The 55,845-nt window shown below is 71.7% G+C and carries 52 protein-coding genes (1 of these 52 only partly in view); 24 read left to right on the top strand and 28 right to left on the bottom strand.

Annotated features, from left to right (window positions below):
- From ACLQ3B_RS04190 to ACLQ3B_RS04175, 4 genes are all read left to right on the top strand, one after another.
- A protein-coding gene (locus ACLQ3B_RS04190) for an AAA family ATPase (protein WP_112583044.1) crosses the window boundary here: on the top strand, positions 1-514 show its 3' portion. The gene continues 482 nt to the left of window position 1, outside the view; 514 of the gene's 996 nt are visible here — the last part of the coding sequence; the start codon falls outside the window, past its left edge; the stop codon is at positions 512-514.
- 14 nt (positions 515-528) lie between these two features.
- Positions 529-1,770: a DUF58 domain-containing protein gene (locus ACLQ3B_RS04185; protein WP_425777461.1), complete on the top strand. Its 1,242-nt coding sequence runs from the start codon at positions 529-531 to the stop codon at positions 1,768-1,770.
- Complete coding sequence (locus ACLQ3B_RS04180) at positions 1,764-4,103, top strand: transglutaminaseTgpA domain-containing protein (protein ID WP_425777460.1); 2,340 nt, start codon at positions 1,764-1,766, stop codon at positions 4,101-4,103. Before ACLQ3B_RS04185 ends, ACLQ3B_RS04180 begins: the two co-directional genes overlap by 7 nt.
- A 147-nt stretch (positions 4,104-4,250) precedes the next feature.
- A complete protein-coding gene (locus tag ACLQ3B_RS04175; protein WP_425777458.1) occupies positions 4,251-5,054 on the top strand; it encodes a class I SAM-dependent methyltransferase in 804 nt (267 codons plus the stop codon).
- A gap of 3 nt (positions 5,055-5,057) precedes the next feature.
- Here ACLQ3B_RS04175 and ACLQ3B_RS04170 read toward each other — a convergent pair whose 3' ends face one another.
- Together ACLQ3B_RS04170 and ACLQ3B_RS04165 are read right to left on the bottom strand one after the other, a co-directional pair.
- Positions 5,058-5,849, bottom strand: coding sequence for an SDR family oxidoreductase (locus ACLQ3B_RS04170; protein ID WP_425777456.1), 792 nt, complete (start codon positions 5,847-5,849; stop codon positions 5,058-5,060).
- A complete protein-coding gene (locus ACLQ3B_RS04165) occupies positions 5,846-6,829 on the bottom strand; it encodes an LLM class F420-dependent oxidoreductase (RefSeq protein ID WP_425778051.1) in 984 nt (327 codons plus the stop codon). Before ACLQ3B_RS04165 ends, ACLQ3B_RS04170 begins: the two co-directional genes overlap by 4 nt.
- 154 nt (positions 6,830-6,983) lie before the next feature.
- Here ACLQ3B_RS04165 and ACLQ3B_RS04160 point away from each other — a divergent pair, with 154 nt between their 5' ends.
- Positions 6,984-8,204, top strand: coding sequence for a low temperature requirement protein A (locus ACLQ3B_RS04160; RefSeq protein WP_425777454.1), 1,221 nt, complete (start codon positions 6,984-6,986; stop codon positions 8,202-8,204).
- A gap of 47 nt (positions 8,205-8,251) precedes the next feature.
- Entirely contained in the window at positions 8,252-9,115 is an 864-nt protein-coding gene (locus tag ACLQ3B_RS04155; protein ID WP_425777453.1) for a DUF1028 domain-containing protein, read from the top strand.
- 93 nt (positions 9,116-9,208) lie between these two features.
- Here ACLQ3B_RS04155 and ACLQ3B_RS04150 read toward each other — a convergent pair whose 3' ends face one another.
- Both ACLQ3B_RS04150 and ACLQ3B_RS04145 read right to left on the bottom strand, forming a co-directional pair.
- Complete coding sequence (locus tag ACLQ3B_RS04150; RefSeq protein WP_425777451.1) at positions 9,209-9,877, bottom strand: maleylpyruvate isomerase N-terminal domain-containing protein; 669 nt, start codon at positions 9,875-9,877, stop codon at positions 9,209-9,211.
- An 8-nt stretch (positions 9,878-9,885) separates the two neighbouring features.
- Complete coding sequence (locus tag ACLQ3B_RS04145; protein WP_425777449.1) at positions 9,886-10,773, bottom strand: phosphatase PAP2 family protein; 888 nt, start codon at positions 10,771-10,773, stop codon at positions 9,886-9,888.
- A 221-nt stretch (positions 10,774-10,994) separates the two neighbouring features.
- Between ACLQ3B_RS04145 and ACLQ3B_RS04140 the strand changes: the two genes are divergently transcribed.
- Positions 10,995-11,612: a DUF3159 domain-containing protein gene (locus tag ACLQ3B_RS04140; protein ID WP_425778049.1), complete on the top strand. Its 618-nt coding sequence runs from the start codon at positions 10,995-10,997 to the stop codon at positions 11,610-11,612.
- 332 nt (positions 11,613-11,944) lie between these two features.
- On the opposite strand, the gene ACLQ3B_RS04135 is transcribed toward ACLQ3B_RS04140, so the two are convergent.
- Positions 11,945-14,851, bottom strand: a complete 2,907-nt coding sequence (locus tag ACLQ3B_RS04135; protein ID WP_425777447.1) for a glycoside hydrolase family 48 protein — start codon at positions 14,849-14,851, stop codon at positions 11,945-11,947.
- Between the two features lie 843 nt (positions 14,852-15,694).
- On the opposite strand from ACLQ3B_RS04135, the gene ACLQ3B_RS04130 reads away from it, so the two are divergent.
- Positions 15,695-17,038 carry a GH1 family beta-glucosidase gene (locus ACLQ3B_RS04130; RefSeq protein WP_425777445.1) on the top strand — a complete coding sequence of 448 codons (1,344 nt, stop codon included), beginning with the start codon at positions 15,695-15,697 and terminating at the stop codon, positions 17,036-17,038.
- 80 nt (positions 17,039-17,118) lie between these two features.
- Here the strand turns inward: ACLQ3B_RS04130 and ACLQ3B_RS04125 are convergent, their stop codons facing one another.
- From ACLQ3B_RS04125 to ACLQ3B_RS04115, 3 genes are all read right to left on the bottom strand, one after another.
- Complete coding sequence (locus tag ACLQ3B_RS04125; protein ID WP_088988684.1) at positions 17,119-17,541, bottom strand: roadblock/LC7 domain-containing protein; 423 nt, start codon at positions 17,539-17,541, stop codon at positions 17,119-17,121.
- Positions 17,538-20,075: a sensor histidine kinase gene (locus tag ACLQ3B_RS04120; protein ID WP_425777442.1), complete on the bottom strand. Its 2,538-nt coding sequence runs from the start codon at positions 20,073-20,075 to the stop codon at positions 17,538-17,540. The genes ACLQ3B_RS04125 and ACLQ3B_RS04120 overlap by 4 nt, the downstream gene beginning before the upstream one ends.
- A 99-nt stretch (positions 20,076-20,174) precedes the next feature.
- Complete coding sequence (locus ACLQ3B_RS04115; protein WP_425777440.1) at positions 20,175-21,587, bottom strand: FGGY family carbohydrate kinase; 1,413 nt, start codon at positions 21,585-21,587, stop codon at positions 20,175-20,177.
- Between the two features lie 204 nt (positions 21,588-21,791).
- Between ACLQ3B_RS04115 and ACLQ3B_RS04110 the strand changes: the two genes are divergently transcribed.
- Complete coding sequence (locus ACLQ3B_RS04110) at positions 21,792-23,714, top strand: anthranilate synthase family protein (RefSeq protein WP_425777438.1); 1,923 nt, start codon at positions 21,792-21,794, stop codon at positions 23,712-23,714.
- A gap of 91 nt (positions 23,715-23,805) precedes the next feature.
- Here ACLQ3B_RS04110 and wrbA read toward each other — a convergent pair whose 3' ends face one another.
- The 5 genes from wrbA to ACLQ3B_RS04085 form a co-directional block, all read right to left on the bottom strand.
- On the bottom strand, positions 23,806-24,423 hold the full coding sequence (wrbA, locus tag ACLQ3B_RS04105; protein WP_425777436.1) for an NAD(P)H:quinone oxidoreductase: 618 nt from the start codon (positions 24,421-24,423) through the stop codon (positions 23,806-23,808).
- Positions 24,424-24,723: 300 nt separating this feature from the next.
- On the bottom strand, positions 24,724-25,092 hold the full coding sequence (locus tag ACLQ3B_RS04100) for a DUF3037 domain-containing protein (RefSeq protein ID WP_425777434.1): 369 nt from the start codon (positions 25,090-25,092) through the stop codon (positions 24,724-24,726).
- Entirely contained in the window at positions 25,089-25,847 is a 759-nt protein-coding gene (locus ACLQ3B_RS04095; protein ID WP_425777433.1) for a HipA family kinase, read from the bottom strand. Before ACLQ3B_RS04095 ends, ACLQ3B_RS04100 begins: the two co-directional genes overlap by 4 nt.
- Positions 25,848-25,911: 64 nt before the next feature.
- Complete coding sequence (locus ACLQ3B_RS04090) at positions 25,912-26,304, bottom strand: hypothetical protein (RefSeq protein ID WP_425777431.1); 393 nt, start codon at positions 26,302-26,304, stop codon at positions 25,912-25,914.
- A 64-nt stretch (positions 26,305-26,368) separates the two neighbouring features.
- Positions 26,369-26,812: a MerR family transcriptional regulator gene (locus tag ACLQ3B_RS04085; protein ID WP_425777429.1), complete on the bottom strand. Its 444-nt coding sequence runs from the start codon at positions 26,810-26,812 to the stop codon at positions 26,369-26,371.
- A 56-nt stretch (positions 26,813-26,868) separates the two neighbouring features.
- Here ACLQ3B_RS04085 and ACLQ3B_RS04080 point away from each other — a divergent pair, with 56 nt between their 5' ends.
- Both ACLQ3B_RS04080 and ACLQ3B_RS04075 read left to right on the top strand, forming a co-directional pair.
- Positions 26,869-27,792 carry an SDR family NAD(P)-dependent oxidoreductase gene (locus ACLQ3B_RS04080; RefSeq protein ID WP_425777427.1) on the top strand — a complete coding sequence of 308 codons (924 nt, stop codon included), beginning with the start codon at positions 26,869-26,871 and terminating at the stop codon, positions 27,790-27,792.
- Positions 27,793-27,870: 78 nt separating this feature from the next.
- On the top strand, positions 27,871-28,980 hold the full coding sequence (locus ACLQ3B_RS04075; protein ID WP_425777425.1) for a winged helix DNA-binding domain-containing protein: 1,110 nt from the start codon (positions 27,871-27,873) through the stop codon (positions 28,978-28,980).
- Positions 28,981-28,990: 10 nt separating this feature from the next.
- Here ACLQ3B_RS04075 and malQ read toward each other — a convergent pair whose 3' ends face one another.
- From malQ to ACLQ3B_RS04050, 5 genes are all read right to left on the bottom strand, one after another.
- Positions 28,991-31,012 (bottom strand): 4-alpha-glucanotransferase, encoded by a 2,022-nt coding sequence (gene malQ, locus ACLQ3B_RS04070; RefSeq protein WP_425777423.1) that lies wholly within the window; start codon positions 31,010-31,012, stop codon positions 28,991-28,993.
- A 189-nt stretch (positions 31,013-31,201) separates the two neighbouring features.
- Complete coding sequence (locus ACLQ3B_RS04065; protein ID WP_425777421.1) at positions 31,202-32,410, bottom strand: ABC transporter ATP-binding protein; 1,209 nt, start codon at positions 32,408-32,410, stop codon at positions 31,202-31,204.
- Between the two features lie 10 nt (positions 32,411-32,420).
- Positions 32,421-33,257 carry a carbohydrate ABC transporter permease gene (locus ACLQ3B_RS04060; RefSeq protein ID WP_350853661.1) on the bottom strand — a complete coding sequence of 279 codons (837 nt, stop codon included), beginning with the start codon at positions 33,255-33,257 and terminating at the stop codon, positions 32,421-32,423.
- 1 nt (position 33,258) lies between these two features.
- Complete coding sequence (locus ACLQ3B_RS04055) at positions 33,259-34,233, bottom strand: carbohydrate ABC transporter permease (protein ID WP_425777418.1); 975 nt, start codon at positions 34,231-34,233, stop codon at positions 33,259-33,261.
- Entirely contained in the window at positions 34,230-35,516 is a 1,287-nt protein-coding gene (locus ACLQ3B_RS04050) for an ABC transporter substrate-binding protein (RefSeq protein WP_425777416.1), read from the bottom strand. The genes ACLQ3B_RS04055 and ACLQ3B_RS04050 overlap by 4 nt, the downstream gene beginning before the upstream one ends.
- Positions 35,517-35,824: 308 nt before the next feature.
- Between ACLQ3B_RS04050 and ACLQ3B_RS04045 the strand changes: the two genes are divergently transcribed.
- Both ACLQ3B_RS04045 and ACLQ3B_RS04040 read left to right on the top strand, forming a co-directional pair.
- Complete coding sequence (locus tag ACLQ3B_RS04045; protein WP_425777414.1) at positions 35,825-36,148, top strand: hypothetical protein; 324 nt, start codon at positions 35,825-35,827, stop codon at positions 36,146-36,148.
- Entirely contained in the window at positions 36,145-36,543 is a 399-nt protein-coding gene (locus ACLQ3B_RS04040) for a hypothetical protein (protein ID WP_425777413.1), read from the top strand. The genes ACLQ3B_RS04045 and ACLQ3B_RS04040 overlap by 4 nt, the downstream gene beginning before the upstream one ends.
- A gap of 18 nt (positions 36,544-36,561) precedes the next feature.
- Here ACLQ3B_RS04040 and ACLQ3B_RS04035 read toward each other — a convergent pair whose 3' ends face one another.
- A complete protein-coding gene (locus ACLQ3B_RS04035; protein WP_204941004.1) occupies positions 36,562-36,816 on the bottom strand; it encodes a flavin reductase in 255 nt (84 codons plus the stop codon).
- A gap of 279 nt (positions 36,817-37,095) precedes the next feature.
- Here ACLQ3B_RS04035 and ACLQ3B_RS04030 point away from each other — a divergent pair, with 279 nt between their 5' ends.
- Together ACLQ3B_RS04030 and ACLQ3B_RS04025 are read left to right on the top strand one after the other, a co-directional pair.
- Positions 37,096-37,896, top strand: coding sequence for a helix-turn-helix domain-containing protein (locus ACLQ3B_RS04030; RefSeq protein ID WP_425777411.1), 801 nt, complete (start codon positions 37,096-37,098; stop codon positions 37,894-37,896).
- Positions 37,890-38,072, top strand: coding sequence for a DUF397 domain-containing protein (locus ACLQ3B_RS04025; protein ID WP_425778047.1), 183 nt, complete (start codon positions 37,890-37,892; stop codon positions 38,070-38,072). Before ACLQ3B_RS04030 ends, ACLQ3B_RS04025 begins: the two co-directional genes overlap by 7 nt.
- Positions 38,073-38,241: 169 nt before the next feature.
- On the opposite strand, the gene ACLQ3B_RS04020 is transcribed toward ACLQ3B_RS04025, so the two are convergent.
- Positions 38,242-39,315: a hypothetical protein gene (locus tag ACLQ3B_RS04020; RefSeq protein WP_425777409.1), complete on the bottom strand. Its 1,074-nt coding sequence runs from the start codon at positions 39,313-39,315 to the stop codon at positions 38,242-38,244.
- Positions 39,312-39,653: a PadR family transcriptional regulator gene (locus tag ACLQ3B_RS04015; RefSeq protein ID WP_425777407.1), complete on the bottom strand. Its 342-nt coding sequence runs from the start codon at positions 39,651-39,653 to the stop codon at positions 39,312-39,314. The genes ACLQ3B_RS04020 and ACLQ3B_RS04015 overlap by 4 nt, the downstream gene beginning before the upstream one ends.
- A 108-nt stretch (positions 39,654-39,761) precedes the next feature.
- On the opposite strand from ACLQ3B_RS04015, the gene ACLQ3B_RS04010 reads away from it, so the two are divergent.
- The 3 genes from ACLQ3B_RS04010 to ACLQ3B_RS04000 all read left to right on the top strand — a co-directional run bounded on the left by ACLQ3B_RS04010 (position 39,762) and on the right by ACLQ3B_RS04000 (position 41,405).
- Positions 39,762-40,463 (top strand): VOC family protein, encoded by a 702-nt coding sequence (locus ACLQ3B_RS04010; protein WP_425777405.1) that lies wholly within the window; start codon positions 39,762-39,764, stop codon positions 40,461-40,463.
- 187 nt (positions 40,464-40,650) lie between these two features.
- Positions 40,651-41,082, top strand: a complete 432-nt coding sequence (locus ACLQ3B_RS04005; protein ID WP_007462448.1) for a hypothetical protein — start codon at positions 40,651-40,653, stop codon at positions 41,080-41,082.
- Between the two features lie 47 nt (positions 41,083-41,129).
- Positions 41,130-41,405, top strand: a complete 276-nt coding sequence (locus ACLQ3B_RS04000) for a hypothetical protein (protein ID WP_124816228.1) — start codon at positions 41,130-41,132, stop codon at positions 41,403-41,405.
- 13 nt (positions 41,406-41,418) lie between these two features.
- Here the strand turns inward: ACLQ3B_RS04000 and ACLQ3B_RS03995 are convergent, their stop codons facing one another.
- Both ACLQ3B_RS03995 and ACLQ3B_RS03990 read right to left on the bottom strand, forming a co-directional pair.
- Positions 41,419-42,201, bottom strand: a complete 783-nt coding sequence (locus ACLQ3B_RS03995; protein ID WP_425777402.1) for a L,D-transpeptidase family protein — start codon at positions 42,199-42,201, stop codon at positions 41,419-41,421.
- Positions 42,202-42,609: 408 nt separating this feature from the next.
- Positions 42,610-43,320 carry an HAD family hydrolase gene (locus ACLQ3B_RS03990; RefSeq protein ID WP_425777400.1) on the bottom strand — a complete coding sequence of 237 codons (711 nt, stop codon included), beginning with the start codon at positions 43,318-43,320 and terminating at the stop codon, positions 42,610-42,612.
- 121 nt (positions 43,321-43,441) lie between these two features.
- Between ACLQ3B_RS03990 and ACLQ3B_RS03985 the strand changes: the two genes are divergently transcribed.
- Positions 43,442-44,083 carry a hypothetical protein gene (locus ACLQ3B_RS03985; RefSeq protein WP_425777398.1) on the top strand — a complete coding sequence of 214 codons (642 nt, stop codon included), beginning with the start codon at positions 43,442-43,444 and terminating at the stop codon, positions 44,081-44,083.
- A 30-nt stretch (positions 44,084-44,113) separates the two neighbouring features.
- Here ACLQ3B_RS03985 and ACLQ3B_RS03980 read toward each other — a convergent pair whose 3' ends face one another.
- Complete coding sequence (locus tag ACLQ3B_RS03980; protein WP_425777396.1) at positions 44,114-44,692, bottom strand: TetR/AcrR family transcriptional regulator; 579 nt, start codon at positions 44,690-44,692, stop codon at positions 44,114-44,116.
- 218 nt (positions 44,693-44,910) lie between these two features.
- Here ACLQ3B_RS03980 and ACLQ3B_RS03975 point away from each other — a divergent pair, with 218 nt between their 5' ends.
- Entirely contained in the window at positions 44,911-46,113 is a 1,203-nt protein-coding gene (locus ACLQ3B_RS03975) for a low temperature requirement protein A (RefSeq protein ID WP_425777395.1), read from the top strand.
- 239 nt (positions 46,114-46,352) lie between these two features.
- Here ACLQ3B_RS03975 and ACLQ3B_RS03970 read toward each other — a convergent pair whose 3' ends face one another.
- The 4 genes from ACLQ3B_RS03970 to ACLQ3B_RS03955 all read right to left on the bottom strand — a co-directional run bounded on the left by ACLQ3B_RS03970 (position 46,353) and on the right by ACLQ3B_RS03955 (position 50,155).
- A complete protein-coding gene (locus tag ACLQ3B_RS03970) occupies positions 46,353-47,189 on the bottom strand; it encodes an MBL fold metallo-hydrolase (RefSeq protein ID WP_425777393.1) in 837 nt (278 codons plus the stop codon).
- Positions 47,190-47,315: 126 nt separating this feature from the next.
- Positions 47,316-47,672: a DUF1330 domain-containing protein gene (locus ACLQ3B_RS03965; protein ID WP_425777391.1), complete on the bottom strand. Its 357-nt coding sequence runs from the start codon at positions 47,670-47,672 to the stop codon at positions 47,316-47,318.
- Positions 47,673-47,804: 132 nt separating this feature from the next.
- Positions 47,805-49,289: a helix-turn-helix domain-containing protein gene (locus tag ACLQ3B_RS03960; protein ID WP_425777389.1), complete on the bottom strand. Its 1,485-nt coding sequence runs from the start codon at positions 49,287-49,289 to the stop codon at positions 47,805-47,807.
- Positions 49,290-49,444: 155 nt separating this feature from the next.
- Complete coding sequence (locus tag ACLQ3B_RS03955; RefSeq protein ID WP_425777388.1) at positions 49,445-50,155, bottom strand: alpha/beta fold hydrolase; 711 nt, start codon at positions 50,153-50,155, stop codon at positions 49,445-49,447.
- A 304-nt stretch (positions 50,156-50,459) separates the two neighbouring features.
- Between ACLQ3B_RS03955 and ACLQ3B_RS03950 the strand changes: the two genes are divergently transcribed.
- The 4 genes from ACLQ3B_RS03950 (at position 50,460) to ACLQ3B_RS03935 (ending at position 55,693) form a co-directional block, all read left to right on the top strand.
- On the top strand, positions 50,460-51,302 hold the full coding sequence (locus ACLQ3B_RS03950) for an alpha/beta fold hydrolase (RefSeq protein ID WP_425777386.1): 843 nt from the start codon (positions 50,460-50,462) through the stop codon (positions 51,300-51,302).
- A gap of 121 nt (positions 51,303-51,423) precedes the next feature.
- Positions 51,424-54,156, top strand: coding sequence for a helix-turn-helix transcriptional regulator (locus ACLQ3B_RS03945; RefSeq protein WP_425778045.1), 2,733 nt, complete (start codon positions 51,424-51,426; stop codon positions 54,154-54,156).
- Between the two features lie 59 nt (positions 54,157-54,215).
- Complete coding sequence (locus tag ACLQ3B_RS03940; RefSeq protein ID WP_425777384.1) at positions 54,216-54,701, top strand: SRPBCC family protein; 486 nt, start codon at positions 54,216-54,218, stop codon at positions 54,699-54,701.
- A gap of 182 nt (positions 54,702-54,883) precedes the next feature.
- Positions 54,884-55,693 (top strand): alpha/beta fold hydrolase, encoded by an 810-nt coding sequence (locus tag ACLQ3B_RS03935; protein ID WP_425777382.1) that lies wholly within the window; start codon positions 54,884-54,886, stop codon positions 55,691-55,693.
- Positions 55,694-55,845: the final 152 nt, after the last annotated feature.

The following is a 55,845-nucleotide window of genomic DNA, read 5'->3' as shown; positions in this document are numbered from 1 at the left end:
GGAGATGGACGGCACCTACCGGCTGCCCGAGGCGCAGTTGGACCGCTTCCTGGTGAAGCTCTCCGTCGGCTACCCGGACGAGGCGGTCGAGGTCGAGGTGCTGCGCGGCGCGACCGTGCGGTCCCCGGAGGCGCTCGCCCCGGTCACCGACACCGCCACCGTCGGCGAGATGGTCCGGATGGCCCGCCGGGTGCACATCGCCGAGCCGCTCTACGCGTACGCGGTCCGGTTGGCCGCGGCCACCCGCACCCACCCGCAGGTGCGTGTCGGGGTCAGCCCCCGGGGTGTGATCGCGTTGACCCGCGCGGCGTGCGCGTACGCGCTGATCGACGGGCGGGGCTGGATCATGCCGGAGGATCTGAAGGCGCTCGTCGAGGCGGTGTTCGCTCATCGGCTGCTGCTCACCCCGGACGCCCAGGTGCGCGGGATGACCCCTGCGGAGGTGCTGCGCCAGGCCGTCGCCTCGGTGCCGGTGCCGCTGCCGTCGGGGCAACCCGCTCCGGTGCAGGGCTGACCGGCAGCAGCGCGATGGGGATCACCGCCCGTGGGGTCGGGCTGCTCGTCGCCGCCGTGGTGCTGCTGGCTGCGGGTTTCCGGTTCGCGTACCCCGAGTTGACGCTACTCGGCGCGGCGGCCGGCGCGGCAGTCGGCTACGCCGCGCTTGTCGCGGCCTGGCGGCCCCGACTGACGGTGACCCGCCGCGCGGACCCGGACCGGGTGGCGCGCGGCGAGCCGGCGAGCATGTCGTTGACCGTGCGCAACACCGGGCGGCTGCGGTCGGCGAACCTGCTGGCCGAGGACCGGTGCGGGGAGCGGACCGTGCCGGTGCCGGTGCTGCGCCTGCGACCCGGCCGGGACACCGAGGTCCGCTACGACGTGCCGACCGACCGTCGCGGGGTGGTGCCGGTCGGACCGCTGCGGGTGACCCGGCGCGACCCGTTGGGGTTGGTGGCGCTGGCCCGCCCGTACGGTGCGGCCGTGCCGGTCTGGGTACACCCCCGGATCCACCCGCTGACCGCGGTGCCCCGCGGCTCGGGGCGCAGCCTCGATGGCCGGCTGGACGGGGTCCCGCACGGGTCGATCACGTTCGACTCGCTGCGGGAGTACGTGGTCGGCGACGAGCTGCGTCGGGTGCACTGGCGCACCAGCGCCCGGGTGGGTGAGCTGATGGTCCGGGAGAACGTGGACACCAGCCTGCCGCGCCTGGTCGTCCTGCTGGACAACCGCGTCGCCGCCCACCCGCAGCGGGTCGGCGGGGTGGCCGAGTCGTTCGAGTCGGCCTGTGAGGCGGCGGCGTCGATCGTCACCGCCGCGCGCCGCGCCGACCTACCGGTGTTGTTGCTGTTGGTCGCCACGGAACCGGCCGAGCCCACACAGCCGGCGGGGCCGGCCGAGCCGAAAGGGCCGGCGGGACCGGCGGAGCCGAAAGGGCCGGCCGAGCCGGCGGAGGTCACGACACGCGGCGGCGCGCTCGGGCCGCTGGACCGGCTCGCCGCCGCCGAGCTGTCCGACGATGGTGACGCGGTGCGGGCGGCCACCACCCGGCTGCGGCAGGACCGGCTCGGCGACACGCTGATCTTCCTGACCGGGCCGGGTGGCCGGGACGAGCTGGGGCACGTCGGGGCGCTGCGCGGGGCGTACCCGTCGGTGCTGGTCGGGGTGTTCGGCGCGGCCGAGCCGACGCCGCCGGGCACCGCCGGGCTGGTGGTCGTCGACGCGGCGGACGGCGCGCAGTTCGCCGCCGAGTGGGACGGGGTACGCCGGTGGTGACGGGCGCCGTGCGGGTGCTGCGGGCGGCGGTCCTGCCGCTGACGCTGATCGGGCTGACGGCGCTCGCCGGGGTGGTGCTCGGTCGGGTGTACGCCGGTGGCCTGCTGACCTGGCTGGTCATCGGCGCGGCGGCGGGTTCGGTGCTGGTCAGTGTGGCCGCCCGGCGGCTGCCGTCCTGGCTGGTGGCGCCGGTGTCGGTGGCCGCGATGGCCGGCTGGACACTGTGGTCGTTGCGGCTGGCCGCCACCCGCGCCGAGTTGCCGGGCGGCCTGCTGGAGGTCGCCGCGGACGCCGCCCGCAACGGCATCCCCCGGCTGCTCACCGCGATGATCCCGGTGGAGCCCACCCCGGACACCGTGCTGGTGCCGGTCGTCGCCGCCTGGCTGGCCGGGCTCACCGGCGCGGAGGTGGCGCTGCGCACCGGCCGGGTGCTGCTGGGTTACCTGCCGGCGGCGGGGCTCTACGCCGCCGCCCTCTACGTGGTCGGCCCGAACGCCGAACCGGCGGTCGGGTCGACGCTGGCGTTCGTCGCGGTCGCGGCCCTCGGCCTGGCCACGGCCACGCGGACGGCGCCGGGCGGCGGCGATCCGACCGCCGAGCTGACCCCCCGGGTACGCGCGGCGGTGCGGCTGCGGCTGGCCACCAGCGCGGCGCTCGGGGTGGCCCTGGTGGTCGGGTTGGTGGCGTTGCTCGGCCCGGTCGTCGCGGAGCAGGTCGACGGCCGACCGGTGGACCCGCGCCGGTACGTGGAGCCACCGCAGGTGCAGACGCTCGACGAGAACCCGTTGATCCGGATCTCCGGCTGGGCGCTGCACCCGGAGCAGAAGCTCCTCGACGTGAGCACGGAACGCCCCGACGCACCGCCCGAGGCCAGCCCGGCGGCGGGCACCGCGCGCAGTGTGCGGATCCGGTTGGCGGTGCTCAGCGACTACGACGGCGTGACCTGGCGGGTCGGCGCGACGTACCGCAACGCCGGTCGGATCCTGCCGGCCGCGACTGCGGCCCGGGACAGCACCCTGCAGACGGTCCGGCAGCAGATCAGCGTGGCCGAGTTGAGCGGTCGGCTGCTGCCCGCCGTGGCGACGCCCCGGGAGGTCAGCGGGGCGCGGGTGGCGTACGACCCGGCGAGCGGGACGCTGATCCGGCCGGAGGGGCTGACGCCGGGGCTGCGGTACACGGTGACCTCCGCCGAGGAACGCCCGGACTCGAACCTGTTGGCCACCGCGAACGTGCCCGCCGGCGACGAGGTGGCCCGGGTGCTGCGGGTCGCGGACGGGGTGCCCGACCCGATGCGCCGGCTGGCCACCCAACTCGCCGAGGAGAACGGCGCGCCGTTCGCGCGGGCGTCGGCGATCGAGCAGTTCCTCGCCGAGCACTACCGGGTGGTGGCGGACGCGCCGAGCGGGCACGCGTACCCGAATCTGGGTTTCTTCCTGTTCGGGCCCCGCAACGGCGGCGGGCAGGAGGGCACCTCGGAGCAGTTCGCGGCGGCCTTCGCGGTCCTCGGCCGGCTCTCCGGGCTGCCCACGCGGGTGGTGGTGGGCTTCCGGACCAGCGGTCAGGGGCCGGTGCTGGCCGGCGACGCGTACGCCTGGCCGGAGGTGCTCTTCGACGGGCTGGGCTGGGTGGCGTTCGACCCGCTGCCCCGCCCCGATGACGAGCCGAGACCGGTGGAGGAGGATTTCCGCCCGACGCCGGAGGACCCACCGCCGTCGGAGGCGCCGGCACCGACCGCGGAGCCGAGCGCGTCGCCGGAGCCGGTGGCCGCCGCCGACGCCCCGCCCGGCCCGGACGGGGTCTCCGCGCCGGTGCTGGTCGCCGGCGGCAGTGGCGGCCTGCTGCTGGTGGTGGGGGCGCTCCTGCTCACCCTGTTGGCGATGCGCCGCTCCCTCACCCGCAGCCGACTCGTGCGGGGCGACCCCGGCCAACGCATCGCCGGCGCCTGGCGGGAGGTCACCGACGCGCTGTGGCTGGCCGGCAGACCGGTGGGGGACGACCTGGCCGCCACCGAGATCGCCGGGCACGCCCGTCGGACCCTCGACGACGCTCGGGCGGGCACGACCGGCGACGACATGACCGCCGACCCGAACGCCGTCGCGCCCACCGGCAGCACGGCGGCGGACGCGTCCGGCCCGGCGGTCGACGAGTTGGCGGCCCTGCTCAATCAGGTGGGCTTCGCCCCCGGCGCCGCGACGCCCGACCAGGCGGCTCGCGCCGCCGAGGTGGCCACCGCCTACGTGACCACACTGCGCTCGGCCCGCCCCTGGTGGCGCCGCCTGCTCTGGTCCGTGCACCCCACTCCCCTGCGCCGCGCCCGCCGCCCCCCGCGCTGATCAAGAGCTTTGCGTCGCCTGCGGGTCCACTCCTGACGCAAACTTCTTGATCACGACGGCAGGGTCGGCGGCGGCAGGGTCGGCGGCGGCCGGCCCCGGGGGCGAAACACGCTGGCGGTTGGTGTGCGCGACGACGAGCATCAGAGCGTGGACCAGCATTCGAGCGACATCGTCGACTACTACACGCAGCGCTACCGCGAGGACCAGCGGCTCACTGCCCGCCCGCAGGCGCGACTGGAGTGGATCCGCACGACGCAGCTCCTGCGAGATCTCCTGCCCGGTCCGGGCGCCCGGGTGCTGGACATCGGTGGGGGCACCGGCGAGTACGCCCGCGCCCTCGTCGCCACCGGCTACCAGGTCCGCCTCGTCGACCTGGTGCCGAACCACGTCGCGCAGGCCCGCGACGGGCACCCGCCGGTCGAGGCGCAGGTGGGCGACGCGCGTGCGCTTCCCGACCCCGACGGTGAGTATGACGCCGCGCTGCTGCTGGGTCCGCTCTACCACCTGGTACGCCGTGCCGACCGGCTACAGGCGCTCCGCGAGGCGGCCCGGGTCACCCGCCCGGGCGGTCTCGTCGTGGCCGCCGTCATCTCCCGCTTCGCCGGCCCGCTGGACTTCGCGGCCACCGGACGACTCGACGAGAGGCTGCTCGACGAGGCCAGGGCGCTGCTGAGCGACGGCGTGAACGATCCGCGGATCGGGTTCACCCACGCCTACTTCCACCGGGTCGAGGAAATCACCGACGAGTGCGCGGCCGCGGGGCTGACCGATGTCGTCGTACACGGGGTGGAGGGACCGGCCTGGACGGCAGCGGAGGCGGCGGCGAACGGGCCGGCGCCCGACGCGGTCTTCGCCGCGGCGTTGGACCTCGCCCGGCTCTACAGCAGCGAGCCCGCGCTGATCAGCTCCAGCGCCCATCTCCTGGCCGCCGGACGCGTTCCGGTGCGCTAGCGGTCAGGCGGTCAGCCGGCGGATGAGTTTGCGCATCCCGGCCTGCCAACCGTCCGGGTCCTCGGCGCGGCGGCGCGCGTAGTCGGCGACCTCCGGGTGCGGCAGGATCAGGAAACGTTCCTCGGCCAGCCCGGCGACGGCCGCGTCGGCTACCTGGTCCGGGGTGAGCACCGCACCGGACGCGGCGACCACCCGGGCGCCCAGGTGACCGTCGGCGAGCCCGTCGGCGAGCATCGGGGTGTCCACCCCCTGCGGGCAGAGCGCGCTGACCCGGATGCCCCGGTCCCGGTAGGTGATGGCCAGCCACTCGGCGAACCCCACCGAGGCGTGTTTCGTCGCGGTGTACGCGGCGTCGCCCACCGCGGTCAGCACACCGGCCGCCGAGCAGGTGTGCAGCAGGTGCCCACCACCCCGGGCGAGCATTCCGGGCAGCACCGCGCGGGCCGAGTAGACGTGGGCGAGCACGTTGACCTGCCAGGCGCGGTCCCAGCCGGCGTCGTCGACCTCCACTCCCCCGCCGGTGGTCACCCCCGCGTTGGCGCAGAACAGGTCGATCCGCCCGTACCGTTGCTCGGTGTCGGCGACCAGCGCGCGGACCTGCTCCTCGTCGGTGACGTCGAGGGCGCGGGCGTGCGCGACCGGGCCGATGCCCTCGGCCACCGCGCGGGCCGCGTCGGCGTCCAGGTCGGCGACCACCACGACGGCGGCCCCCTCGGCGGCGAACCGGCGCGACAGCGCCGCGCCGATGCCGCCGGCCCCGCCGGTGACCACCACGATCCGGTCGGTGAGGTTCACGCGGACGCCTCCACGGAGTTGGCGCCCAACTGGGCGATGAGACTGAGCCACGCGGCCGCGCCGCCGGCGGCGAGCTCCGGGGTGGGCAGCAGCGCCATGATCGGTACGTCGACACCGGCGTCGGCGTAGCGGCGCACCTCGGCGCGGCACCGCTCCGGTGAGCCGTGCAGCACCAGGGCGTCGACCACGTCGTCCGGCACGGCCGCGTTGGCGCCGCGCCGGTCACCGGCGGCCCAGGCCGCCCACATGGGCGCGAGCGCCTCGTCGCGGCCGAGCCAGCGGTGGAACTCGGCGTACGCCCCGACGGTGAGGTAGCTGGTGATGAGCCGGCGGCCCAGCGCCCGGGCGTACGCGGTGTCCTCGGTGGGGCAGACGAAGATCCGGGCGGCGACCTCGAAGCCGGCGCGGCGCTCGCCCAGTTCGGCGAGCGCACGCGGCACGTCGTCGGCGCCGAGCCAGTTGAGGATGACCCCGTCGGCCTCCGCACCGGCCAGCCGGAGCATCCCCGGGCGCAGCGCGGCGAGCAGGATCGGTGGCGGCACCGCCGGCGGTCGTTCGAGCGTGAACCGGCGGACGGCGAACGTGTCGTAGACCTCGTCGACGGTCTCGCCGCGCAGCGCGGCGTGCAGGAAGCGCAGGACGTCGCGGGTGCGACGGAACGGCTCGTCGAACGGCACCGCGTTCCAGTCCCGCACGAGCACGGGTGAGGACGCGCCGATGCCGAGGGTGAACCGGCCCGGCGCCGCCTCGGCCAACGCCGCCGCGCTCATCGCCAGCAGCCCGGGCCCCCGGGTGAAGACCGGGGTGATCGCGGTGCCGAGCCGCAGCCCGGGCTGCCAGGCCGCGGCGAGCGCCAGCGGGGTGAACGCGTCGGTCCCGGCGACCTCGGACGACCAGACGTCGGTGAACCCGGCCCGGTCCAGCGCCGCGTAGGCGGCGTCGTGCTGCGAAAGCGCGATCCCGCCCAGCGGCACCGTCATGCCCCATCGATTCGTCACCGATCGATCGTGCCCGTTGACGGAGGCCCGAGCAAGATCCCCGGGTTGGGCAGAATCGCCGGTTTCCGGCCGTGCGGTCCGGCGGGAAGTGCTACCACTTCGAGGTGGACCGGACCGACGGCGCAGGCCGCTGACCATGGGTTCCAGGGCAGCGGGACACCTGGAGCCGGTCCCGGCGGCGGTCACGCCCGGCCGGGCGACGTTCCTGGAACTCTTCTTCGACCTGGTGTACGTCTTCGCGCTCACCCGGATCTCGGCGCGCGCGTTCGAGGACCTGACCCAGGAACCGGGCCGGGAGCACGGCTGGGGGACGGTCACCGGCGGCGGCAAGACGCTGCTGTTGCTGCTCGCGCTCTGGGCTGTCTGGCAGGGCACCGCGTGGACGACCAGCCGGTACGACCCGTACCGGGTGCCGTTGCAGACCGTGGTGATCACGGCGTTGGTGTGCAGCATGGTGATGGGGGTCGCGATCCCCCGGGCGTTCAGCGAGACCTCGCTGATGTTCGCGGTGGCGTACGTGGTCGCCCAGGTGACCCGGCCGGTGATCCTGTCGATCGCGCTGGGAGCGCACCCGTACCGCCGGTTGAAGGTCCGGATGGCGGTGATCTTCGCCGTCAGCGGGGTGCTCTGGATCACCGGCGCGATGCTGAGCACCAACATGCAGGTGGTGCTCTGGTCGGCGGCGCTGGTCTTCGAGTACCTGGCCGCCCGCTGCGGCTGGCCGGTGCCCGGCCTGGGCCGTTCGACGATTTCCAAGTGGGAGATCGCAGGGGAGCACCTGGCCGAGCGGTACCAGCAGTTCTTCCTCGTCGCGCTGGGCGAGACGATCCTGGTGGCGGGTTTCGCGTACAGCAGGGGGCCGTACGAGAAGGGGCACGCCTGGGCGTTCGGGCTGGCGCTGGCCACCTCGATCATGCTGTGGCGCATCTACGTCCAGCGGGCTGGGCGGATCCTGGGCGAGGCGGTGGTGAAGGCCCGCCACCCCGCCACCATCGGCCGGTCGGCGGCCGACACCCACCTGGTGATGGTGGTCGGTCTCGCCGCCACCGCGATCGGCTACGAGCTGATCATCAATCATCCGCTGGAGCGGATCCCGGGGCCATGGCTGGCCATGGTGCTCGGTGGCCCGGCGCTGTTCCTGGCCGGGCGGGCCCGCCTGGAGTACGAGGTGTTCGGGCGGGTCTCCCCGTCCCGGTGGATCGCCATCACGGTGCTTGTGGTGTCGTCGGTGCCGCTGCTGTTCCTGCCCGGTGTGATCGCGACCGCTGTCGGGGCGCTGGTGCTGGCGGCGGTCGCGGTGATCGACGCCCGTCGTGCCCACGGGGCCCCACCGGAGCCCGCCGCGCCACCGTTCTGAGCTTCGCGTGCGGACGTCGGGGCGGCGTGGACGGTTACCCTCGGCCGGTGACCTTCTCGCTCGTCGCCCGTTCCGCCGACGGCCGCCTGCACGGCGTGGCCGTCGCCAGCAAGTTCCTCGCCGCCGGGGCGTTGGTGCCGGCCGCCGCGGCCGAGGTGGGCGCGCTGGCCACCCAGGCGCACGTCAACCTCGCCTACCGCCCGCAGGGCCTCACCTTGCTGCGCACCGGCGTGGCCGCCGCCGACGTGGTGGCCGGGCTGATCGCCGCCGACCCCGAGCGGGAGCACCGCCAGCTCGGTGTCGTGGGGGCCAACGGAACGGGCGCCAACTGGACCGGGCCGGCCTGCCATCCGTGGGCCGGCGGGCGGACCGGCGACGGCTGGGCCGCACAGGGCAACGTGCTCACCGGCCCGGAGGTCGTCGACGCCCTCGGTGCGGCCTGGCAGGCGGGAACGGCGCTGCCGTTCGCCGAGCGGCTGGTCGCCGCGCTGCGCGCCGGCGACGAGGCCGGCGGCGACCGGCGTGGCCGGCAGAGCGCCGGCCTGCTGGTGGTCGAGCGCGGCGGCGGGTACGGCGGCACCAGCGACGTGGTGGTGGACCTGCGCGTGGACGACCACCCGGACCCGGTCGCCGAACTGGGTCGCCTGCTCACGGTGCACACCATGCTGTTCGGCCGGCCCGACCCGGCCACCCTGCTCGACCTGAGCGGCGCGGTCGCCGCCGAGGTGGCGGCGTTGCTCGGCGCGCTGGGCCACCCGGTGCACGGAGACGGCACGGAAGCGGCGTTGATCTCCTGGGCCGGGTTGGAGAACCTGGAGGAGCGCCTGGTGCCGGGGCGGATCGACCCGGTGGTGCTCACGCACCTGCGCGGTGTCGCCCCACATGTCCCCGCGCCGCGCTCCGCGACCTGACCGGTCAGCGGGAGCCCGGGGCCAGCAGCGAACGGCAGCGGTCCCGCACGGCCGGGGCCAGCAGCGAACGGCAGCGGTCCCGCACGGCCGGGGTCAGCGGCCGAAGGCGAGCCAACGGAAGCCGGCGGTGTCGATCGCGGTCCGTTCCGCGGCGGTCAGCACCGCCCGGCCGGTGGCCTTGCGGATCAGGGTCAGCCGGTCCCACCTCAACCCGGCTGGTGTCGGTCGCCCCCCGGTCAGCAGGTCGCCGATGACCACGGCCGCCGGTGGGGTCAGCCACGGCGGCCGGCCCAACGCGGCGGCCAGGTCCAACCCGTGCACACCCACCTCGACGACCCGGGTCCGCAGGAACTCGTCGAGGCGCATCGCGTCGCCGTGGCGGGTTCGCACCACCCGGTCCGGCGGCGCGGCCGCGACCGCCGCCTCGGTGGCCCGCCAGGCCCGGTCGAACTCGGTCGCCAGCGCCGCCCGACCCACCCGTAGCGCCTCCCGTTGGCCGCCGGCGATCCGGTCGGCGTCGACCTCGGCGGTGAACTTCGCCGTGCCGAAGTAGTCGGCGGCGTCCACCTCGGCGCGTGCCGGGGCCGGCGCGGCGAGCATGCCGGTCAGCCGGCCGACCCCGGTGCGGATGTGCGCGATCAGGTCCCGGACGTCCCACGGAGGGCAGTCGGTGGGTCGGTCGAGGTCATCGTCGGCCAGCTCGGTCAGGGTCTCGGTGAGCCGCGCGCACTCGGCGGAGAACGCCGCCCGGATCGGACGCACCGGACGGCTCAGCCCTTGACCCGTGGCACCAACCGGTGCACGACGGTGAGCACCAACGCCATCACCACGGCCATCGTGCCGGCGATCCCGGCGGCGCTGCCCGCGTACCCGACGAACAGGGGGCGGCGGGCCAGCTCCTCCGGCCCGGTGCCGCGCAGGTCGATCAGCCAGGACAGGGCGAGCCCGGAGACGACCAGGGCGAGTACACCGCCGAGCCCGAGCACCAGCGCCGCGATCCGGTGCGCGTCGCCGGGGGCGATCTCGGCCTGCTCCCGCTGGGTCACCAACAGGAGCAGCCCGGCCAACGCCGCCCACACGCCCACCACGAGGTACGCGGCGACCGCGTCGCTGGGCCGGTGCCAGCCGGCGGAGAGGGTGGCGACTCCGGCGACGGCGGCGTAGCCGGCGCCGATGAACGCGCCGACGGCCCGCACCTTGCGCGGCAGCACGAGCATCAGCGCGACCGCCACCGAGGCGGCCACCGTGGTGTGCCCGCTGGGCAGGCTGTTGCCCACCGCGGCGCGCGCCGGGTCGAGACCGTAGTCGGGCCGGTTCAGCCCGTACTTGAGCAGTTGGGTCGTGACGTTCGCTCCGGCGATCAGCAGGGTCGCGGTGATCGCCAGGGCGATCCGCCCCCGGATCAGCGCGATGAACCCGATCATCGCGGTGGCGGCCAGCAGCGAGACCACCGACATCGCGTTGAGGATCCGGTCCACCGGACCGTCGATGGTGTCCTGTCCGATCCGGTTGCCGGTGAGGGCGACAGTGTCCACCCACTGGCCGATCTCGAGGTGCACGGCCACCCGCCACACGGCGAGGAAGGCAGCCGCCTGGACAAGGGCCAGTACGACCAACCAGACCGCGGTCCAACCCCGTGCCGTCGCGCGCATCCGCACACCGTAGCGGCAGGTGTCGGCGGTCCGAGCGGTGGCCCGCCGCCAATGGCCGGTTAGGTTGTGCCGGAGGCGAGGAGGCGGTGGTGGACGGAACACCGGAGCGTGACGGCGGCCCGGCCGAACCCGGTCCGGAGCAGCGTGCGGGCGCCGACCCGGAGTCGGGTCCGCCCAGGTGGGCCGGTGCCGACACCGGTCCGGGAGGGCCGTCGCGGGCCGAGTCGCTGACGGATCTGCTCGGCGGGCGACGCGGTGCCGTCGACGCGACCCTGCCGCCGCTGGCGTTCGCGGCGGGCTGGCTGCTGGGCGGCGAGTCGCTGTGGGGCGGGGTCGGCGCGGCGCTGGCCGTCGGCGCGGTGGTGGCCGGCGTACGGCTGCGTCGGGGTGACCGGCCGCGCTCGGTGCTGATCGGGCTGCTGGCCGTCTGCGTCGCGGCGTTGATCGCGGTACGCACCGGCCGGGCCGAGAACTTCTTTCTGATCCAGGTGCTGTCCAACGCCGCGAGCGCTCTGGCGTGGACGGTCAGCGTCGTGGTGCGCTGGCCACTGCTCGGCGTGCTGGTCGGTGCGGTGCTGGGCCAGCGCGCCCGGTGGCGGCGCGACCCGGCGCTGCTGCGCGGCTACGGCCGGGCCAGTTGGGTGTGGACGGCGACCTACCTGCTGCGGCTCGCCGTGTTCGTGCCGCTCTACCTGGGTGGGCAGGTGCTCGCGTTGGTGGTGGCCCGGGTGGCGCTGACCTGGCCGCTGGTCGCTGCGGCGCTGGCGCTGAGCTGGGTGGTGCTGCGGCGATCACTGCCGGCCGGGCACCCGGGGCCGCGTCACCCGGTTACGCCGCCGCGCTGACCCGGCCCGCCGGCCTCAAGGCGGAAAGGCGGCCGGGCTCCTGACAAAAAAGTGGAGAGGCCGCCACGGGGGGAGCGGCCTCTCCGGTGACGTACGTTACTCCGTCACGGTCCTCGGTGTGATCCCGCGAGGGCCCGAATTTCTGGGCTTTTTCGCGACTAGCTCCAGTCCGGGCGGTGGGGTGGGCCGACCGATCCGCTGCGTCGGCCAGATGGCCGGCCCACCCCGGCCTGACCGTGGGTGTCAGGCCGTCCGCCAGCCCCGGTCCGTCGTTCCCCGGACCCGGGCCGGACCCCGGGGTGGGCGGTCCACGCCGCCCACCCCGGGTCGTTTCAGCCGTTCGGGAACAGGCTGCCGTAGTCGGCGTACGCCATGGCGATGTCAGCCTGCGCCCAGAACCGGTGGTAGTTGAAGCTCGGCTCCGGACCACCGTCCAGGTATGCCTGCACCTTGGGCCAGTCCGGGTCGTTCTTGTAGAAGGACCGGATGTCGAGGAAGCTCTTGCCGGCGGCGATGGTGTCGCCGTTCGGCATCTTCCCGGTCCAGCCCGGCGGGACGTAGAGGCCCTGCCCGGTGGACGCGTTGTAGACGTCGTCGAAGCGCCGGTAGTCGCCACGCTTCTCGGTGGTGGAGACGCCCTTGGCGTCGCTGGCGGCCGACAGCGCGTCGAGCAGCCCCTTGGCGGTGTCCTTCGCCGCCGCGTTGCCCGACTTGGCCGCGTACGCGATCAGGGTCCGGGCGTAGGCGGCGGCGACGCCGACGTCCTGGCCCTTCACGGTGACCTCGACGTGCAGGTTGGTGTTGGGTTGCGGGCTGGACGGGTTCCAGGTGGTCGGCTGACCGGTCCACGCCATGTCCGACGGGATCGACCAGTTGGTGCCGACCGTGGTGTTGGCGATCGCCCACGGCACCCACTTGTCCAGCAGCGCCTTGGCCTTCGCGTTGCCGGTCTGCAGGTACAGCTCGGCGATGCGCTGCATCGACCAGGCCTGCATGCCGAACCACTGGTTCGACGGCGGGTCGTTGTAGACCGGGTCGACGTCGTAGAACATGCCGTAGAAGGTGCTGGTGCCGGCCGGCGGCTGGGCGTAGCTACCGTCCCAGCTGTTGGTGGCGCCACCGGCGATGCCGCCCTCGGCGGACTGCAGCCAGGTGTAGAACTCCAGCTGGCGCTCGAAGCTCTTGGTCCAGTCGGCGACCGCGGTCGACGACTGCGGCTTGAGCTCCGGGGTGTTGGTCAGCGCCCAGGCCGCGAACGGGTTCTGGTAGCCGAAGTGGTTGTGGCTGGAGCCGATCCGCCAGGACCAGTTCTGGCTGGCGTCGTACGCGCCGCCCCAGGCGTAGTACCAGGACAGCAGGTAGTGCGCCGAGTCCTTGCCGCTGCCGGCGGGGCAGGTGCTCGCCCCGACGCAGTTGCCGATCTTCTTGAAGTACTTGTCGAACATCGCGTACCGCAGGTAGTCGCCCATCTTGGCGGCCTTGGTGATGGTGGCCGCGACGTCGGCCTGCTTGTTCTGCGCCTTGGCCCAGGTCAGCGCCCAGTACGCGGCCTGCACGGCGCGGGCGTCGGCGTCCGGGGCGTTCGTGTACTTCCACTGCTTGGCGGGGGCGCCGGTGTCCTTGACGAACAGGTCGAGGTAGCCGTACTGACCGCCGTGCTTGAAGGTGTCGCAGGACGGCTGCGGGACGGTTTCCCACACCGACTCCTGGGTGCCCCGCTGGAAGGTGTTGATGTAGGCCGGCTTGGTGGTGCCGTCACCGCAGCGACCGAAGCCGTAGGTGTTGTCGACGTCCATCAGCCAGTGCATGCCGTAGATGTCGCCGGTGCCGTAGGTGGACTGCAACTCCGAGCGGAGCGGGTCCTGACCGACCGAGATGTTCGGGTTCAGCGCCGACGGGTACTGGCTGGGCAGGTTGTACTCCGCGGCGTACTGCGGGGTACCGGCAGACCCCGCAGTGGGCTGGTCTGAATGATTCGGAATTATATATTTTTCCATCACCGTCCAGGCGTTGTTGAACGGGGCCCAGTTCTGGGTGACCCGCCCGTAGTTCGCCTCCAGCCAGAGCCAGAAGCTGAACGCCTCCGAGGTGGTCTCGTGACCGTGGTCGGGTGCTTCCACGATCAGCGTTTCGACCGAGTGGTACGGCACGCCCTCGGGGCTGAAGTAGCCCGAGTTCTTGATCTTGCCGTACTGCTCCAGGAACTTCGCGATGTAGGTGTTGTCGCCACCGGGGGTGTCGTTGTCGATCTCGGTGGCGGTGACCGCCAGCGAGGCCAGACCGGTGGCGGAGGCGGTGATGGTGGCGGCGCCGCCTGCGGTGTCGCTGTCCTCCGCCGCGGCGACCGTGACGGTGACACCGGTGTTCCAGTTGCTCGGGGTCAGCGTGGCGGTGGTCGGCGAGACCGTGACGTCGGCGTCGCCGGTGCGGGTGAGGGTGACCGGCACGTTGGCCGTCGGCGCGGCGCTGAGCTTCAGGTTGAAGGTGGAGGTGCCACCCTCGGCGACGCTCACCGCGGACGGCGTGGCGACAAGCGTCGGGCCGTTGGCGGCGCTGACGGTGAACGCCTTCTCGTCGACCCCGATGCCGTTGGCGTTGTCGTACGCCTTGGCCTGCACCGTGTAGCTGCCGGCCGGCAGGTCCTCCTGGGTGTAGGCGTACGGGGCGCTCGTGTCGGTGTTGATCAGCAGTCCGTTGCGGTAGAACTCGACCTTGCTGATCGTCCCGTCCGGGTCGCTGGCGGTGGCGGTCAGCGGCACGTCGGCCGGCGCGGTGAACGGCCCGCTCGGCAGGCCGAGCGAGACCGTCGGCGGCTGGTTGGCCGGGGTGCCGTTGCAGGGGGTGCCGTTCAGGGTGAACGCGGTGGGCTTCGGGTTGCTGCCCGTGTGGGCGCCGTTGAAGCCGATGGTGGTGGAGGCCCCGGTGCCGAGGTTGCCGTTGTACGACTCGTTTGTCGCGGTGACCGCACTGCCGGTTTGGCTGAACCGGGCCGACCAGCCCTGGGTGACCCGTTGACCGCTGGTCGGGAAGGTCCACTTGAGCGTCCAGTTGCTCACCGGGTCGCCCAGGTTCTTGATGGTGACGTTGGCGGTGAAGCCGTTGTTCCAGTCGTTGGTCGCGTAGACCACGTCGCAGGCGGGCGCGGCCTGCGCGGCGCCGGCAGGCAGTGTCACCCCACCGATGGCGAGCAGCGCGGCGGCGGCGAGCGCCACGCGGCGGCGTATTGCCAGTTGTCTCATGTGCGCGGTGTCTCCTCGGACCAGGCCGGGATGGTCCCCGGCGAGGCGCCTGCCCGCGAGGGTGGTGGTCCGCGGGGATGTCGAGGCGCCGGGAAGGTGGTCTTCCCCGGGCCCGGCCGGGGTTGGGGCGATGCGGCCCGCACGGGAGGGGGTCCCGCCGGCTGATCGGGTGACCGTGACCGGAGCTGGTGCTGCCGGCTGCCCTCGGTGGACCCGCACTCACGCGATGTGGCTCCTGTCGCGTCGAATCGACAGTGTGCCATGGAAGCGCTCCCACAACAAGCGCACGGAGCGATGGATCAGCTCCTTGTTTCGATCTCGTTTTGGGTCTTTCACAAAGGCGTGACGGGCGTTACAGTCGCAACATCGGTCGATGGGAGCGCTTCCATCGACAAGGTTCCAAGAAGAAGATCGCTGGGGTCGTCTCTGACGAGCCCAGGGACCCAACCGAAGGCCGACGACGGGCCAGCCCGGACGCCGTCGTCAGCCATCGTCCCGCCACAGGGAGGGAGGTGGAACCAGAGCCACTCGCGTGGCCCGGCTCCCGCGCGACACGCACGGCAGGACCCAAATCTCGCCCGTGTGTGTGCAGTTACGGTGGGGACGGGGGTTGCCCTCCCCCGTCCCCACACTAAACCCCCGTACACGATAGGAAAAGAGGCCGACGGGACAGGCGCGCCGCGCCGCCCGGACGGCCTCGTTCGCTGCTCGGGGCCACACCCGTCTCCCACCCGCCAGCGCCCGGCCGTTCTGACGGCCGGCTGACCGGCCGGCAGCGCCTGCCCTATCATGGGAGCGCTCCCGAATCTTTCGGCGGTGGCCCCGTATCCATGAGGAGAATCCATGTCGATACCTATTGGGCCCGCCGGCCCGCTGCGCTTTCCGGACAACTTCGGCTGGGGCGCGGCCACCTCCGCGTACCAGATCGAGGGCGCCGCCAAGGAGGACGGGCGCGGCGAATCGGTCTGGGACACCTTCAGCCGCGTCCCGGGGCGCACCCGCAACGGCGACACCGGCGACGTGGCCATCGACCACTACCACCGGTACGCCGAGGACCTCGACCTCATGCGCGACCTCGGGTTGCGCAGCTACCGCTTCTCCATCTCCTGGCCCCGGATCCAGCCCGACGGCACCGGCGCGCCCAACCAGCGCGGCCTCGACTTCTACCGCCGGCTCCTCGACGGTCTGCACGAGCGCGGAATCACCCCGATGGCCACCCTGTTCCACTGGGACCTTCCCCAGGCGCTACAGGACGCCGGCGGTTGGGAGTCGCGCGACACCGCCCACCGCTTCGCCGACTACGCCGACGTGGTCTTCCGCGCCCTCGGCGACCGGGTGCCGGCCTGGCTCACCATCAACGAGCCCAAGACCGTCGTGCAGAACGGCTACCTCACCGGCCACCACGCCCCCGGCCGGCAGGACCCGGACGCCGCCTACCTGGTCGCCCACCACCTGCAACTCGCGCACGGGTACGCCGTCGCCGCGCTGCGGGCCAGCGGCAGCGACAGCCGGATCGGCCCCGCACTCAACCTGCACCCCTGCTACCCCGCCGACGACTCCCCGCAGGCCGCCGCGGCCGCCCACCTCTACGACGCCTACGAGAACCGCCTCTACCTCGACTCCCTGTTCAAGGGCAGCTACCCCGAGGACCTGCTGGCCGACCTGGGCCCGCACAGCCGGATGGTCCAGGGCATCCGCGACGGCGACCTGAAGATCATCTCCGCGCCGGTCGACCTGCTGGCCGTGCAGTACTACACCCCGATCTACGTCACCGCCGACGGCGGCACCGCACACCGCTGGGCGACCTCCGAGGCCGAGTGGCAGCAGATCTACCCCGAGGGGATGTACGACCTGCTGACCCGGATCACCCGCGACTACGGCCCCATCCCGCTCACCATCACCGAGAACGGACTGCCCACTCCGGACACGCTGAGCGCAGACGACACCGTCCAGGACACCGGTCGGATCAGCTTCCTGCGCGACCACCTCACCGCCGCGCACCGGGCCATCGCCGACGGGGTGCCGCTGGAGAGCTTCCACGTCTGGTCACTGCTGGACAACTTCGAATGGGACCAGGGCTACGAACAGCGCTGGGGCCTGGTCTACGTGGACTACGCCACCCAGCGGCGGGTGCTCAAGAGCAGCGCCACCTGGTACCGCTCCGTCATCGCCGACGGCGGCTTCTGAACGCGCCGCCACCCGGACGGCCGGGCCCGGACGGCTCGGCTCGGGTGAGCCGGTGACCGTCCGGGCCTCGGCCAGCTCACTCAGCGGGGCAGCGCCTGCTGCAACTCCGCCCGCAGGGCCGGGGTGAGCATCTCCCCCGCCTGCTTGGCCAACCGGGCCATCTCGTAGCCCACCACGCCGATGTCCGCGTCACCGGCGGCCAGCGTGGCCAGAATCGAACCGTCGCGGATCTGCATCACCAGGAAATAGCCCCGGCCCATCTCGACCACCGTCTGCTTGACGACATCGCCGTCGAACATCGAGGCCGCGCCCGCCGTGATGCTCATCAACCCGGACGTCACCGCGGCGAGCTTGTCCGCGTTGTCCCGGGGCAGGTGATCGGAGATCGCCACCAGCAGCCCGTCAGAGGAGACCACCACCGCGTGCGCCACACCCGGCACCCGCTCCGCGAACGCGCTCACCAGCCAGCTCAGGTCACGCGCCTCCTGGCTCAACGTCGTCACTGTCGTCGTCCCCCTTCGTCGTGCCCCCCGGACGGTGGCACGGGTATCTCGGTGGTGTCCTCAGCTTCGGCGCGCCGTACTCCGCTGTAGAGCCGCGAGAGCATGCCGCCGACCGCCTCCGGGTCCGGGTCGGTGCGGGTCGGTGCCGACATCGGTTGTGCCGAACGGGTGACCGCGCTCAACTGCGCCATGGGCACCCGCACCGGCAGCCCCCGCTCGTTGGTGCCGGCGGTCACCGGGATGGCCGGCGGCGCCGCCGATGCGGGCACCGCCGGAGCGGTCGGTCCCTGCCGGGAATACCAGCCGCCGCCGTTACCGCGGGCAGCAGCGGGGGTCAACACGTCCTCGGCGCGCACCGGCACCGGGCGGCCCTGACGCGGCACGCCGACGCCCGGCGGGCGGCCGGCCACCGGCAGGTCCCGTACCGCGCCGCCCGGGGTCGGGGCAGCGGCCTGCCGGACGGCCCCGGACGGCGACGCCACCCCCCGCGCCGCGCTCGCCGCCAGCATCCGCGCCGACGGGGGCGCATCCAGCTCCACGTTGCCCGCCGGCGCCAGCAACACCGCGGGCAGGGCGAGACGGGCGACCAGGCCGTCCGCACCGCCGTCCAAGCGCACGCGTACGCCCAACCGGGCCGCCAGGTGGCTGACCACGAAGAGGCCCATCCGTTCCACCGCCGCGACGTCCGCTGCCGGAGGGCTGGCCAGCACCTCGTTCGCCTGGACCAGCGCGGCCGGGCTCATGCCCAGACCACGGTCGACGATCTCGATCAGCGCAGTCTCCGCCTCGACCCGGGCGGTCACCACCACGACGGTGTCCGGGCGGGAGAAGGCCGTGGCGTTCTCCAGCAGCTCGGCCAGCAGGTGCACCAGTTCGCCGACGGCGTGCCCGACCACGTGCACGTCGGCCACCGACTCGATCTGGACCCGCTGGTACTGCTCGATCTCGGCGGCGGCGGCCAGCAGCACGGCGCCGAGGCCGACCGGGCGGTTCCACCGGCGGGTGGAGTCGGTGCCGGCGAGCACCAGCAGGCTCTCGTCGTTACGGCGCATACGGGCGGCCAGGTGATCCAGCTTGAACAGGTTCTCCAGCTGGTCCGGGTCGCTCTCCTCGCGCTCCAGGTCGTCCAGCAACTCCAACTGGCGCTCCACCAGCACCTGGCTGCGCCGGGCCAGGTTGACGAACATCGCGTTGACGTTGCGCCGCATGAGCGCCTGCTCGACGGCGACAGTGACCGCGCTGCGGTGCACCGCCACGAACGCCTCGGCCAGCTCACCGATCTCGTCGAGCGAACGGACCACCGCCGGCGCGACCTCGATGCGGGGCACCCCGCCGGTGACGGTCTTCAGCCGGTCCAGGGCGTCCGGCAACTCGACCTGGGCGATCCGCAGCGCCTGGCTGCGCAACATCCGCATCGACCGGGCCACCGACCGCCCGATGAGCAACGAGATCAGCAGGGCGGCCAGCAGGACCGTGACGACCCCGCCGACGACCAGCAGGGTCGCCCGCAGCTGGTCGGCGCTTGCCTCCTCGGCCTGGCGTACGGCGTCGTCGAGCACGCCCGCCTCAAGCTGGCGCAGTGACTCCTGACGCTGCTGGCTGGCCGACCACCACTGCTCCGACGGCAGCACCTGCGGCGACGCGCCACCGGAGGACAGGCTGCGCTCCTCCAAACTCGTGGCGACCAGGAACATCGGCGACACCGAGGTCTCGTCGTAGCGGCGGATCTGCTCCGTGGTCGCGGCCACCCGGAACGCCCCGAGCGCGGTGAGTTGCTGCCCGCGCAGGTCGGCGAGGACCACCCGGTCATCGGTGCCGTACGCACCGGCGCGGGCGGCGGCGTAGAGCTGGGCCCGCACCCGGGAGGAGAGTTCCTTGACCCGCGCCAGCTGGACGTAGCGCAGCACCGCGTCGTTCAACGCCGGCTGGTTCTGACCCGGCGTCGGCTCGGCGAGCAGGTCGAGCAACGCCCCGACGGCCCGGTGGTAGTTGGACAGGATCGTCTCGCTGCTGAGCACCGCCGGCGGAATCGCCGCGCGAATGTCGACCACCTGGTCGTACGCCTCCAGCGCCTCGGAGAAGGCGACCCGCCAGGACGCGTCCGCGTCCGCCAGTGGCTCGGCGGCCCGGCTGAGGTCCACGATGGCCTTGTCCGTCGCCGCCTGCAACGGCTTCAGGTCGTTCGCGGCGGACTGCCGGTCACCACCCTTACGCAGCTCACCCAGCTCCCCCGCCGAGCGGTCGCGCTCCTGCTGGAGCTGGTGCACCGCCGCGGTGATCTGCCGGCCGATGCCGACCTGACTGGAGAAGTCGTTCAATGCCGTCGTCCGCCCCACAAGCGTGCTGGTCTGCACACCGGCGAGCAGCAGGAACGCCATCGACGGCACCACCAGCACGGTGGCGAGCTTCGTGCTCATCCGCCAGTCGCGCAGCCTGAACGGCGACCGCCGTCGATGCGGAACGACTCGGACGTCGAAGCGGCGTCGGCGATGGTTCGACACCGCGCCGTTCGCCGGGTCGGGACCTGCCGCCACCCTGTCTCCTCCGTCCTACCGCGTCCACCGCGGTCGGGGGAGCGCAGTCCATCCAACCAGGCTCGGTACCGCTGTCAACGGCCCGGGCGAGGCCGAGGTTCAGGAAGGATACTGCGGGTGGGAACGTCCTGCCGTGGTCGGTAAAACCAGCTCGTCCGTCCGGCCGATGTCGGCGAGCTCGATCGCGTCACCGAAGCGTCCCAGCGCCACCAACGCGGCACCGGTGGCGCCGATTTCCGGGTTGCGTTGATGCGACACCGGTCGCGGCGCGAGCGCGGTGGCGAAGGCCTGCCGCCACCACACCGAGGCGGCCACCGCGCCGCCGCCCAGCACCACGCCGACAGGCTTGTCGACTGTGGACTCCAGCACCCCGAGATCGTCGGCGACCAGCTCACACAGCCCCTGCATCAGCCCGGCCAGGATGTCGACCGCTGTGGTGCCGAAACTCAGACCGCGCAGCTCACCGCTGCCCGCCGGCGCCAGCCCGGGCGCCCGGTCGCCACCGAAGCGCGGGTCCGCCGGTCGGCCACCACCCGCCGGCACCAGCGCCAACGCCGCGTCCAGCTCGGCGCCCCGGGGCAACCGCAACTCCCGGTTCGCCCAGGCGAAGAGGTTGCCCCCGTTGGCGTACGCGGCCCCGGTCACCACGTGGTCGTGGTCGACCCGGTAACGCCACAGCCGTTCGGGGAGGCGGGGCATCGCCTCGCCGGCCGGGATCCGCTGCATCAGTCGTACGGCAGCGGAGGTGCCCACGGTGACGGCGGCCCGGCTCGGGTCGACGCAGCCCGAGCCGACGTTCGACGCCCCACCGTCGCCCACCGGCGGTGACCACCGCGCCTGCGCCAACTGCGGCCACCGACGAGCCAGGTCGACCCGGAGCCGGCCGTGCCAGTCCAGCTCGCCGAGGGGCGGCAGCTGATCCGGTCTCGCCTCGGCCAGCGTCAGCGCCTCCTCGTCCCACCGCAGGGTGCGCAGGTCCAGCAGACCCGTCCCGGAAGCCTGGGAGATCGACATGGGCGCCTCGTCGAGCAACTCACCCAGCACGTACTCGGGCAGACCGACGAACCGGGCGATCGGGGTGCCGGACTGCGCGCGCAACCAGGGCAGCCGCATCGACCAGTACGAACGGTGCCACCAGCAGCCGGTGCGCTGGTGGAAGCCGTCCGGGTCCGCCGGCCCGGCGGTGCCGCCGACCGGGGCGGGCCGGGTGTCCAGCCAGGTGACCACCGGGCCCATCGGGGCGCCGTCGCGGTCCAGCGGCAGCACCGAGTGCCACTGGGCGGAGACCGCCACCAGGCCGACGTCGTGCAGGTGCCCCGAGTCGGCCAGCTCGTCCAGGCACTCGACCAGGTTCGCCAGATAGTCCCGACCGGACAGCGTGCCGGTGCCGTCGTCGCCGATGGCGAGGTCGACCTTGCGGCGGGCCAGGGCGCCGGGCAGCGGCTGCGTGTCCGCGTCCAGCACCAGCCCGCGTACCGAGGAGGTGCCCAGGTCGAGCGCGAGAATGTTCATCGCCGGTCAAGTTACCCCGTGCCAGCCGGCCGACGGGCGCGTAGGGTGGATCACATGCTCGCGCGTCTGATCAGTTGGTGGCCCGCCGACCCGGCGGCCATCTCCCGCGCGTAGCTCCATCCACGCGGCCGCCATCGAGGCGGTCGCCGGATCTCCCGGCCGGAGGGCCGCCCCACGGCGGCGCCCAGCCCGACGGAGACCCCGATGACCCAGCTGACCGACCTGCTCGCCGCCGTCGCCCACGGCGTCGACCCCGGCCCCTTCGCGCTGCTGCGCCGCGACGGGGCGGACGAACTGGACCTGTTCACCGGCCCGGTCGACACCGTCGAGGCGCTCGCCGACCTGCCGCTGCCGCCCGGCGCTCCCGGGGCGCGGACGTTGGCCCTGGTGCCGTACCGGCAGATCACCGAGCGCGGCTTCGCCTGCGTCGACGACAGCGCCCCGCTGGAGTTCCTGCACATCCGCGAGCACCAGCGGATCGTGCTGGCCGACGCCCTGGCCGCGCTGCCCGACGAACCCGTCCGCACCAGCGACGCCGGCTTCGACGTCAGCGACGAGGAGTACGCGCGGACCGTGCAGCGGGTGCTGTCCGAGGAGATCGGCCGCGGCGAGGGCGCGAACTTCGTCATCCACCGCGCCCTGCACGCCACCGTGCAGGGCCCGCCGCTGGCAGCCGCGCTGGCCGCGCTGCGCCGGCTGCTGATCGCCGAGCGTGGCGCGTACTGGACGTTCGTGGTGCACACCGGCACCCGGACGCTTGTCGGCGCCAGCCCGGAGCGGCACGTCAGCGTCGACGACGGACTGGTGATGATGAACCCGATCAGCGGCACCTTCCGCTGCCCCGGTGGCGTCGCGGACCGGACGGCCCTGCTGCGCTTCCTCGCCGACCCGAAGGAGACCGAAGAGCTGTACATGGTGCTCGACGAGGAGCTGAAGATGATGGCCACCGTCGCCGAGCACGGTGGGCAGGTGATCGGGCCGCACCTGAAGGAGATGTCGCACCTGGCGCACACCGAGTACCTGCTCGCCGGGCGGGGCACCCGCGACGTGCGCGAGGTGCTGCGCGAGACGATGTTCGCCCCCACCGTGACGGGCAGCCCGATCGAGAACGCCTGCCGGGTGATCGCCCGGCACGAGCGGCGGGGCCGGGGCTACTACGCGGGCGTGCTGGCGCTGCTCGGCCACGACGAGGCCGGCCGGCAGACGCTCGACGCCCCGATCCTGATCCGGACCGCCGAGATCTCCCCCACCGGCCGCCTGCGGGTGCCGGTGGGCGCGACCCTGGTCCGGCACTCGACGGCGGCAGGCGAGGTGGCCGAGACGCACGCCAAGGCCGCCGGTGTGCTGGCCGCGCTCGGCCTCGGGCCGGCGGCGTCCGTCGGCGACCGCGGGCCGCTCGCGCGGCTGGCCGACGACCCGGCGGTACGCGACGCGCTGGCCGCGCGCAACGCACCGCTGGCGCGGTTCTGGCTGGACCAGCGGTCACCGGACGCGCCCGGACTGCCCGGGCTGGTCGGCCGCCGGGTGCTGATCGTGGACGCCGAGGACACCTTCACCGGGATGCTGGCCCACCAACTGGGCGCGTTGGGTCTCGCGGTGACCACCCGCCCGTGGCACGCGAGCGGCCCGGTCGACGACTACGACCTGGTGGTGGCCGGTCCCGGGCCGGGCGACCCGGGCAGCGTCGACGAGCCGAAGATGGTGGCGTTGCGCAAGCTGCTGACCGGCCTGCTGGCCAGCGGCCGGCCCACCCTCGCGGTCTGCCTCGGCCATCAGGTGCTGGCCGGGCTGCTGGGGCTGGCGCTGCACCGCCGGGAGGCGCCCTACCAGGGGATGCAGCGGGAGGTGCTGCTGTTCGGCCGGCCCCGCCGGGTCGGGTTCTACTCGTCGTTCACCGCCCGCGCCGGCGCCGACCGGGTGGCCTCCGCGTACGGGCCGGTGGAGCTGGCCCGGGACCCGGGTGACGGCGCCGTGCACGCCCTGCGGGGGCGCGGTTTCGCCGGGGTGCAGTTCCACCCGGAGTCGGTGCTCAGCCCGGACGGGCTCGCCGTGCTGAGCGAGCTGGTGAGCGAGCTGCTGCCCGCGACGCGCACCGACGAGTTGTCCGCGACGCGCCCAGGCGCATAGTCGCCCCGGCCCCGGGGTAGGGCTGGATGGACCGGTGGCGCGGACGGGCCGAGAGCCCCCGCCCGTGCCACCGGTCGCCCCCGTCCGTCGGTCAGCCGGCCAGGCCCGCCTTCAGCGCGGCGCCCAGCTGCACCGCGCGCCGGGCGGTGAGCGCGCAGGCCCCGAGCGCCACGGCGTCCGGGGCGATCTCCCCGTTGTTGCTGGTGTGCGAGGGGCCGTACGGGTTGCCGGCGATGAACTGGCTGCTGTCGGTGTAACCGGGGGTGACCACGACGCCGCCCCAGTGGTAGAAGACGTTGAAGAGCGAGGTCAGCGTGGTCTCCTGCCCCCCGTGCGAGGTCGCCGTCGAGGTGAACGCGGAGTAGACCTTGTTGGCCAGCGCGCCCTGGGCCCAGAGCGGGCCGGTGGTGTCGATGAACTGCTTCAGCTGCGCCGCGACCATGCCGTACCGGGTCGGCGCGCCGAGGATCACCACGTCGGCCCAGGCCAGGTCGTCGACCATCGCCTCGGGCACGTCCTGGGTCTCCAGGCGGTGCGCCTGCCAGCCGGAGTTGGAGCGGATCGCCTCGTCCGGCGCCAACTCGCGCACCTTGCGCAGCCGCACGTCGGCGCCGGCATCCCCGGCAGCCTCACACACGGCCTGCGCCATCTGGTACGTGATGCCGGTGGCGCTGTAGTAAATCACCGCTACCTTGGTCTGGGCAGCCATCAGCGTGTCCCCTTCTCGTCTCGGATCAGCTCCCGCGACTACCCGCTGCGGGCGTGCTCTAACGACAGCGCCGGGCGGCTCCCAGATTCCGGTCCATCGGCTCAAGTTTTCCGCAACTTCCCGGTCGTTCCGGCCCGCCGCCGCGCGCGGACGACGATCCTGATGCCATCGGTGCCGGCGGGATCGAGCCGCCGCCCCGCACCGGGCACCTGAACGGGGGATCGCGCTCCGCCGGCAACGGCGCTGGCGTAGCGCGATCAGGGGACGATCACCGCTCCCGTGCCCTGCCTCGGCCTCCGCTCAGCGGACCAGGGTCGCCATCAGCCGGTCCAGCTCGGCCGCCGGGTCGACGGTGAGACCGGTGTGCACCGGCCCCGTCTGGATCATCGTGCTGCGCGGCGCGGCCAACCAGTGGAACCGCTCACCGAGCCGCATCCGGGTCGCCGGCCCGGCACCGGAGCAGGTGCGGTCCCACGAGTCGAGCACCGCGGCCACCGCCGGCAGGTCGACGTCGGGCGCCAGCGCACGGACCCGGTCGGCGTCCAGGTGCGTCCGCGCGGCCAGGAAGTCGCGCTGCTGGCAGTAGAGCAACACCCCGACGTTGATCTGCTCGCCGCGCTCGATGCGGGGCACGAGCCGGATCAGCGCGTACTCGAAGGGTTGCCTCATGCCGCGCTCCCCGGTGGCAGCCAGTCGGCCGTGCGGGCGACGCGGCGGGTCAGGTGGTCCAGGTACGCGTCGCGCGCCGCGTCGGCCGTCTCGAAGTCGGCGGCGGTCAACCACTCCCCCGGCACCAGGGCCAACACCTCGGTGAGCAGCTCCGGGGTGACCTGGGGGGTCAGCTCGGCGTCGGCCTCGGCCAACCGCGACGCGTACGGCGCCAGCACGTGGTCCTCCGCGCGGTAGGCCCGGTGCACTGCGGCCTCGGCGCGCGGCCAGTTGTGGTGGAAGTACAGCGAGGCGCCGTGGTCGATCAGCCACAGCTCCCGGTGCCAGACGAGCAGGTTCGGGTTGCGCCAACTCCGGTCGACGTTCTCCACGTACGCGTCGAACCAGAGCACCCGGGAGGCCAGCGCCGCGTCGACGGGGTGCGCCACCGGGTCGAAGCCCAGCGCCCCGGGCAGGAAGTCCATCCCGAGGTTGGCGCCACCGCTGCCGCGCAGCAGCTCCTGCACCTCCTGGTCCGGCTCGGCCCGCCCGATGACCGGGTCGACGTCGAGGACCACCAGCGGCGGCACCCGCAACCCCAGCCGGCGGGCCAGCTCACCGCAGATCACCTCGGCGATCAGCGCCTTGGGCCCCTGCCCGGCGCCTCGGAACTTCGCCACGTAGGTGCCCAGGTCGTCGGCCTCCACCACGCCCGGCAGCGACCCACCCTCGCGCAGCGGGGTGACGTAGCGGATCGCGGTGACCTGGCGGAGCACGCCGCCCACCCTACTGTGGCCGGCCGGGACGGGTGGCGGGCCGGCCCAGACCGGTACGCGCAGGTCAGTCGAGCTTGTCGCGTAGCTTGTCGACCTGGGTCTGCAGGCGGTCCACCGCGTTCTCGTTGTTGACGAACGTGCTGATTCCCGCGGCCAGACCGAGACCGATCAGCACGGCCAGGATGCTGAGCACCAGGCCGCCGATCGACACGCCGCGACCGGTGACCCCGGGTCGGCGCGCCATCTTGAGGCCGACGATGCCCAGGATGATCCCGATGATGCCGAGCACCAGCCCCAGCCAGGCGAGGATCGCCGTCAACACACTGAACAGACCGGCCACTCCGAACACCAGGGCGAAGGTCGCGGCGGCGCTCGTCTTCGCGCGGGCGTCCCCCCGATGGCTGCGGGACCCGGCCGGTGCGCCGGCACCTCGGGCCGGTTCGCTTGCGGCAGTCATGACGCTCCCTTCCGCACGCGCGACGCGCGCACTTCCGGCCGCCGCATCCCCCGTGCGCGGCCCGTTATGCCCCGCCGATCCGGTGCGCTTCCGGCGCGGGCTGGCGTTGCTGGTGCCAGGGATCTCCGGAGGCGCCGGCGGCGAGGTGTCGTTCGTAGCTGGCCACCTTGCCGTTGATGAGGTCGAGGCAGTCTTGTAGCTGCGCGAACTGCTCGGTGATGTGGCGCTGGTGTGCGCGGAGCAGTTCGAGCCGTTCGGCCTCGTTGCCGCTGCCCGCCCGAACGAGTTGGGCCAGGCGGCGGATCGTCGTGAGCGGCATTCCGGAGGCCCGGAACGTGACGCAGTTCGCCAGCCACTCGACGTCCCAGGCGCTGTAGACGCGCCTGCCCGACCCGTCACGCCGCACCTCGCTGGCCAGCAGGCCCTCACGCTCGTAGAGCCGCAGGGTGTGCACACTCAAGCCGGTGCGCTGCGCCACCTGCCCGATGCTCAGGCCCCCGTCCGTCATGGTGTCGACGGTAACCCGTTGACCTAGACCTCGGTCTAGCACCTAGCGTCCGCGGCATGACCAGCGACACGACCCACACCACGTTCGGCGCCCACAGCACGACCGTGGACGTCCTCACCGGAATCGACCTCACCGGCAAGACCGCTGTCGTCACGGGCGGCTACTCCGGCCTCGGTCTCGCCACGACACTCGCGCTCACCCGGGCCGGGGCTCGGGTCGTCGTCCCAGCTCTCCGGCCGGACGTGGCGCGGCGGGCGCTCGCCGACGTGGCCGGAGTCGAGATCGAGGTCGACCAGTTCGATCTCGCCGACCTCGCCTCCGTCCGCGCGTTCACCGAACGGTTCCTCAGCAGCCATCCCGCCCTCGACATCCTGATCGCGAGTGCCGGCGTCATGGCCTGCCCGGAGACCCGGGTGGGACCCGGCTGGGAGGCGCAGTTCGCGACCAACCACCTCGGCCACTACGCGCTGGCGAACCTGCTGTGGCCCGCGCTCACCGCTGCCGGCGCGGCTCGTGTCGTCGCGGTCGCCTCCGGGCGCGACAGGTCGTGGCGAATCCGGTGGGACGACGTGCAGTTCGCGCACGGCTACGACAAGTGGGAGGCCTACACCCAGTCGAAACTCGCGAACATCCTGTTCGCCCGACACCTCGACCTGCTCGGCAGACCGCACGGCGTCCGGGCCTTCTCGGTCAACCCCGGCTGGATCCGCACCCCTCTGCAACGACACCTCGGCGTCGAGGAGATGGTCACCGCTGGCTGGATCGACGCGGACGGGAACTCCGCTCCGGGCCTGTTCAAGACCGTCGAGCAGGGCGCGGCCACCCAGGTCTGGGCCGCCACCTCACCGCACCTCGACGCGAACGGCGGCGACTACTGTGTGGACTGCCGCCGCACCGACGCCAGCCCCACCGACGGCAGCGCGGCGGCCCGCCTCTGGGCTCTGTCGGCGGACCTGACCGGCCTCGACCTCGTCAACTGAGCCCTCGCGTACCGGCCGGGGTGCCCCGGCGATGCGGACGGCTCCTAAACTGGGTCCTCTCCTCGGGAAGGGCTGCCGATGCCTGTCGACCTCAGCGCGGCCGACGCGTTGGCGCTGCGGATGACGAGCCTGCTGCTACGCCCACACCCGGGCATCCGAGCCGGCACCGTCGCCGAGGTGGTCGAGTGGTTCGGCGCGATGCAGGCACAGGACCTGGCCAGCGTGTTGTGGTCGCTGGGCGCCCGGCTGCCCGGTCACGGCGTCGCCGACGTGCAGGCGGCGTTGGAGCGGCGTGAGGCGCTGCGCACCTGGCCGATGCGGGGCACCGTGCACCTCGTTCCGTCCGCCGACGCCCGCTGGATGCTGGAGTTGACAGGCGTACGATCGCTGGCCGGCGCGGCGACCCGGCGGGCGCAGCTCGGGCTCACCGAGGCCGACGCGGACCGTGCGGTGGGCGTCCTCGGCGCCGCGTTGGCCGGCGGCGGTCGACTCACCCGCGCGCAGTGCCTGGCCACCCTGCGGGCGGCCGGCCTGGGCACCGACGGGCAGCGTGGTTACCACCTGCTGTGGTATGCGAGCGTCCGCGGCGTGACCTGCGTGGCGCCGAACGTGGGCGCCGACCAGACCTTCGCCCTGCTCGACGAGTGGGCGCCCGAACCCCACCGACTGGAACGGGACGAGGCGCTGGCCCTGCTCGCCCACCGCTACGTTCGCGGCCACGGCCCGGTCACCGACCGCGAGTTCGCCGGGTGGAGCGGCCTCACCCTCACCGACGCCCGGCGCGGCCTGGCCGCCGCCGGCGACGCGCTGAGCACCGTACGGGTCGACGGCACCCCGATGTACGTCGACGCGGCCCTGGCCGACGCGCCGCGCACCGCGCCGGACGACGTGCTGGCGCTGCCCGGCTTCGACGAGTACCTGCTCGGCTTCCGGGACCGCACGTTGATGCTCGACCCCGCCCACCAGGCGGCCGTGGTGCCGGGCAACAACGGCATCTTCCAGGCCACAGTGGTCCGCGCCGGTCGGGTGGTGGGCGTGTGGAAGCGCAAGATCGGCCGCGCCGCGGTCACCGTGACGATCCAGCAGCTCACGACGCTCGACGTCGCGGCGCGGGCCCGGGTGGAGCAGGCGCTCGGGCGCTACGCCGCCTTCCTCGGGCTGCCGGCCCGCTTCGACTGGCTGACCTGAGCCTGTCGCGTCACTCCTCGTCGGCGGGTCTCCGGTCGGCCGGTCGGGGGCGGGCGGCGCTGAGCAGGTCGACGACCCGGGTCACCCGGGGGTCCGCGCGGATCTGCGCCACACTGGCCGGCAGCGGCAGCCGCCAGTTCGGGTACTCGTCCACCGTGCCCGGCATGTTGGGTTGGCGCACCTCGCCCAGCACGTCGTAGAGGGAGACACCGAGCAGCCGGGTCGGGCTGGCCGCGAGCGCGGCGTGCATCGCCACCACCACCTCGCCGTCGTCGGGCGTCTCCGCCGGTTCCTCCGACTCGGACCCCGCCGCCGGCTCGGACCCCGCCGCCGGCTCGGACAGCAGGTTCTCGGCGCGCAACATCGTGAGCAGCCGTTCCCGATCGCCGGCGGCGCGGGCCCGCTCCACCGCCACGTCGGTGCCGAGCAGTTTCAACTCGTCGCGCACCCGCACGTGCTCACCGGTCAGGAAGCCCGGCGCGGTGGGCAGGTCGTGGGTGGAGATCGTGGCGAGGGCGTTACGCGGCCACCGGGCCGGCGCGACGAAGTCGCCGGCCTCGTCGCGCGCGAACCACAGCACTGTCGAGCCGAGCATGTTGCGCCCGCGCAACCCTCGGGTCACCGCCGGTTGGACCGTGCCGAGGTCCTCACCGACCACCACCGCGCCGGCCCGCTGCGCCTCCAACGCGAGGATGCCGAGCATCGCCTCGGCGTCGTAGCGCACGTAGGTACCCTCGGCCGCGCCGCCGCCCGGCGGCACCCACCACAGTCGCCACAGGCCGGCGACGTGGTCGACCCGCAGGCCACCCGCGTGCCGCAGGACGCGACGCAGCATGTCCCGGTAGGCGGCGTAGCCGGTGGCGGCGAGCCGGTCCGGGCGCCACGCGGCGAGCCCCCAGTCCTGGCCGAGCTGGTTGAAGTCGTCAGGTGGCGCGCCGACCCGCACGCCCTGGGCCAGCACGTCGGCGAGCTGCCACCCGTCCGCGCCGCCCGGGTCGATGCCGACGGCCAGGTCGTGCACGACGCCGACCGGCATTCCCGCCGAACGGGCCGCCGCCGTGACGGCGTCGAGCTGCTCGTCGCAGAGGTGTTGCAGCCAGGCGTAGAAGGTGACCCGGTCGGCGAGCTGCCGACGCTGCTCGGCGACCGCCGGGGCGTCGGGGTGGTGCAGCTCCGCCGGCCAGGCACGCCAGTCGTTGCCGTGCCGCTCGGCGAGCGCGCACCAGGTGGCGAAACTGGTGAGCGCCGGGTCCGCGGTGAGATCCACCGGCTGGGCGTACGGGTGTAGCAACTCCAGGGCGTGCCGCTTGGCGGCCCACACCTCGTCGTAGTCGATCAGGGGACCCCGGTCGGGACGCAACGCGTCGACCACCGCACGGGTCGCCGCGTCCGCCGCGCGGTACGCGGCGGTGTCGCTGACCCGCAGGTACAGCGGGTTGACGAAACGTCGGCTGGCGGGCGAATACGGCGAGGTGGCCACCGGATGCGCCGGCCCGACCGCGTGCAGCGGGTTGAGCAGCACCAGCCCCGCCCCGGTGGCACCGGCCCACCCGGTGAACTCGGCGAGATCACCGAGGTCGCCCATGCCCCAGGAACGCTCCGAGGTGAGCGCGTAGAGCTGGAGCATCCACCCCCAGGTCCGCGGCGGCACCGGCAGTCGGCGCGGCACCACCACCACCGTCACCTCCCGGTCGGCGCAGGCCAGGCGGTGCCAACCCAGCGGCAGGTCCGCCGGCAGCTCACCGTCGACCGCGCGGCGGCCACCGTCCTCCAGGGTCACCACACCCGGGCCGGGCAGCGCCCGGCTGCGGCCCTGGGTGAGCACGACCGTCTCCGGCAGTGCGCCCCGGTCGACGGCACGGGCGGCGGCGAGCGCGTCGGCGACCGCCGACGGGCTGGTGGCGTTTACCCCGAGCAGCCCCAGCACACCCACCACGGTCTCCGGCGCGACCTCGACGCGGCGGTGCCGCCAGTCCTCGTACCAGGTGGAAACACCGTGCGCGTTGGCCAGCGCGGCCAATCGTCGGTTCATCCCGTCCCCCGCTCCACGACGCGACCCCCACCCACCTTGCCACCCCCGGGCGAGCCGCGCAGGGCGGGCGGGGGGCACCTCCCCCCGCCCGCCCCCGCCGCGCCGATCTTGCACTTGCTGTCCCGGCACAAGGGGACATTCCACCTATGTCGACGACCGAAACTGCAAGATCGGCGCGATCTGACGCTGTCAGTCGGCGAGCGCGCCGGCGGCGCGACCCTCGTGCAGGGTCAGGTTGCGGCCGTTGGCCGGGTCGAACAGGTGGATCTTCTCCAGGTTGAACCAGACTCGGCGCGTCTGCCCCTCGGCGACCGGGGACTCGGCGGACAGCCGGGTCACCAGGTTGCCGCCGGCGCCGGCGAAGTCGGCGGCGCCCGCGTCGGCGGCCAGCTCCTCCAACTCGGCGGCGCTGGCCTTCTCACCCTCGACTGTGAAGTAGACGTACTTGTCCGAGCCCATCGACTCGACGATGTCCACCGGCGCCTCGAACTCCATGCCCCGCCGACGGGTGTCGTCGTCGACCAGCTCGGCGTCCTCGAAGTGCTCCGGCCGGATGCCGAGGATCAGCTCACGGGGCGCGTCGGCCGCCTCCAACTCCCGGCGGACCCGGTCGCCGAGCGGCACCTGCCCCAGGGCGGTGTGCAACTCGCCGTCCTGCACGGCGGCGTGCAGGAAGTTCATCGACGGCGAGCCGATGAAGCCGGCCACGAAGAGGTTCTTCGGGTGGTCGTACAGCTCCTGCGGTGGCCCGACCTGCTGCACCGCGCCCCCGCGCATGATCACTACGCGGTCGCCGAGGGTCATCGCCTCGGTCTGGTCGTGGGTGACGTAGACGGTGGTGGTGCCGAGCTGCTTCTGCAGGCGGGACACCACAGTGCGCATCTGTACCCGCAGCTTGGCATCGAGGTTGGACAACGGCTCGTCCATCAGGAACGCCTTCGGCTGGCGGACGATCGCCCGACCCATCGCCACCCGCTGACGCTGGCCGCCGGAGAGGTTGGCCGGCTTGCGGTCCAGCAGCGAGGTCAGCTCCAGCACCTTCGCCGCCTCGTCGACCTTGCGCTCGATGGTCTCCTTGTCGAGCTTCGCCAGCCGCAACGGGAACGCCATGTTCTCCCGCACGGTCATGTTCGGGTACAGCGCGTACGACTGGAACACCATGGCGATGTCCCGGTCCCGGGGAGCCTTGTCGTTGACCCGCTGCCCGGCGATGCGCAGCTCACCGGAGCTGATGTCCTCCAGCCCGGCGATCATGTTGAGGGTGGTGGACTTTCCGCAGCCCGAGGGCCCGACCAGGATCACGAACTCGCCGTCGGCGATCTCCAGGTCGACGTCCTGCACGGCGACGGTCCCGTCCGGGAAGCTCTTGCTCACCTTGTCCAGCACGATGTCAGCCATGACTACTCACCTATCCCTTGACTGCGCCGGAGGTCAGACCCGACACGATGCGACGCTGGAAGAAGAGGACGAACAGGATGATCGGCACGGTGATCACCACGGCGGCGGCGCAGATCGCCCCGGTGGGGTCCTCGAACTGCGACGCGCCGGTGAAGAACGACAACGCCGCCGGCACCGTGCGGGACCGCTCGGTCGAGGTCAGCGAGATGGCGAACAGGAAGTCGTTCCAGCAGAAGATGAAGACCAGGATCGCCGTGGTGAACAGCCCCGGCGCGGCCAGTGGCGCGATCACCCGCCGGAACGCCTGCCCCTGCGTGGCGCCGTCCATCTTCGCGGCCTTCTCCAGATCCCACGGGATCTGCTTGAAGAACGCCGACAGCGTGTAGATCGCCAGCGGGAGCGCGAAGGTGATGTACGGCAGGATCAGCCCGAGCCAGGTGTCGAAGATCTTGAGCTGACGCTCGATCTCGAACAGCGGCGACACCAGTGACACCTGCGGGAACATCGCGATCAGCAGGGAGACGCCGACCAGCAGCTTCTTGCCGGGGAAGTCCAGCCGGCTGATCGCGTACGCGGCCATCGCGCCGAGCACCACAGCGATCAGCGTGGCGATCAGCGCGACGCCTATCGAGTTGACGAGCGCCCGGACGAACTGGTCGGTGTCGAAGATGGTCCGGTAGTTGTCAAGCGTCCACTCCCGGGGGATGAAGTTCCCGTCGGTGAGGGTGGCCGGCGTCTTGAACGACAGCGACGCGATCCACAGCACCGGGACCAGCGCGAAGACGACCACGAGGACGTCGAGCAGACCCCAGCGCAGCTTTGCCCTGGTAGTGGTTTCGACAGCCATGTCAGCGCCTCTCCCCGTCGTCGCTGCCCGGAGCAGCGGTGCCGAACAGCTTCACGAAGACGAAGGCGATGATCGCCACGGTGATGAAGATCAGCACTGACATCGTCGAACCGATGCCGAGGTTGAGGCCCCGGATCAGGTTGTTGTAGGCGAGCATCGACACCGACGACGTCTCGTTGCCGCCGGCGGTCAACACGAAGATGTTGTCGAAGACCCGGAACGCGTCCAGGGTGCGGAACAGCAACGCGACAAGGATTGCCGGCTTCATCACCGGCAGCATCACCTTCGTGAACTTCTGCCAGGCGGTCGCGCCGTCGGTGGATGCCGCCTTGAGCAGGTCCTCCGGCACCAGCGCCAGCCCGGCCATCAGCAGCAGCGCCATGAACGGGGTGGTCTTCCAGATCTCCGCCAGCATGATGATCGCCAGGGAACTGGCCCGCTCGGTGAGTGGCGCGCCGTCGCTGAACAGGTCGGCCAGGTAGCCCGTGCCGGGCGTCCACGCGTACCGCCAGGAGAACGCGGCGACCACTGTCACGATCCCGTACGGGATGAGCGCCGAGGTCCGGACCAGGCCGCGGCCGACCAGGGTGCGGTGCATGATGATCGCCAGGCCCATGCCGAGGACCAGCTCGACGGCCACGGTGACCACAGTGATCAGCATGGTCACCCCGAACGCGGTCCACCAGAACTCGTTGGTGAGCACGGTGACGTAGTTCTCCAACCCGATGAACTCACGCTGGTCGGGGAAGCGCAGGTCGAAGCGCTGCAACGACAACCAGACCGAATAGATGATCGGGTACGCGGTCACCGCGATCATGACCAGCGCGGCCGGCGCGCACAGCAGCAGACCAAGCTTGCGTTCGGCCTTCTTGTTCTCACTCAGTGGGGGCTTGCGCCGGCCGCCACGCTGGGTGGGCACGGTGGCGCGCCGGCCGTCGGTCTGCTCAGGTGTTTCGGTGGTGGCGGGCCGGGTCATGGCAGGACCCCCTTCGACTGGAGGGCGTCGGCGATGGCGCCGCGCAGCTCGTCGGCGGTCTGCTGCGGACGGATCCCGGACGGCGGCGACAGGATCGCCGACATCACTGTGGAGATGCTCTGGTAGGCGGGGGTCAGCGGACGTGTCGCCGGCTCCTTCAACTCCTCCAGGATGGTGTCCTTCATCGGGTACGCCTCGGTCATCTCCGGGTCGTCGAAGACCGCCTCGATGGTGGGCGGCACTCCGTCGTTGATGGCGGAGAACTTCTGGTGCTCGGCGCTGCGGATGCACCGGGCCGCCTCGAAGGACTGCTCCGGGTGCTTGGAGTAGGAGCTGACGGCCAGGTTGACCCCACCGATGGTGACCTTGCTGGGGGTGCCCTCGTCGATGCCGGGGATCCGAGCCCAGCCGACCTGCTTGGCCAGCTCCGGGTTCGCCTCCTGCAGGGCCGGGTAGACGAACGGCCAGTTCACCTGGAACGCGCCGGAGCCGGACTGGAACTCCAACCGGACCGGGTCCTCGGTGGCGTTGCTGAACGACGGCGAGGTCACGCCCGCCGTGGCGAACTTCTTCAGCTGCTCCAACGCCCGGACCGTGCCGTCGTCCATCACCGCCTTCTTGCCGTCGTCGCTGAGGATCTTGCCTCCGGCGCTCTCGGCCAGGGTGTTGTAGAGGACGACAAGACCCTCGTACTGTGCGCCCATGGTGAGCACCTGGTACGGCTTGCCCTGGTCCTTGAGCTGCTGGGCCGCGCTGATCATCTGGTCCCAGGTGCTCGGCGGCTGCGGGACCAGGTCCTTGCGGTACCAGAGCAGCTGGACGTTCGTGTTCTTCGGCGCCGCGTACAGCTTGTCCTCGTACCGGGCGGTGTCCAACGGCCCGGCGAGGGTGCCCTGCTCGACCTCGGCCTTGTCCTGACCGGTCCACTCCCGGATCCAGTCGGCGCTGGCGAACTCCTGGGTCCAGGTGACGTCCAAGCCGAGCAGGTCCATCCCGCTGTCCTCGGCGGCCAGCCGGCGCACCATCTGCACCCGCTGGTCGTCGGCCTGCCGGGGCAGCACCCGGTAGGCGATCTCGTACCGTCCCTGGGCCTGCGCGTTGCAGTCGTCGACGACCTTCTGCAGGTTCTGCTCGGGCGGGTAGTACAGGTTGATCGTCGGTGGGCCGCCAGCGTCGTCCGCGCCGCACGCGGCCAGCGGCGCGACGAGCGCCAGCGCGGCAGCCGCCGCCCCCAGCCGAACAACCGGCCGGCGTCGGTGTCGAGCCGTTTCGGGGTCCGTCATCGCCCTCCCCCTCTCCTCGGCGAAAGACCGGGGAGGGCATCCGCGCCCCGGCGCACGGCGAGACGATTCCGAGCCGGCAAGCTGCGGAAACTCCGGCCCGGATGCTCTGTAGCGGCTACTCTGCCCCACCGGTGAAGCCGCGAAACCTGGCTGTCACAACGGGGACTGCGCGCAGCGACCGGCCGCCTTCGCCTGCGCCGACACCACGCGCGTGGTCGACTCGGCGTCCTGCTCCGGCCGCCCTGGAGAGGGCGTCGAGACCGCGAGCCCCGACGATGGCAACAGTATGACAGGGGTAGGCTGATCGTATGACAGAGCCTCAGCGTCGCTTCACGATCTCCGTCCCCCCGGACGTGAGTCAGATCCTGGAGAGCCAGGGCAACCGCATGGCCAGCGCCTACGTCACGGAGTCGGTGCGTCGGCGTAGGCGGGTGGAACAGCACAAGGAGTTGTTGCTCGCCGCCGGCATCCACGCCACTGACCAGGGTGTCGCCGAGGCGCGAGCCCGCCGCCTGGGCGTGGAAGCCGAGTGGCCCTCGGAGCGGTTCGAGGCGGAGCGCGCCAAGATCCGCGCCGCCATGGAGGCCGAGATGAACGGTGACGACACCGCGCCCCGCGCCGACCCCGCATGACCTCGGAGACAACACCACCAGTCCGGCTCATCCTGGACCGGTCAGCCCTGCTGGGATACGCCGTCCTCCGGACCGTGCACGTGGGCGAGCCCGTCCACGAGGTGATTGAGGACGGGGTGCGGTTCGGGGTGCCGGTCGTGGCAGCGACCGAGGCGTTGACCAAGGCGACCGGCAAGGACCTGGCTCTGCTGCACAAGCTGCTGGCCTTGACTTCCTGCGCGCTGCTGCCCGAGCAGGCGGAGGATCTACCGGAGCTGACCTTCTGGCAGCGCAGGACCGGCCGTTTCGACCTGGCCGCGGCCGCCGTGGCGGGCCTGACCCACGATGCCGCAGTGCTGACCAGCGAGGGGCCCGAATACTCCGACGGGGTGCCGCTGATCCACTTCCCGGGATGAGCTACGCCGGGCCGAGCGTCAGCTCCGGGCTCTGGCCCAGGAGAGAAAGCGCTCGGTCATCCGGGCCGGCGGATGATCCGGGTGGAGCTGGGTGAGCTGGTTCGTCGCCTCGTGCATCAGCGTGCCGAGGTAGATCAGCAGTGCGGTCCGGCTGGCCCGGTACTCCGTCAGCAGGGCGAGCTTGGCCGGCTGGCAGGGCCACTCCCGGCCACAGTTACGGCACCGCCACAGCGGGCGCATGGCGACGTGCGGGACGGGCGGCCGGACCACCATCACCGCCACCGCACCGCGGGCTGCTGGTCTGTCGGGCTCAACACATCGACCTCCTCGGGGGCGGGGAAGGGGCCGCTCCCGCAAGGGGGAAACGGGAGCGACCCCGGGGACAGGGCCCGCCGCCGCCATTCCGGCCACCAGCGGACCCGCCACTGGTGACAGTGTGGTGATGACACGACTACGGTCGATACGTGCTCACGCCATTCGTGCAGCTCAGCGGCCCAGGTGAGCACCCATGAGGGACGCGCCGAGCCAGACCGAGCGAAGGTTGGGGAATCGATGGGGACCGTCACCGACTACGTGCTGGAGGAACTGCGGCTGTTCCGGACGGGGTCCGGGCTCAGTCAGGACGACTTCGGCAGGGGCATCGGCTATTCGGGTTCACACGTCAGCTCGGTGGAGACCGGCGGGCGACCGCCCACGAAGGAGTACATGAGGGCTGTCGACACCCACCACCAGACCGGCGGACGCTTCCTCCGCATGCTGGACGGGTTGGCCCGGCTCGACGCCGAACCGGCCTGGCTGCGCGAGTGGATCGAGTTCGAGCGGGAGGCGACCACGCTGCGCTGGTTCGAGTTGGCGTACGTGCCGGGCCTGCTCCAGACCGAGCGGTACGCCCGCGCGACGCTGGCCGGTGGCCGGTTCGATGCCGAGGACGTGGACCGGATCGTCGCCGCCCGGCTGGAGCGGCAGGCGATCCTGCACCGCCCGCGCCCGCCGCAGCTCATCGCCGTGCTGGACGAGGCGGTGCTGCGCCGGCCGGTGCTCGACCAGCCGGGCCTCATGGTCGAGCAGTGCGAGCACCTGGTCCAGTTGGCGACGGCGGAGCATATCCAGGTGCACATCGTGCCGACAGATGCTGGGATGTATCTGGGGATGGGCGGTCAGTTCATCATCGCCGAGATGCCCGACGGCGAGCGCGTGACCTATGCCGACAACCAGCTCACCGCGCAGATCGTCGATGCGCCGACCGACGTCGCTAAGCTGGCGAAGACGTGGGAGATCGTGCGGAACGAGGCGCTCCCCCGCCGGCAGTCAACCGAGCTGATCAAGGAAGTGGCGAAGTCATGGGCATGCTGACCCCACAGTGGCGGAAGTCGACCCGGTCCGGCGGCAACGGCGGAGCCTGCGTCGAGGTCGCCGACAACCTGCCGAGCGTGGTGCTGGTGCGCGACACCAAGGACCGCGACGGCGGCACCCTGCACGTCGACCCGACGGCCTGGAAGGCCTTCGTCGAGTACGCCAAGCAGCACTGAACGCGAATCTCGGAGAAGATCCCCCGACTAAAGCATTCTCCGGCGGATCTGGAGATCTTGGACACTTTCCGTTATCGCACAGTTATCGCAGAACGGAAAGTGTCCAAGATCTACCCTGAATGGCCCCGCGACCGTCGGGAACTACCGTCGACAGCAGCGGTCGAAGGCCTCAGCTTGCTATCGCCGCTTCCCGCGTCTCCGGCTGCGGGCCCGGACGGGCCAGCAGGATCGCGGCACCCGCGAGCACGGCACCGGCGATGGTCAGGGCGAGAATCTGCCAGGAGGGCCCCAACGGGTAATAGGGGCCGGGGGTGAACGCGCTGTGCACGGTGAAGACCGGATCGACGTCGCCGTGATCTCGGAATGCCCGCAGCGCGTTGCCGTACAGGGCTACTGCCGGCAGAGCGAGCGCGACCAGCGCGACGGCCCAGAGCCCGGTGGAGGCGCGCCGCCGTTCGGCCGACGCCTCCACGATCCGGTACGCGAGGGCCGCTGCAAACAGCCATCCGACGACGAGTCCGATCAGGATGCCCACCACGATCAGCGGTAGGAACATGGGCCTGCTCTGCGCCCAGCCGTCGAGGTGGACAGAGCCGTGGTCGGGGGTGAGGTAGCCCCGCACCTGGAGTGTCAGGCCGCTCGACCTGGCGCTGAACGTCGAGTTTCGCATCGGCAGGTCGACGAAGGATCTGGTGTCAGGGTTGAGCCCGACAGCCTGACCGCCGAGCGGTGTGATGTCGGAGACCGACCAGCCATCGGCTGCGAACCGCTGCCGGGCCTGCTCAGCATCCCAGGCACCACCGACTTCGGTGGTCGTCGAGATCGACTCCTCCAGCCATGGCGACACGATGCGCATGTGGACCGAATCGCTTGTGGCTCCGCTGGCCCGCTGGGCCAGGCTGGCGATTGCCGCGTCGTCGGGCAGGTCCGCGAACGTCTGCGACCCTGCCCACGACCCGGCGGCCCCACCGAGCGCGCCCATTGTCAAGGCGAGGAGGACCGCCGCGAGCACCGCGAAGGGACGGCGGGCGGGGAGCCGGAGCCGGTGTCGAAGGCCGCTGGCGAGCAGGTGCAGGGCCTCCCCGGGCCGTGGGTGGCGCTGCCCAGGCGCCGCCATCTCAAGGAGCGTGGTGACCATCTCGGTGCCGTACCGCCGCCGGTGCCGGCCCGGATAGGCAAGCAGCAGCTTCCGGTAGTGGCGTTCGAGACTGCGGTCGTCGTTCGACCAGGTGGCGGCGGTCATGCGATCACCGACCCGACGCCCGGGGCACCACCGAGACGCTTGCTCAGTTGGGCATCGGCCGCCGCGGCCTGCCGACGCAACCGCTCGGCCTGGGCTTGCAGGGCGACCGCCCCTGCCTCGTTGAGTCGGTAGTAGCGACGCAGCCGCCCGTCGACGGCCTCTTCCCGGTCCACCTCGATCAGGCGCTGCTCGACCAGGCGGTCGAGGGCGCCGTAGAGGGTGCCGGGCCGCAGCTTCACGTCGCCCGCGGACAGCTCTTCCACCGCCTGCACAACCCCGTAGCCGTGCAAGGGCTGTGTGGCCAGAGCGGTGAGGATGAGAAACGTGGATTCATGCATGAGCCGACACTATGTGCGGCGTTATATAACGTCAAGGATGCTATCGGGACTCGCCGGCCCGGAGCCTTCCGCCCGGACACGTCCCTCCGGACCAGGCATGCTGGGACGATGATCGCGCGCTTCAAGGACCTGTGTCTGGACGCCACCGACCCGCTCGCACTGGGTGCCTTCTGGGCCCGGGTGCTCGACGCCGACGTGGCCGATGCCGGTGACGACGACACCCGGGTGGACCCGCGCTCGGCGCGCTCCAGCGCCGAGTCGATCTGGGTGAACAAGGTGCCCGAGCCTCGGGTCGGCAAGACCCGCGTACACCTGGATCTGCGGTTGGCCGGCGCGGACCCGGCGGCGTTGCTCGCCGACGGCGCCCGGCTGGTCCGCGAACCGGCCGGCGACGACACCTGGTGGGTGTTGGACGACCCGGAGGGAAACGAGTTCTGCGCGTTCCCGGCCCGCGACGGCGCCCGGCCGGGCCCGTTCGAGCTGGTCGTCGACTCGGCCGACCCGGTGGCGCAGGCGACCTGGTGGGCCGAGGTGGTCGGCGGCACGGTCGAGCACGAGCCGACAACCTCGTCGGTGGTCGGCGCGGCCGGGTTCCCCTGGGACTACTGGGTGTTCGCCCAGGTGCCCGAGCCCAAGACGGTCAAGAACCGCCTGCACTGGGACGTCGACCTGGTCGACCCGGAGCCGATGGCGCTGATCGCGACGGGCGCGACCCTGCTGTGCGAGCCGACCGCCGAGAGCCGATGGTGGGTGCTGGCCGACCCCGAGGGCAACGAGTTCTGCGCCTTCGCACCACGCCCCACCGGGTGAACGACCGACTACCGAGCGCGGGCGTCGTCGGCTAGCGTTTTCGTAGCGCCGTAGCCTGCGCGTTTCGCCACCGCCGTCGACACGCCTCCGGCCGACCCCAGGCCTGCCCGATCGGTTGGTAATCGCGGGAACGTCCCACCGCCGCTCCCCCGGTTCGGCAGGATCGTCCCAACGAGGAGGTGCCGTCGTGCAGGACACCCGCGCTCTCGCCCTGACGTTCGAGGTGAGCGGCCTGCCACCGGTCAAGACCGAAGCGTTGTCCATCTTCGCCGCCGGGCATCGCCAGGCGACGAGGGTCCGCACCCTGCTCCAGGCCGCCCTCGTCGCGGCCCAGCGCACCGGCTGGACGCCGTTGCCCGGGCCGATCGAGGTGGACCTGGTGTTGCGCTGCCCGCCCGGGCACCGTACGTCCGACGCCAGCACCCTGCTCGGCGGCGTCTGCGCGGTGTTGCAGGACAAGAAGCGGGTGTCGACCATCGGCCTCGCCCACCTCGGCGTCCTGGTGGACGTCGCCCTCTACGACGACGACCGGCAGATCCGCCGGTTGTCGTACCACGAGGAACCGGCCGAGGAGTTCTCGTACCAGGTGCGGGTCGCCGCCGTACCGACAGGGGTTTGACCGACGTCCGCGGTGGGGTATCGCGGACGCCGACGAAGGGAGCACCGATGTCGGAGCCACATGTCACGCTCGACCCCCGCGGGCTCGATCCCGTGCAGCAGAAGCTGCGCGGTCCGCTGGAGGAGCAGCTGACCTCGGCGCTTCAGGCGGCGATCGACCGGGTCGGCGCCGACTACGCCGGCGAACCGGTCGAGCAGGTCTGCCAGCGACTGTTGGAGGAGACCCGCTCCGGGTTGCATCCCGACATCGCTGCCGGGTTCAACCCGGACATGGACGAGTTCTGCCGGGTGGCGGTGGCGATCGTCCGGCGCGAGGCCGGCTGAGCCGCAGCGCCTGTCAGTATCGGCCGAGCTGGGCGTACGGGCTGAGCACGATGCGCGGTGACAGCGCCGGGTCCAGCCAGGTGAGCACGTCGACCAGGTGAGAGTGTGCGAGGGAGACGCAGCCAGCGGTGGCGTTGCCGGCGCTGGTGCTGAACTGGTGCAGGAAGATCCCACTGCCCGCGTTCGGCACCGGCTTCGGCACGTTCGGCGCCATGTTGTAGGTGATCACCGCGAAGTGCGTGTACGCGGGGACCTCCTTCCACAGCGCCTCGCTGGCCCCGCCCGGGTTGGTCGCACTGTGCTGGAAGGTGTTGTAGAGCGACGACGACGGGTTCTCGTTCCACCAGTCACCGCTGACCAGCCGGCGGTAGGGGAATCGCATGCCCGGGTTGGCGGCGATGCCGTACATGGTGGGGCCGATGGAGTAGACACCGGTCGGCGTGGTCGGCACCCCCTCCACGTGGTTGTCGCTGAAGCCCTTCGAGCCGAGCCGGGCGGGCAACGACGCCGACGCCGGCTGCCAGCCGTTGCGGGACCGCACGTACGCCTCCAGCGTGGCGTAGGTGGTGGTGTAGCTGCTGGCGCCGACGATGATCACCTGCTTCGTCGCCGCCGGAAGCGTGGTCAATTCGCTGGCCCGGTTTCGGCGCCGACCCGGCCACGGTCGTGGCATCGGGACGGTGCCCCAGCCCGGCCGCAGCGGCTCGCTCGCGCCGAGTGCGGGCGCGGCCGGGGTCAGCACGGCCGGGGCGGCCAGACCTGCCGCCGCGCCGAGAAGGAGAGACCTGCGCTTCATGCCGCCATCCTGACAGTCGAACCGACGTGCGGTCTGCCCCGCTCGGCACGGTCGAACGATTCGCGGGGTGGGCCAGGACCGGGTCCGCAACTACCCGGCCCTGACCCTCGGCCGTCCGGCGGGGGAGCGGACAGCTCCGGCACCCCGCCGCGCGGGGGTGGCACGACGCCACGCGCCGCGACGGGGTGAGCCGGCCACTCCGCACTCAGCTCCACGGTGCTCGCCCGCCGAACGTCGACGCGCCCGACACACCCCGAGGGGCCGTGAGCGCCGGACCAGGTTAGGCGGGCTCCGACCGGCCGGACAAGCCGCGTCGGGCGGACGGAGGCAGGACTGATGCCACGGTGAAAATCGGGCAGATCGACGTAACGCGACCATGATCGCCGACGCTGTTTGGCTTCGGTACGGTCAGAAGTGCCGCAGCAGGTCCCGGAACGCGGCGAGCCGCAACACCCCGTCGTCGGTCGGGTCCAGTTCGTCGTCCTCCAGCACCCACGTGTTCGCGTTCGGGATGAACACCGCGTTCAACCCGGCCGCCCGCGCCGGCAGGATGTCGGACTTCGGGGAGTTGCCGATCATCCACGCGTCGGCCGGCGCGAAGCCGTGCTCCCGGGTGAGCCACCGGTACGTGTCGACGTTCTTCTCGGCGACGATGTGCGCGGCCCCGAAGTGGTGCAGCAGGCCGCAGGCGTCCAGCTTGCGCTGCTGCTCCTCCTGGTCGCCCTTGGTCAGCAGCAGCAGCTCGTGCCGGCCGGCCAGCTCGTCGAGCGCGTCGGCCACCCCGGGCATCAGCTCCACCTGGTGCTCGACCAGGGCCAGCGCCAGCCGGTCGATCTCCTGGCGTTCGGAGTCGGTGGCCGGCCGCTCACGCAGCCGCTCCAGGCACTCCGCCAGGCTGCGCAGGAAGACCTTGCTGCCGTATCCGTGCGCCACCGCGTTGGCCCGCTCGATGTCGTCGAGGACGGCCCGCAGCTCGGCCCGGTCGAGGGTGGGGTGGTCCAGCCAGCCCAGGAAGTCGTCGATCACCCGCTCGAAGACGACGTTGTTCTCCCACAACGTGTCGTCGGCATCGAAGATCAACACCTGTGCCTGCCGCCTGGCCGCCGCGCCGACCGTCATGCCATCCCCTCCCCGCGCCCACCGCTCGATGAGCCGAGGGACAGGATAGGCGGCAGACAAACGGCGATTCCCGTGAATTTCTCCGCTCGGCAGGTTCGGGACGGCTCTTGAGGAGTGCGGCATGTTCACCATGAAGTGGGTCACCGGCGTGGCGATGCTGGCCTGCGCCAGCGCGCTGGTGGGGTGCCAGGGCGGTGCGGACGAGGCGCCGCGCGCAGCGGCGGGCACGCCGACGCCGTCGGGCGCCGTGACAGGCGTGCCGACGCCGACGGCAGGGGCCCCGGCCACGTCGTCGGCGGCGGTCGACCCGCTGCTGTCCGGCAAGCGCGAGGTCACGATCACCCGGGTACAGGGTTCGGGGAAGCCGTTGGAGATCAGCGGACGGCTGGAGGAGGGCGGCGACACCGGCGGTCGCATCCTGTTCGTGCCGACACCGATCGGCGGCGACCGGTACGTGATCAGGGCATTCGGCGTGAAGGACGGCCACCCCGCCAACGACGACCCGTCCTGCTGGCAGGTGAACGGCCTGGACATCGAACCCGAGCTGACCATCGGGGCCGTCGTCTGCGACCAGGACGACCCGATCCAGCGGTTCACCATCATCGCCAAGGGCGACGGCACCTACGCGATCGGCAGCGAGACCCGGTTCCTCCAGCACCTCCCCGGCAACGGCCTGGTCCTCAAGGAGTTGGGCACCTCGAAGCTGAACACCACGTTCCGGTTCACCGACAAGGGCCCGGCCGACCGCGAGCCGGTCAACTGACCAGGATCGGGGGCGTCGGCGGCGGCGGGGTCACGGCCACCGCAGCAGCCGTTGGGCGATCAACGCTTCGCGTTCCTCCTGCCCCTCGGGTCGGAGCCGGCCACCACGGGTGAGCATCACCACGCCGTGCAGCAGGCTCCAGCCCACCTCGGCGAGGGTGTCCGGGTCCCGGCCCTCGGCCAACGGGGTCAGGGCCGCCCGCAGCTCCGCGAAGACCGCCCGCGGCGCGGCCGGCACGCCATCCACGCCGAGGGCCAGGTCGGGGGTCAGCGCGAGCATCGCGTCATAGACCTCCGGATTCGTGTACGCGAAGTCGAGGTACGCGGTCGCGACCGCCGGCCAGACCCCCTCGGGGCTGCCAGCGGTCTCCGCGTGCGCCTCGGCGAGATCGGCGGCCAGATCGGCGAAGGCGCACACCGCGACGGCGGCGATCAACGCCTCCAGATCGGCGAAGTGCCGGTAGATGTCACCCATGTCGATCTCGGTCCGTTCGGCGAGCCGTCGGGTGGTCACACCCGCCCAGCCTTCCGTCTCGGCCAACTCTCGCGCGACCGCGACGAGGAGGTCACGCCGGTCCTGTTCGGTGGCCTTCTCAGCAGGTCCGGGCACGCACCCGAGCCTAGGGGTGGACACCAGCCGTAGTTCCCTGGTGACGGATTGGCGACTGGGCGGGCTGGTCAGGCCGACGACGCAGGTCTGCCACAGTGGAATTTCCGCGAGCTTCCCGTCCTCCTCGTGCCACAGCCGACCTCTGGCTCGTTGAGCGAAGAGATCACCGCGACGGGAGGGCACGTGGTCGTTCGGCGGCACCGGCCAGTGGCGGACCGATGAGCGAGAAGCACGACGACGGGTTGGTACGCAGCGAGGCCAGCGGACAGCGAGCGACCTTTCTGGAACTCTTTCTCGACCTGGTCTTCGTCTTTGCCCTCACCCGGATCTCCGCCCGGGTGATCGACGATTTCACCGACGGCCAGCGGGGCGTGTACGCGGGTCTCGGTCAGGCCCTGTTGCTGTTCCTGGCGCTGTGGGCAGTCTGGTCGTTGACGGTCTGGTCGACCAGTTGGCTGGACCCGGAGGCACCGATAGTCCAGACCGTCATCATCATGACGATGGTCGGTGCCATGACGATGGCCGTCGCGGTGCCCGACGGCTTCGGCGCGCGGGCCTCCCTCTTCGCCATCACCTACGTGAGCCTCCAGATCGGTCGCGTCGTCTACTTTCACGTCGCCGGGCACGGCCGGCCGGATCCGCGGCAAACCTTCCGGGTGCTGCTCTGGTTCGGTCTGAGCGCGCCGCTCTGGGTCATCGGCGGTCTGGTCCACGACGGCACGGTCCGCGGGCCGCTCTGGACCATCGCCGTCCTGATCGACTACACCGGGCTGCATCTCGGCTGGCCGAGCCCTCGGGTCGGTGCGCAACGGATCGGCGGCCGGATGATCGCTGCCGAGCATCTCGCCGAGCGATACCAACAGTTCCTCCTCATCGCGATCGGTGAGGCGATCTTCGTCATCGGGCTGGCGTTCAGCGGCAGCGAATTTCACGCCATCCAGACGGTCGGCTTCGTCCTCGCACTGGCGACCACCGTCCTGTTCTGGCGGATCTACTTCCACGTCGCGGGAGAGTTGCTGGATACCGCCGTGAGCCGCTCCCGCAGCGCCGATCGGCTCGCGACCGACATGGCGTCCGCCCACCTGATCATGATCGCGGGGATCGTGCTGAGCGGCGTCGGCTTCGAACTGTTCGTCACCGAGCCGCTCGGGCACCTGCCGGCGGCCTGGCTCATCGCCATCCTCGGCGGTCCGGTGCTCTTCCTCGTCGGCCGATCGACTCTCGAATACCAGGTCTTCGCCAGGGTTTCCCGATCCCGGACAGCCGCCCTGCTCACTCTCGGTCTGCTCACGCCGGTGGCCCTCCACCTCGCGCCGCTCGCCGCCGGCGCGGCTGCGGCCGTGGTGCTGCTCGGAGTCGCCGCCGCGGACGTACAACGATCACGTCGACGCCCCGCAGAGAAGGCCAAGCCCCCGTTCTAGCCTGATCAAGTTCGGCCTCGTCACCGGCTGAGGGCCCTGCCGGCCGCGTGATCGCGCTCGATCCACGATCGAGTGGCCTCCCAGTGCCAGGGACACCACTACGACATGGATCGAGCGCGATCACGCCGGAGGCGGCCCCGCGGGGAGGACGTCAGCGGCGCAGCGTGCGGATCAGGTCGGCGACCAGGGCTGTCCAGCCGGTCGTTCGGCGCCACCGGCACGACGGGGCGGAGACCATGTCAGGCGAAGACGGCCTTGACCGAGTTCCAGAGCACGCCCCGGTTCATCCGGTCGGGATAGAGCGCCAGTATGGCGTCGTACAGCTCCTGGTGGTTCGCCGCCCTCCTCAGCGCGGCGGAAAAGTCCTCGACATACCGCCGGGTTCGGCCGATGTCATCGGGGCTGTCCGCGTCGCCGTCCCGCTTGTGCCCGGACACGACCGCGCTCGGGTGCAGACCCTCGATCGTGTCCAGTGCCTCAAGCCACCGCTCGCTGCCGCCGCCCGTGGATTCGGCCAGGTAGAGGTGTACATCGCCATAGACGGCATCGCCGGCCACCACCAGTCCGGTGCCGGGCACATACAGCGCGCTGGTGTTGTCGGTGTCGGTGTGGCCCAGTTCGACGGCCTGCAGCCGCTCGCCTTCGAGTTCGAGCTGCCCGTCAGCGAGTGGTTCGACGGTGAACCGCTGGCCTGAGAGCTGACCCGGGAAGCGGGGCTGCCAGTAGCCGTCGAACCACTGAGGGCTCCACTGCGCGGGCATGTGCTCGGCTACGCTCGGCGCCGCGACGACCCGGGCCGCGGGGAACCGCTCCAGCACGCCGGGAGTTCCGAAGAAGTGATCACCGTGTGCGTGGGTGATGAAGATCGTGGTGACGTTCTTGCCGGTAGTAAGGATCCAATCGGTCAGGACTCTCGACTCGTCGATGGTCATCAGCGGATCCACCAGGACCGCGTCCCGCTCGCCGAAGATGAGCGTGGACGCCGTCGGTGACCACCGGCGGCGGTCCTCGCCCGGCGGAAGGTCATCCGTGACGGCGACCTTGGCCGGCGCGACGTGGACTGCATAGCTCAGCATGATCGTTTCAACCCTTTTCGGTACTAGATCCACCGCCGTGCCGGGGGCGACACGGAGTTCGGCCGGTCGCCCCCGGGCACTGTTGACGGGTTCAGATGTGGTGTCCGCTGCCGCGCGAGGACGCGGTCAGTGAGAGGCGGCCTTGATCGCGTCCCGGACCTGCCGGGCGAAACCGGCCACGGTGAAGTCCGGGCCGACGCCGTCGACCAGGATGAGATCGCTTATCGCGTTGTTGGTACGCATCGGCAGAATCGCCTGGTATTCAGCCGAGCCGTACCACGCCTCGGCAGCGGCGCGGTCCGGGAACTCCATCAAGACCACCGAGCCGGGCCAGGCCCCCTCGACCACTGTCGCGTCACCCTGGGCCAGCCACTTCCCGCCGTAGGGCCGTACGGTGGCCTCGACCTGTTCGAGGTAGGACAGCCCAGCCTCGTTCGGGACGCCGCCGGGGATGCGCAGGTGATTGATCAGGTAGGTGCTCATTTGCTGAAGCCTTTCTTGTAACTGTTTGATGAGGGCCATTACCAAAGATTCCACCCGATGCGGGCGGTGGAGAACACGAGAAACCGTGTGCAGAAACAATTCTGCAGTTGGTCGTCACCGCCCGTGGCGATCTCAGCCGACGGCGGCCTTCCGCTGAGCCCGGAGCCCGGCGGGTTCAAGGCCGGACCGGCGGCCGGTGACGGTGCCGCCGTCCAGCAGCCGGTCGACCCGACGCCTCGGCGCCCCGTCGTGGCCGACGGTCGGCTCTTCGTCGACCAGCCGCTGCCTGGCGAACAGACGGATGAGGTTGTGGAAGCCATACCGACCGTCCGTCTCGGCCCGTAACAGGCTCAGCTCAATGAGCTCCTCCAGGGCGACCTCGGTGTCGTCCAGATCGTTTCCGTCCAGGGCCGCCGCGCGACGTGCGTCGAAATCCGGCCCGGGCAGCAGGGACAGGCGGCGAAACAGACGCCGGGCCGGCGGAGACAGTTGGGTGTAGGAGAGGTTGAAGGCAGCCGCTATCCGCAGGTCTCCGGCGACGAGCTGATCTAGCCGCCGACGCTCGTCGGAGAGCAGACTGGCCAGGTGCTGCACCGTCCACTCGGGTCGACTCGTCAACCGGTTGCCCGCGATCCGTAGCGCAAGAGGTAACCGTCCACACAAATCGGACAGCGTGCCCACCGCCGGTGATTGCGAGGCCGGGCCATCGTCACCCAGGATGCGCCGCAGCAGCGCCGCCGCGTCCTCGGCTGGCAACGGCGTGAGGTTGAGCCGGTGGGCGCCTTCGAGACCGGCCAGCAACCGGCGACTCGTGATCACGGTCAGGGATCGCCCCGGCTCCGGCAACAACGGCCGCACCTGAGCCTCATCCGCGCCGTTGTCCAAGACCACTAGTGCCGGCCGGCCGGCCAGCAGACGACGGTACATCCCTGCGCGGTCCGACTCGTGTACCGGGATCACGCCGTCGCGGACACCGAACGCGGCAAGCAGCCGGGCGAGGGCCTCTGCGGAACTCGTTGGGCGCGCGTCCATTCCTCGCAGGTCGAGGAAGAAGATGCCACCGACAAATTTGGCACCGAACACGTGAGCTGCCTGCACCGCCAGCGTCGTCTTGCCCACCCCGGCCACCCCGGACACCGTCACCGCTTGCGCCCCCACCGACGCCTGCTGGGCGGCCGCCGAAATCTGTCCGAGCCGCTCCAACTCCTGGACGCGGCCGGTGAAGTCGGCGATCGGCCGCGGCAGCGAGCAGCCGCCGGCCGGTACAGCCCTGGCCCGGCCGGTCCGCGCGACCGTGATGAAGGTCCGCCGATCCGCCTCGGACAAGACGAGCGCCTCGGCCAGCGCCTGGACGGTACGCCGCTGCGGCACGAGGCTGCGCTCCCGCTCCATGTCGCTGATCGCCCGCGCGCTGACTCCCGAAACCTCGGCCAACTGTTCCATCGTCAACCCGGCAGCGTGCCGGTGTTCTCGCAGGCGGAAACCAAAGCTACCGAATTGCATGGTGCACGACCTCCCGGAAGTTGTCGTCTGGAGAGCGCAAGATTCAATTCCTCGCCGTAGAAAGCTCCGGACCGCCGCCTCAGATCCGCCGCGCTCGCCGCGCTGCGGGAGCACCGCCTCGCCATCCAGAACAGCCGAGCGTGTCGTGGCCCCGGCCGTCGTCCGAGCTGACGCGGGGACGACGGCCGTGAGCGTGCACGAATGGTTCCAACGCTCGGGCGATTCCGTTGGGCGAAGCGGCGGGGCCGCAGCGCCGCGAGCGCTTTCGGTCAGCTAGCGGCGGCGCGGAGGATGAGGTCGGCGACCTCCGACGGGTGCGAGGCGAACACCGCGTGCGACGCGCCCTCGATGCTGACCACTTCACCCTTGGCCCGCTCCGCCATGAAGCGGTGCGCGGCGACCGGGATGTTGTTGTCCGCCTCGGCGATCAGGAAGAAGCTCGGGATCGTCGCCCACGCCTGCGGCCCGTCGGCCGGCTCCTCGAGAGCGGCCACGGTGATCGGCCGCTGCGTCGACGCCATTACCCTGGTCACCTCGCCGGGCACATCCGCCGCGAACTGGTTGTGGTAAAGCCCCTGGGCGACGTACAGGTCCTGATTGCCGTCCGGCAGCGGAACCGGCCGCAGCGTCTGGGCCAGGGTGCTGCCCGGGAACAGGCCGGACAGCGTCGCCGCGCTGTCGCCCGGCTCCGGAGCGAAGGCGGCCACGAAAACCAACGCCTTCACGTTGCCGGCGCCCGCTGCGGCCTTGCTGATGACCATCCCGCCGTACGAGTGCCCAACCAGCACCACCGGCCCGTCGACGCTGTCCACCAGGGCTCGCGCCTGCGCCGCGTCGAACGCCACCGACCGCAGGGGATTGGCCGCCGCGATCACCGTGTGCCCCTGTGCCTGAAGGCGCTCGACCACCGGGCCCCAGCCGCCCGACTCCGCGAACGCACCGTGCACCAGAACAACAGTTGCCTTCGTGTTCTCCGACATGGGTTCCTCCGAATGTCCGTATCTATCGTCGTGCTGACACGACCAATACTCGGCACAACGCTCGGCCCCAGCGCCCGTCAGATGACGGTGCCATGACGGTCGACAAGTGGATTGGACAATGTCCGTACCCGTCGGTTGACGACCTGTCTGCGGACCCAGCGCCCCGGCCGAGTACCGAGCCCCGCCCCCCGGGTCGCTGACGACCGGGGCCTGCTGCTCCACCTCGGGGAACGTAGCGACAGTGGTGTGCCGGCCGGCGGGTAGCCTTTCCTGTTTGTTCGTAGATGTGTCGGAGGTATCGACGATGGCGCACACGCCGATCGTGCTCGTACACGGCTTTTATCACGGTTCGTGGGCGTGGGCCGAGGTGGTCACGGAGCTGTCCGCGCGAGGCCGGACGGGCGTCGCCGTCGATCTGGCGGCACACGGATTGCATGCGGTGAACCCCGCCGCGGCGGACAGGCGTCCCTTCGACCCGGTCGCGTACGCCACCGAGCGGTCCCGGGTCGCGGACATCGGCCTCGACGCGGCGGCCGACCTGCTGGCCACCCGGCTGGGCCGGATCGGTGGCGGCCGGGCAGTCTGCGTGGTCGCGCACAGCATGGGCGGCGCGGTCCTGAGCCGGGTGGTGGAGAAGAATCCCGGGCTGGTCGCGCACATGGTTTACCTGGCCGCATACATGCCGGCCTCGGACACACCGTGCATCGCCTATCCGGCCCTGCCCGAAGCCGCCGACAACACGTTCATGCCGCTGTTGGTGGGTGATCCGGCGGCCACCGGCGCCCTGCGGATAGACCCACGCAACCCTGACCCGGCAGTGCGGAACGCCATCCGAGAGGCGTTCTACGGCGATGTGGCGTCGGAGCGGGCCGCAGCCGCCACCAGCCTGCTCAGCTGCGACGCACCTCTGGCGATGGCCACGGAGAGTACGACGCTGACCGCAGCGGGATGGGGCTCCGTACCGCGTACGTACGTCGTGTGCAGTCACGACCGCACCATCCCGGCGCCGCTGCAGCGGCTGTTCATCGCGCAGGCCGACGCCGCGTTCCCGGACAACCTCACCGCCGTGACCGAACTCGCCGCGTCGCATTCCGCGTTCCTGTCGTCTCCGGGCCGCGTGGCCGACGTGATCGCGGGCCTGCCGTGAGTGCCGGCCGGAATCGTCCAGGCAGCGAGCATGGTTCTTGGCGCCGCCGGCGACCTGACCGGGACGGCTGGCAACGAGGTCCCTCGGCCAGAAGGCTGGGCTTCTGGAGGTTCGAGCGGTGATGCTGGTTGGGCGTGACGACGACATCGCGTCGATGCGGGCCTACTTCGACCGAGCTGCCGTCCGTGGCGGTGCGGTACTCCTGGTCGGCGAGGCCGGCGTGGGCAAGACCGCGATGCTGGACGAGTTCGCCGCCGGCGAGGTCGAACGCGGCGCCACGGTACTGCGGGCCGCCGGCGTGCAGTTCGAGGCGGAAGTCGGTTACTCCGCCCTGAACCAGCTGCTGTTCCCGCTCGGCGACGACATGGCCGGGCTGAACGAGGCGCACCGCAACGCCCTGCGGTGTGCGCTGGGCTTCGATATCGGGCCGGTCCCGGACCGGCTCGTGGTGTCGAACGCGGCGTTGCTCTGGCTGCGCTCGGTGGCGGCCGAGACGCCCCTTCTGCTCGTGATCGACGACGTCCAGTGGGTTGATCGGGCGAGTGCGCAGGCACTCGGCTTCATCGCCCGCCGCCTCGTCGGCAGCCCGATCCGCTTCGTCGCCGCCTGCCGCCCCGACGAACGCGGCTTCTTCCAGAACGGCGGGCTCACCGAGCTGAACCTCGCGCCGCTGCGTGCCGATGCCGCTCGTACGCTGGTCGAGCAGACTTTTCCCGAGCTCGCGCCAGCCGTACGCCAACGGCTGCTCATCGAAGCCGCCGGCAATCCACTGGCCCTGCTGGAGCTGCCGGCGGCGTTCGACGGCGACCAGCGCACCGACTTCACCACTCTTCCCGCCGTCCTCACGCTGTCAGAACGGCTGCAGGAGATCTTCGCAGCCCGGGTGCGCACCCTGCCGGAGCGTTGCCGTCTGATGATGCTGCTTGCTGCGCTCGGCGGGACCACAGCGACCACCCGTCTCCAGACCGCCGCCGGTGACATCTGCGACCTCGACGACCTGGTGCCGGCGCGGGAGAAGCGGCTCCTGCAGGTATCCGGCGGCAGGCTGACCTTCCGGCACCCGCTGATCGGCGCCGCCGTGGTGGCGGCGTCCACTGATCGACAGCGACGGTGGGCGCACGGTGTGCTCGCCGAGGTCGCGGACTCGCCCGAACGCCAGGCCCGGCACCTCGCCGCGTCCACCGTCGGGCCGGATGCCGACGTTGCCGCGAAACTCGAAACGAGTGCTCGTGCACTGCTGCGACAGGGCGATGCGATCGGGGCCGTCGCCGCGCTCACCCGCTCGGCTGAGCTCAGCCCCTCGCTGGCCGATCGCGGCCGTCGGCTCGCGGAGGCTGCCTACATCGGCGCGGACGCCGGTGGTGAGCTGGCCACCGCCACCCGGCTGCTGGACAACGCCCGCCGCACCGGATCGTTGGGCACCCACTCGCTGCCGGCCGCGGCCGCAGCCGCCCACCTTCTGATCAACTCCGATGGTGACGTCAGGACTGCACATCGTCTACTGGCCGCCGCGATCGAGGCCGGTGATCACCGATTCGACGCTGAGCAGCCGGTACTTGTCGAGGCGCTCCACAACCTGCTGCTGATCAGCTGGTGGGTGGGCACCGAGCAGGCCTGGCAGACCTTCCACGGCCTGCTCGGGCGGCTCACCCCGGAGCCGCCGCCGGTGCTACGCGTGACGGCGGCAGTCTTCCCTGATCCGGCGCGGGCCACCCCCACGGACATCGCCGACCTGGACGCACTGATCGACACGATCGACACCGACGATGAGGACCCGACACGTCTGATCCGCATCGGCACCGCAGCGGTCTTCCCCGACCGCCTGCCCCGGCTGCGCTTCTCGGAGCGACGCCTCGTGCGCCAGAGCCGAGAGGGCAAGGGCCCGGCTCGCCGCCACCTCGGGGCGCTCATGCACCTGAGCATCGACAGTTTCCAAGGGGGCCGCTGGGACGAGGCCAGCGAGACAGCAGACGAGGGTCTGACCGTCTGTGGGCAGCACGGGTTGCGGTTCTTCCACTGGTACTTCCAGTTCGTTCATGCCCTGGTCGCGGCCGGGCGGGGTGAGGTGAAGGCCGCCCGACAGCTGACCGACGGCATGGCCAGCTGGGCCACCGCCCATCAGGCCGGCGGCGTCCCCCCATTCGCGTTCCAGGCCAGAGCGCTGGGCGACATCGGAGCCGGGGATTACGAGGCGGCCTACCAGAGCGCCGCGCGGGTGAGCCCGCCCGGACAACTGCTGCCGTACCGGCCGACCGCCCTCTGGTCGGCTCTCGACCTCATCGAGGCGTGCATGCACACCGGACGAGCCGCGGAAGGCGTGGCGCACGCCAGGGCCATGCGGGACGCTGGTCTGGCCGACATCTCGCCCCGGCTCAGCATGCTGACCTCGGCGGCCGCCGCCCTGACCGCCGAGGATCCCGGGATGTTCGAAACGGCCATCTCGGTGCCGGGTGCTGATCAGTGGCCCTTTGACCTCGCCCGTATCCGTCTGGCGTACGGCGAGCGGCTGCGCCGCAACCGTGACATCAGAACCGCCCGCGAGCAGCTCACCATCGCCCACGACGCCCTTGCCGCCATCGGCGCGGTTCCGTGGCGGGAACGCGCGGCAAGCGAGTTGCGGGCGACCGGGATGACCCGGCAGTCGACGCCGGATGCCGGATCACCACTGACGCCCCAGGAGCGGGAGATCGCCGAACTCGCCGGCGCCGGGCTGACCAACAAGCAGATCGGTCAGAGGCTGTTCATCTCGCATCGGACGGTCGGCGATCACCTTTACAAGATCTTCCCAAAGCTCGGCATCACATCCCGGGCGGCCTTGCGGGACGCACTCACCGCGTACGACGAACGCGGGTGACCGTCGACGGCAGTCATCTGACGGGTGCTGTGCCCTACCGTGGCCGCCAACCTTGAGGCATGACCGCAGAGCAGCACCCGGGGGTGCACTGGCCGCCTGGCTGGGGACCGGGCCAATGCGACAGCTTCGTAACTCACGAACGCCGGATCGCCGCGCCCGCCGCGGTCATATTCGGGCATCTGATCGCGATAGAGGCGTGGCCGAAGTGGCAGAACTCGGTGGATCGCACCGAACCGCCAGGTGACCTCCTGGTGGGCGCTGGCTTTCTGGTGGCAACCACATCACACGTCCTGGACGGCATCGTCGGTGAGCTCGATCCACCGAGCAGATTCGGTTGGGTGGCCATCGGCGACGACATCAGCTTCTACCAGACGTGGCTGCTGCTCGACCAGGACGACGGACACACCCGGACGATCTTTCAGGAGGCCGCCCGCGGCCCCGCCGCGCTGCTGCGTGCCGGCAACCGGGCGGCGCTGACCCACGGCTGGCTAGCGGCACTACCGCTGCGGGTCAAGCACCGGGCAGATCCCGAAACGGGGCAGTAAGGGCGGTGGCCGCCGCCCGACCACATGAACCGTATGCAGAAATTGTTTTGCATGCGCTTCCGCGTGGTCCGTACCCGCTGCTCCCGATGGAATAGGAACCGGCGGTACGGCTCCACTCGCAGCGACGAGCGGAATGACGCCTCCTCCGCCATCCGCGTCCCATCAACACGAATGGAAAGCCCATGCGAATTCGCACCCCCAAGGCAGTGACCTACGCGGCCATGATTGTTCTGGCGGGCGCCACGCTCGTCACGGGAGTCTCCGCCGCGACGGCCGGCGAGCGACCCAAACCCAAGCCGACCATCGTGCTGGTGCACGGCGCGTTCGCCGACTCCGCAAGTTGGAGCGGAGTCATCGAGCGGCTCCGTCGGCAGGGTTACCCGGTCGTCGCCGCCGCCAACCCGCTGCGCGGGCTCAGCTCAGACGCCGACTACGTACGGACCGTCATCAACTCCGTGCAAGGCCCGGTCGTGCTCGCCGGCCACTCGTACGGAGGCGCGGTGATGACCAACGCCGCCGTGGGCGACCCGGACGTCAAGGCGCTCGTGTACGTCGCGGCCTTCGCACCCGATCAGGGCGAGAGCGCCCTCGACCTGTCGAACAAGTTCCCCGGGAGCACTCTCGGAGCAACCCTCGCTCAGGTGCCGCTCGGTGACGGCACCGCCGACCTCTCCATCCGGCCGGACCTGTTCCGGCAGCAGTTCGCGGCCGACGTGTCCGAGCAACAGGCCTCGTTGATGGCCGTGACGCAGCGGCCCATTCGCGACGCGGCGCTCAGCGCGAGCTCCGGCAAGCCGGCCTGGTCCGAGATCCCATCCTGGTTCCTTCTCTCTGGGGCGGACCGCAACATCCCGGTCAAGGCTCAGCGTTGGATGGCCGAGCGGGCCGGTGCTCGGGAAATCGTGGAGATCCGTAAGGCCTCGCACGCCGTCGGCGTGTCCAACCCGGGCCCGGTAGCGGACCTGATTGTTCGCGCGTCGAGGGCGCGCTGATCCGACAGCACGACATCGGAGCTGCCGGCGAGCGGATCGGTTCGGCGTACGACGGAGGTGGCGGCACCCACCCGGGCCCCCCCCGCCCGCGGGCAGCACCAACCCGCCACAGGCGCGCCGACCCCCGCCCCCAAACGCCACCACCGCGCCAA

The organism is Micromonospora sp. DT53 (assembly GCF_049841535.1).
In the GTDB taxonomy this organism is placed as follows: domain Bacteria; phylum Actinomycetota; class Actinomycetes; order Mycobacteriales; family Micromonosporaceae; genus Micromonospora.
This window is presented reverse-complemented; position numbering and strand designations above follow the sequence as displayed.

Coding starts and splice junctions, on each gene's coding strand:
- ACLQ3B_RS03955 (WP_425777388.1), bottom strand. CDS start 50,155: ATGTCGGAGAACACGAAGGCAACTGTTGTTCTGGTGCACGGTGCGTTC.
- ACLQ3B_RS04135 (WP_425777447.1), bottom strand. CDS start 14,851: ATGAGACAACTGGCAATACGCCGCCGCGTGGCGCTCGCCGCCGCCGCG.
- ACLQ3B_RS04020 (WP_425777409.1), bottom strand. CDS start 39,315: ATGACCGCCGCCACCTGGTCGAACGACGACCGCAGTCTCGAACGCCAC.
- ACLQ3B_RS04090 (WP_425777431.1), bottom strand. CDS start 26,304: ATGACTGCCGCAAGCGAACCGGCCCGAGGTGCCGGCGCACCGGCCGGG.
- ACLQ3B_RS04015 (WP_425777407.1), bottom strand. CDS start 39,653: ATGCATGAATCCACGTTTCTCATCCTCACCGCTCTGGCCACACAGCCC.
- ACLQ3B_RS04085 (WP_425777429.1), bottom strand. CDS start 26,812: ATGACGGACGGGGGCCTGAGCATCGGGCAGGTGGCGCAGCGCACCGGC.
- ACLQ3B_RS04100 (WP_425777434.1), bottom strand. CDS start 25,092: ATGAGGCAACCCTTCGAGTACGCGCTGATCCGGCTCGTGCCCCGCATC.
- ACLQ3B_RS04160 (WP_425777454.1), top strand. CDS start 6,984: ATGGGTTCCAGGGCAGCGGGACACCTGGAGCCGGTCCCGGCGGCGGTC.
- ACLQ3B_RS04040 (WP_425777413.1), top strand. CDS start 36,145: ATGACCTCGGAGACAACACCACCAGTCCGGCTCATCCTGGACCGGTCA.
- ACLQ3B_RS03935 (WP_425777382.1), top strand. CDS start 54,884: ATGCGAATTCGCACCCCCAAGGCAGTGACCTACGCGGCCATGATTGTT.
- ACLQ3B_RS04050 (WP_425777416.1), bottom strand. CDS start 35,516: ATGACGGACCCCGAAACGGCTCGACACCGACGCCGGCCGGTTGTTCGG.
- wrbA (WP_425777436.1), bottom strand. CDS start 24,423: ATGGCTGCCCAGACCAAGGTAGCGGTGATTTACTACAGCGCCACCGGC.
- ACLQ3B_RS03940 (WP_425777384.1), top strand. CDS start 54,216: ATGACCGCAGAGCAGCACCCGGGGGTGCACTGGCCGCCTGGCTGGGGA.
- ACLQ3B_RS04010 (WP_425777405.1), top strand. CDS start 39,762: ATGATCGCGCGCTTCAAGGACCTGTGTCTGGACGCCACCGACCCGCTC.
- ACLQ3B_RS03965 (WP_425777391.1), bottom strand. CDS start 47,672: ATGAGCACCTACCTGATCAATCACCTGCGCATCCCCGGCGGCGTCCCG.
- malQ (WP_425777423.1), bottom strand. CDS start 31,012: ATGAACCGACGATTGGCCGCGCTGGCCAACGCGCACGGTGTTTCCACC.
- ACLQ3B_RS04080 (WP_425777427.1), top strand. CDS start 26,869: ATGACCAGCGACACGACCCACACCACGTTCGGCGCCCACAGCACGACC.
- ACLQ3B_RS04025 (WP_425778047.1), top strand. CDS start 37,890: ATGCTGACCCCACAGTGGCGGAAGTCGACCCGGTCCGGCGGCAACGGC.
- ACLQ3B_RS04165 (WP_425778051.1), bottom strand. CDS start 6,829: ATGACGGTGCCGCTGGGCGGGATCGCGCTTTCGCAGCACGACGCCGCC.
- ACLQ3B_RS03945 (WP_425778045.1), top strand. CDS start 51,424: ATGCTGGTTGGGCGTGACGACGACATCGCGTCGATGCGGGCCTACTTC.
- ACLQ3B_RS03970 (WP_425777393.1), bottom strand. CDS start 47,189: ATGCTGAGCTATGCAGTCCACGTCGCGCCGGCCAAGGTCGCCGTCACG.
- ACLQ3B_RS04045 (WP_425777414.1), top strand. CDS start 35,825: ATGACAGAGCCTCAGCGTCGCTTCACGATCTCCGTCCCCCCGGACGTG.
- ACLQ3B_RS04030 (WP_425777411.1), top strand. CDS start 37,096: ATGGGGACCGTCACCGACTACGTGCTGGAGGAACTGCGGCTGTTCCGG.
- ACLQ3B_RS04000 (WP_124816228.1), top strand. CDS start 41,130: ATGTCGGAGCCACATGTCACGCTCGACCCCCGCGGGCTCGATCCCGTG.
- ACLQ3B_RS04110 (WP_425777438.1), top strand. CDS start 21,792: ATGACCCAGCTGACCGACCTGCTCGCCGCCGTCGCCCACGGCGTCGAC.
- ACLQ3B_RS04065 (WP_425777421.1), bottom strand. CDS start 32,410: ATGGCTGACATCGTGCTGGACAAGGTGAGCAAGAGCTTCCCGGACGGG.
- ACLQ3B_RS03990 (WP_425777400.1), bottom strand. CDS start 43,320: ATGACGGTCGGCGCGGCGGCCAGGCGGCAGGCACAGGTGTTGATCTTC.
- ACLQ3B_RS03995 (WP_425777402.1), bottom strand. CDS start 42,201: ATGAAGCGCAGGTCTCTCCTTCTCGGCGCGGCGGCAGGTCTGGCCGCC.
- ACLQ3B_RS04185 (WP_425777461.1), top strand. CDS start 529: ATGGGGATCACCGCCCGTGGGGTCGGGCTGCTCGTCGCCGCCGTGGTG.
- ACLQ3B_RS04075 (WP_425777425.1), top strand. CDS start 27,871: ATGCCTGTCGACCTCAGCGCGGCCGACGCGTTGGCGCTGCGGATGACG.
- ACLQ3B_RS04060 (WP_350853661.1), bottom strand. CDS start 33,257: ATGGCTGTCGAAACCACTACCAGGGCAAAGCTGCGCTGGGGTCTGCTC.
- ACLQ3B_RS04035 (WP_204941004.1), bottom strand. CDS start 36,816: ATGGTGGTCCGGCCGCCCGTCCCGCACGTCGCCATGCGCCCGCTGTGG.
- ACLQ3B_RS04130 (WP_425777445.1), top strand. CDS start 15,695: ATGTCGATACCTATTGGGCCCGCCGGCCCGCTGCGCTTTCCGGACAAC.
- ACLQ3B_RS03950 (WP_425777386.1), top strand. CDS start 50,460: ATGGCGCACACGCCGATCGTGCTCGTACACGGCTTTTATCACGGTTCG.
- ACLQ3B_RS04115 (WP_425777440.1), bottom strand. CDS start 21,587: ATGAACATTCTCGCGCTCGACCTGGGCACCTCCTCGGTACGCGGGCTG.
- ACLQ3B_RS04055 (WP_425777418.1), bottom strand. CDS start 34,233: ATGACCCGGCCCGCCACCACCGAAACACCTGAGCAGACCGACGGCCGG.
- ACLQ3B_RS03975 (WP_425777395.1), top strand. CDS start 44,911: ATGAGCGAGAAGCACGACGACGGGTTGGTACGCAGCGAGGCCAGCGGA.
- ACLQ3B_RS03985 (WP_425777398.1), top strand. CDS start 43,442: ATGTTCACCATGAAGTGGGTCACCGGCGTGGCGATGCTGGCCTGCGCC.